Annotated in this window: 57 protein-coding genes and 1 riboswitch (1 of these 58 cut by a window edge); of the genes, 39 read left to right on the plus strand and 18 right to left on the minus strand. The window is 37.9% G+C overall.

Annotation, left to right across the window (positions count from 1 at the left end):
* Positions 1–707: the 3' portion of a nucleotidyltransferase domain-containing protein gene (locus J0N78_RS10100; RefSeq protein ID WP_209122932.1), read on the plus strand. Its footprint begins 481 nt before the window's first position; only the last 707 of its 1,188 coding nucleotides appear in the window; its start codon lies beyond the left edge, outside the window; its stop codon occupies positions 705–707.
* 10 nt (positions 708–717) lie between these two features.
* Positions 718–2,529: an ABC transporter ATP-binding protein gene (locus J0N78_RS10105; RefSeq protein WP_209122933.1), complete on the plus strand. Its 1,812-nt coding sequence runs from the start codon at positions 718–720 to the stop codon at positions 2,527–2,529.
* A 27-nt stretch (positions 2,530–2,556) separates the two neighbouring features.
* Here the strand turns inward: J0N78_RS10105 and J0N78_RS10110 are convergent, their stop codons facing one another.
* Positions 2,557–2,727 (minus strand): hypothetical protein, encoded by a 171-nt coding sequence (locus J0N78_RS10110; RefSeq protein WP_209122934.1) that lies wholly within the window; start codon positions 2,725–2,727, stop codon positions 2,557–2,559.
* Between the two features lie 106 nt (positions 2,728–2,833).
* On the opposite strand from J0N78_RS10110, the gene J0N78_RS10115 reads away from it, so the two are divergent.
* Positions 2,834–3,301, plus strand: a complete 468-nt coding sequence (locus J0N78_RS10115; protein WP_209122935.1) for a VanZ family protein — start codon at positions 2,834–2,836, stop codon at positions 3,299–3,301.
* Positions 3,302–3,479: 178 nt separating this feature from the next.
* On the opposite strand, the gene J0N78_RS10120 is transcribed toward J0N78_RS10115, so the two are convergent.
* On the minus strand, positions 3,480–3,617 hold the full coding sequence (locus J0N78_RS10120; RefSeq protein ID WP_209122936.1) for an anti-repressor SinI family protein: 138 nt from the start codon (positions 3,615–3,617) through the stop codon (positions 3,480–3,482).
* A gap of 33 nt (positions 3,618–3,650) precedes the next feature.
* Positions 3,651–3,747: riboswitch (cyclic di-GMP riboswitch) on the minus strand.
* Between the two features lie 551 nt (positions 3,748–4,298).
* Here J0N78_RS10120 and sigK point away from each other — a divergent pair.
* From sigK to J0N78_RS10155, 7 genes are all read left to right on the plus strand, one after another.
* The gene (sigK, locus tag J0N78_RS10125) at positions 4,299–5,003 is read left to right on the plus strand and encodes an RNA polymerase sporulation sigma factor SigK (RefSeq protein WP_209122937.1); all 705 of its coding nucleotides are present in this window, start codon (positions 4,299–4,301) and stop codon (positions 5,001–5,003) included.
* Positions 5,004–5,261: 258 nt separating this feature from the next.
* The gene (locus J0N78_RS10130) at positions 5,262–5,861 is read left to right on the plus strand and encodes a hypothetical protein (protein ID WP_209122938.1); all 600 of its coding nucleotides are present in this window, start codon (positions 5,262–5,264) and stop codon (positions 5,859–5,861) included.
* A 28-nt stretch (positions 5,862–5,889) separates the two neighbouring features.
* Positions 5,890–7,101, plus strand: a complete 1,212-nt coding sequence (locus tag J0N78_RS10135; RefSeq protein WP_209122939.1) for a S1C family serine protease — start codon at positions 5,890–5,892, stop codon at positions 7,099–7,101.
* A gap of 26 nt (positions 7,102–7,127) precedes the next feature.
* Positions 7,128–7,994 (plus strand): peptidylprolyl isomerase, encoded by an 867-nt coding sequence (locus J0N78_RS10140; protein ID WP_209122940.1) that lies wholly within the window; start codon positions 7,128–7,130, stop codon positions 7,992–7,994.
* Between the two features lie 260 nt (positions 7,995–8,254).
* On the plus strand, positions 8,255–9,409 hold the full coding sequence (locus J0N78_RS10145; RefSeq protein WP_209122941.1) for an iron-containing alcohol dehydrogenase: 1,155 nt from the start codon (positions 8,255–8,257) through the stop codon (positions 9,407–9,409).
* Between the two features lie 13 nt (positions 9,410–9,422).
* On the plus strand, positions 9,423–11,084 hold the full coding sequence (locus tag J0N78_RS10150; protein ID WP_209122942.1) for an ATP-binding protein: 1,662 nt from the start codon (positions 9,423–9,425) through the stop codon (positions 11,082–11,084).
* A gap of 81 nt (positions 11,085–11,165) precedes the next feature.
* On the plus strand, positions 11,166–12,626 hold the full coding sequence (locus tag J0N78_RS10155; RefSeq protein WP_209122943.1) for a sigma-54-dependent transcriptional regulator: 1,461 nt from the start codon (positions 11,166–11,168) through the stop codon (positions 12,624–12,626).
* Between the two features lie 179 nt (positions 12,627–12,805).
* On the opposite strand, the gene adh is transcribed toward J0N78_RS10155, so the two are convergent.
* The 4 genes from adh to pssA all read right to left on the minus strand — a co-directional run bounded on the left by adh (position 12,806) and on the right by pssA (position 16,979).
* Positions 12,806–14,326, minus strand: a complete 1,521-nt coding sequence (adh, locus tag J0N78_RS10160; RefSeq protein WP_209122944.1) for an aldehyde dehydrogenase — start codon at positions 14,324–14,326, stop codon at positions 12,806–12,808.
* Positions 14,327–14,458: 132 nt separating this feature from the next.
* Positions 14,459–15,619: an iron-containing alcohol dehydrogenase gene (locus J0N78_RS10165; protein ID WP_209122945.1), complete on the minus strand. Its 1,161-nt coding sequence runs from the start codon at positions 15,617–15,619 to the stop codon at positions 14,459–14,461.
* A 414-nt stretch (positions 15,620–16,033) separates the two neighbouring features.
* A complete protein-coding gene (locus J0N78_RS10170) occupies positions 16,034–16,306 on the minus strand; it encodes an HU family DNA-binding protein (protein ID WP_209122946.1) in 273 nt (90 codons plus the stop codon).
* A 133-nt stretch (positions 16,307–16,439) separates the two neighbouring features.
* The gene (gene pssA / locus J0N78_RS10175) at positions 16,440–16,979 is read right to left on the minus strand and encodes a CDP-diacylglycerol--serine O-phosphatidyltransferase (RefSeq protein ID WP_209122947.1); all 540 of its coding nucleotides are present in this window, start codon (positions 16,977–16,979) and stop codon (positions 16,440–16,442) included.
* A gap of 123 nt (positions 16,980–17,102) precedes the next feature.
* Here pssA and J0N78_RS10180 point away from each other — a divergent pair, with 123 nt between their 5' ends.
* From J0N78_RS10180 to J0N78_RS10195, 4 genes are all read left to right on the plus strand, one after another.
* Positions 17,103–17,900 (plus strand): phosphatidylserine decarboxylase, encoded by a 798-nt coding sequence (locus J0N78_RS10180; protein ID WP_209122948.1) that lies wholly within the window; start codon positions 17,103–17,105, stop codon positions 17,898–17,900.
* Positions 17,900–19,024, plus strand: coding sequence for a CdaR family transcriptional regulator (locus J0N78_RS25790; RefSeq protein ID WP_209122949.1), 1,125 nt, complete (start codon positions 17,900–17,902; stop codon positions 19,022–19,024). Before J0N78_RS10180 ends, J0N78_RS25790 begins: the two co-directional genes overlap by 1 nt.
* A 192-nt stretch (positions 19,025–19,216) precedes the next feature.
* Positions 19,217–20,629 (plus strand): glycolate oxidase subunit GlcD, encoded by a 1,413-nt coding sequence (glcD, locus tag J0N78_RS10190; protein ID WP_209122950.1) that lies wholly within the window; start codon positions 19,217–19,219, stop codon positions 20,627–20,629.
* Positions 20,626–21,960, plus strand: coding sequence for a (Fe-S)-binding protein (locus J0N78_RS10195; RefSeq protein WP_209122951.1), 1,335 nt, complete (start codon positions 20,626–20,628; stop codon positions 21,958–21,960). The genes glcD and J0N78_RS10195 overlap by 4 nt, the downstream gene beginning before the upstream one ends.
* A gap of 327 nt (positions 21,961–22,287) precedes the next feature.
* On the opposite strand, the gene mnhG is transcribed toward J0N78_RS10195, so the two are convergent.
* From mnhG to J0N78_RS10230, 7 genes are read right to left on the minus strand one after another with little or no spacing between them, the layout of a single operon-like run.
* Positions 22,288–22,650, minus strand: a complete 363-nt coding sequence (gene mnhG, locus J0N78_RS10200; RefSeq protein ID WP_247747233.1) for a monovalent cation/H(+) antiporter subunit G — start codon at positions 22,648–22,650, stop codon at positions 22,288–22,290.
* Positions 22,628–22,912, minus strand: coding sequence for a Na(+)/H(+) antiporter subunit F1 (locus J0N78_RS10205; RefSeq protein WP_209122952.1), 285 nt, complete (start codon positions 22,910–22,912; stop codon positions 22,628–22,630). Before J0N78_RS10205 ends, mnhG begins: the two co-directional genes overlap by 23 nt.
* Before the next feature lies 1 nt (position 22,913).
* Complete coding sequence (locus J0N78_RS10210; protein ID WP_209122953.1) at positions 22,914–23,390, minus strand: Na+/H+ antiporter subunit E; 477 nt, start codon at positions 23,388–23,390, stop codon at positions 22,914–22,916.
* Between the two features lie 5 nt (positions 23,391–23,395).
* Positions 23,396–24,871, minus strand: coding sequence for a Na+/H+ antiporter subunit D (locus J0N78_RS10215; RefSeq protein WP_209122954.1), 1,476 nt, complete (start codon positions 24,869–24,871; stop codon positions 23,396–23,398).
* Positions 24,864–25,205 carry a Na(+)/H(+) antiporter subunit C gene (locus J0N78_RS10220; protein WP_209122955.1) on the minus strand — a complete coding sequence of 114 codons (342 nt, stop codon included), beginning with the start codon at positions 25,203–25,205 and terminating at the stop codon, positions 24,864–24,866. Before J0N78_RS10220 ends, J0N78_RS10215 begins: the two co-directional genes overlap by 8 nt.
* Positions 25,205–25,627 (minus strand): Na(+)/H(+) antiporter subunit B, encoded by a 423-nt coding sequence (locus J0N78_RS10225; RefSeq protein ID WP_209122956.1) that lies wholly within the window; start codon positions 25,625–25,627, stop codon positions 25,205–25,207. Before J0N78_RS10225 ends, J0N78_RS10220 begins: the two co-directional genes overlap by 1 nt.
* The gene (locus tag J0N78_RS10230) at positions 25,617–28,022 is read right to left on the minus strand and encodes a Na+/H+ antiporter subunit A (protein WP_209122957.1); all 2,406 of its coding nucleotides are present in this window, start codon (positions 28,020–28,022) and stop codon (positions 25,617–25,619) included. The genes J0N78_RS10225 and J0N78_RS10230 overlap by 11 nt, the downstream gene beginning before the upstream one ends.
* A 361-nt stretch (positions 28,023–28,383) precedes the next feature.
* Here J0N78_RS10230 and J0N78_RS10235 point away from each other — a divergent pair, with 361 nt between their 5' ends.
* On the plus strand, positions 28,384–28,590 hold the full coding sequence (locus J0N78_RS10235) for a hypothetical protein (protein WP_209122958.1): 207 nt from the start codon (positions 28,384–28,386) through the stop codon (positions 28,588–28,590).
* Positions 28,591–28,640: 50 nt separating this feature from the next.
* Here J0N78_RS10235 and sda read toward each other — a convergent pair whose 3' ends face one another.
* Positions 28,641–28,781, minus strand: coding sequence for a sporulation histidine kinase inhibitor Sda (sda, locus tag J0N78_RS10240; protein WP_209122959.1), 141 nt, complete (start codon positions 28,779–28,781; stop codon positions 28,641–28,643).
* Between the two features lie 672 nt (positions 28,782–29,453).
* On the opposite strand from sda, the gene yqeH reads away from it, so the two are divergent.
* From yqeH to J0N78_RS10275, 7 genes are read left to right on the plus strand one after another with little or no spacing between them, the layout of a single operon-like run.
* Positions 29,454–30,560, plus strand: a complete 1,107-nt coding sequence (gene yqeH, locus J0N78_RS10245) for a ribosome biogenesis GTPase YqeH (protein WP_209122960.1) — start codon at positions 29,454–29,456, stop codon at positions 30,558–30,560.
* Between the two features lie 14 nt (positions 30,561–30,574).
* On the plus strand, positions 30,575–31,414 hold the full coding sequence (gene aroE, locus J0N78_RS10250; RefSeq protein ID WP_209122961.1) for a shikimate dehydrogenase: 840 nt from the start codon (positions 30,575–30,577) through the stop codon (positions 31,412–31,414).
* A 5-nt stretch (positions 31,415–31,419) separates the two neighbouring features.
* Positions 31,420–31,713, plus strand: a complete 294-nt coding sequence (gene yhbY / locus J0N78_RS10255; RefSeq protein WP_209122962.1) for a ribosome assembly RNA-binding protein YhbY — start codon at positions 31,420–31,422, stop codon at positions 31,711–31,713.
* Positions 31,714–31,732: 19 nt separating this feature from the next.
* Entirely contained in the window at positions 31,733–32,335 is a 603-nt protein-coding gene (locus J0N78_RS10260; RefSeq protein WP_247747234.1) for a nicotinate-nucleotide adenylyltransferase, read from the plus strand.
* Positions 32,304–32,879, plus strand: a complete 576-nt coding sequence (yqeK, locus tag J0N78_RS10265; protein ID WP_209122964.1) for a bis(5'-nucleosyl)-tetraphosphatase (symmetrical) YqeK — start codon at positions 32,304–32,306, stop codon at positions 32,877–32,879. Before J0N78_RS10260 ends, yqeK begins: the two co-directional genes overlap by 32 nt.
* A gap of 8 nt (positions 32,880–32,887) precedes the next feature.
* Positions 32,888–33,241 carry a ribosome silencing factor gene (rsfS, locus tag J0N78_RS10270; RefSeq protein ID WP_209122965.1) on the plus strand — a complete coding sequence of 118 codons (354 nt, stop codon included), beginning with the start codon at positions 32,888–32,890 and terminating at the stop codon, positions 33,239–33,241.
* A 22-nt stretch (positions 33,242–33,263) separates the two neighbouring features.
* Positions 33,264–34,031, plus strand: a complete 768-nt coding sequence (locus J0N78_RS10275) for a class I SAM-dependent DNA methyltransferase (protein ID WP_209122966.1) — start codon at positions 33,264–33,266, stop codon at positions 34,029–34,031.
* Positions 34,032–34,059: 28 nt separating this feature from the next.
* Here the strand turns inward: J0N78_RS10275 and comER are convergent, their stop codons facing one another.
* Together comER and J0N78_RS10285 are read right to left on the minus strand one after the other, a co-directional pair.
* Complete coding sequence (gene comER / locus J0N78_RS10280) at positions 34,060–34,896, minus strand: late competence protein ComER (protein WP_209122967.1); 837 nt, start codon at positions 34,894–34,896, stop codon at positions 34,060–34,062.
* A 113-nt stretch (positions 34,897–35,009) separates the two neighbouring features.
* Positions 35,010–35,279, minus strand: coding sequence for a DUF2533 family protein (locus tag J0N78_RS10285; RefSeq protein ID WP_209122968.1), 270 nt, complete (start codon positions 35,277–35,279; stop codon positions 35,010–35,012).
* A 33-nt stretch (positions 35,280–35,312) separates the two neighbouring features.
* On the opposite strand from J0N78_RS10285, the gene J0N78_RS10290 reads away from it, so the two are divergent.
* From J0N78_RS10290 to J0N78_RS10305, 4 genes are all read left to right on the plus strand, one after another.
* The gene (locus tag J0N78_RS10290) at positions 35,313–35,921 is read left to right on the plus strand and encodes a helix-hairpin-helix domain-containing protein (protein ID WP_209122969.1); all 609 of its coding nucleotides are present in this window, start codon (positions 35,313–35,315) and stop codon (positions 35,919–35,921) included.
* Between the two features lie 106 nt (positions 35,922–36,027).
* A complete protein-coding gene (locus tag J0N78_RS10295; RefSeq protein ID WP_209122970.1) occupies positions 36,028–37,314 on the plus strand; it encodes a homocysteine synthase in 1,287 nt (428 codons plus the stop codon).
* Positions 37,315–37,586: 272 nt separating this feature from the next.
* Entirely contained in the window at positions 37,587–38,153 is a 567-nt protein-coding gene (locus tag J0N78_RS10300; RefSeq protein WP_209122971.1) for a ComE operon protein 2, read from the plus strand.
* A gap of 19 nt (positions 38,154–38,172) precedes the next feature.
* The gene (locus tag J0N78_RS10305; protein ID WP_209122972.1) at positions 38,173–40,521 is read left to right on the plus strand and encodes a DNA internalization-related competence protein ComEC/Rec2; all 2,349 of its coding nucleotides are present in this window, start codon (positions 38,173–38,175) and stop codon (positions 40,519–40,521) included.
* Positions 40,522–40,547: 26 nt separating this feature from the next.
* Here J0N78_RS10305 and J0N78_RS10310 read toward each other — a convergent pair whose 3' ends face one another.
* On the minus strand, positions 40,548–40,685 hold the full coding sequence (locus J0N78_RS10310) for a YqzM family protein (protein ID WP_209122973.1): 138 nt from the start codon (positions 40,683–40,685) through the stop codon (positions 40,548–40,550).
* A gap of 476 nt (positions 40,686–41,161) precedes the next feature.
* Here J0N78_RS10310 and holA point away from each other — a divergent pair, with 476 nt between their 5' ends.
* Positions 41,162–42,181, plus strand: a complete 1,020-nt coding sequence (gene holA, locus J0N78_RS10315) for a DNA polymerase III subunit delta (protein ID WP_209122974.1) — start codon at positions 41,162–41,164, stop codon at positions 42,179–42,181.
* A 119-nt stretch (positions 42,182–42,300) separates the two neighbouring features.
* Here the strand turns inward: holA and rpsT are convergent, their stop codons facing one another.
* Positions 42,301–42,567 carry a 30S ribosomal protein S20 gene (rpsT, locus tag J0N78_RS10320; RefSeq protein ID WP_209122975.1) on the minus strand — a complete coding sequence of 89 codons (267 nt, stop codon included), beginning with the start codon at positions 42,565–42,567 and terminating at the stop codon, positions 42,301–42,303.
* Positions 42,568–42,876: 309 nt separating this feature from the next.
* On the opposite strand from rpsT, the gene gpr reads away from it, so the two are divergent.
* The 12 genes from gpr (at position 42,877) to mtaB (ending at position 57,627) form a co-directional block, all read left to right on the plus strand.
* A complete protein-coding gene (gene gpr / locus J0N78_RS10325) occupies positions 42,877–43,974 on the plus strand; it encodes a GPR endopeptidase (protein WP_209123036.1) in 1,098 nt (365 codons plus the stop codon).
* A 180-nt stretch (positions 43,975–44,154) separates the two neighbouring features.
* Positions 44,155–45,330 carry a stage II sporulation protein P gene (gene spoIIP / locus J0N78_RS10330; protein WP_209122976.1) on the plus strand — a complete coding sequence of 392 codons (1,176 nt, stop codon included), beginning with the start codon at positions 44,155–44,157 and terminating at the stop codon, positions 45,328–45,330.
* 52 nt (positions 45,331–45,382) lie between these two features.
* Positions 45,383–45,781, plus strand: a complete 399-nt coding sequence (locus J0N78_RS10335; protein WP_209122977.1) for a DUF3679 domain-containing protein — start codon at positions 45,383–45,385, stop codon at positions 45,779–45,781.
* Positions 45,782–46,171: 390 nt separating this feature from the next.
* Complete coding sequence (gene lepA / locus J0N78_RS10340) at positions 46,172–48,010, plus strand: translation elongation factor 4 (protein WP_209122978.1); 1,839 nt, start codon at positions 46,172–46,174, stop codon at positions 48,008–48,010.
* Positions 48,011–48,146: 136 nt separating this feature from the next.
* Positions 48,147–49,289 carry a radical SAM family heme chaperone HemW gene (hemW, locus tag J0N78_RS10345; protein WP_209122979.1) on the plus strand — a complete coding sequence of 381 codons (1,143 nt, stop codon included), beginning with the start codon at positions 48,147–48,149 and terminating at the stop codon, positions 49,287–49,289.
* An 81-nt stretch (positions 49,290–49,370) separates the two neighbouring features.
* Positions 49,371–50,402 carry a heat-inducible transcriptional repressor HrcA gene (gene hrcA, locus J0N78_RS10350; RefSeq protein WP_209122980.1) on the plus strand — a complete coding sequence of 344 codons (1,032 nt, stop codon included), beginning with the start codon at positions 49,371–49,373 and terminating at the stop codon, positions 50,400–50,402.
* A gap of 98 nt (positions 50,403–50,500) precedes the next feature.
* Positions 50,501–51,070, plus strand: coding sequence for a nucleotide exchange factor GrpE (grpE, locus tag J0N78_RS10355; protein ID WP_280637205.1), 570 nt, complete (start codon positions 50,501–50,503; stop codon positions 51,068–51,070).
* 54 nt (positions 51,071–51,124) lie between these two features.
* Entirely contained in the window at positions 51,125–52,969 is a 1,845-nt protein-coding gene (dnaK, locus tag J0N78_RS10360) for a molecular chaperone DnaK (RefSeq protein WP_209122982.1), read from the plus strand.
* A 265-nt stretch (positions 52,970–53,234) separates the two neighbouring features.
* Positions 53,235–54,350 (plus strand): molecular chaperone DnaJ, encoded by a 1,116-nt coding sequence (dnaJ, locus tag J0N78_RS10365; protein WP_209122983.1) that lies wholly within the window; start codon positions 53,235–53,237, stop codon positions 54,348–54,350.
* Positions 54,351–54,377: 27 nt separating this feature from the next.
* The gene (prmA, locus tag J0N78_RS10370; protein WP_209122984.1) at positions 54,378–55,316 is read left to right on the plus strand and encodes a 50S ribosomal protein L11 methyltransferase; all 939 of its coding nucleotides are present in this window, start codon (positions 54,378–54,380) and stop codon (positions 55,314–55,316) included.
* A 206-nt stretch (positions 55,317–55,522) separates the two neighbouring features.
* Complete coding sequence (locus J0N78_RS10375; RefSeq protein WP_209122985.1) at positions 55,523–56,275, plus strand: 16S rRNA (uracil(1498)-N(3))-methyltransferase; 753 nt, start codon at positions 55,523–55,525, stop codon at positions 56,273–56,275.
* A 5-nt stretch (positions 56,276–56,280) separates the two neighbouring features.
* Positions 56,281–57,627: a tRNA (N(6)-L-threonylcarbamoyladenosine(37)-C(2))-methylthiotransferase MtaB gene (gene mtaB / locus J0N78_RS10380; protein ID WP_209122986.1), complete on the plus strand. Its 1,347-nt coding sequence runs from the start codon at positions 56,281–56,283 to the stop codon at positions 57,625–57,627.
* Positions 57,628–57,671 lie beyond the last annotated feature (44 nt).

Genomic DNA, 57,671 nt, shown 5'->3' on the forward strand with positions numbered 1-57,671 from the left:
ATTACATTGAAACGGTGCTAAGCGACTGGAGGTGGAGACACCATCATGTCACTTACTTCCACCCTCAAAAGGGAATTAAAATGGAAATTCATTGGCGCTTACACCCTGGTCCTAGAAAAGAGCAAAGCTTCAATGAGCTATGGGAACGAAAGCAACTTAGTTCACTTACAAGTACACCAGTTTACATTTTAGGGAATGAAGATCTCTTTTTATTTCTCGTTTCCCATGGTGCTCGTCATGGATGGTCGCGCCTTCGTTGGTTGATGGATATCCATCAACTATTACAGCAAGATTTTAATTGGAAAAAACTTCATAAACTATTAAAAAAATATGATGTAACTCACGTTGGCGGTCAAGCGATCATCTTATCATCACAATTATTTAATACAAAGATTCCAAAGGAGTTTCAGTCTTTACTAGTTGAGAAACGTCCAAGAAAGTTAGCACAGGATGCGATCTTTTATTTAGAGAGAATGGTTAATTTACATACAGACCCTGTCCCTGAAGACGTATCCAACTATCACAAACGCCATTTGTTTTCTTTAATGTCTATTCGGCAAAAAATTCTTTTTATTTTGAGCTTTCTGTATCCGTATCCTGAGGATGCTGAGACGTTACCGTTACCGAAGCCGCTACATTTTTTGTATTTTCCGTTACGTCCGCTTTTATGGGCTTGGAGGAAAACGAGGAAACATGCATTATCTTAGGAGGCTATATATGAAACATATTTTCTACTTTTTAAAACAAATTCATTCCTATGCAGGAAAAATACTTTATATCAATCTCCTAGCGATGCTGTTTATTAGTTTACTCGACGGGGTCGGAGTTTTGTTATTAATTCCACTGATTAGTATGAGTGGGATTGTAGATATCGATGCTTCTGGAACACCTTTGTTAGATGCTTTTGAATTCCTGAGAGATATACCGAGTACGATCGGTTTACCTTTCATTTTAGGGACATTTGTTTTAATAGTCTTCGGTCAAAATTTATTACAACGGCAAATTACGATTAGGAATACGATCATCCAGCATGGTTTTTTCAGGTATCTTCGCGTAAAAACCTATGATTCTATACTTCACGCCAATTGGAACTTTTTTATTAAAAATCGAAAGTCGGATCTTATCAACCTGTTAACAGCTGAAATTGCTCGTGCAAGTGCAGGGACTCATTCTTTTTTACAATTTTTATCATCTCTTATTTTTACTTGTATTCAAATTGGGATTGCCTTTTGGCTTTCAACAACAATTACTACATTCGTATTAGCTTGTGGTTTAGTACTGATCTTTTTTAATCGAAAATTCCTAAAACGATCGATGGCACTTGGCAACCGTAATTATACGTTAGGGAAAACCTACCTCGGCGGAATTACGGATCAAATTAATGGGATTAAAGACATTAAGAGTAATACTTTAGAAGAAACACGGATGAACTGGTACCGAACAGTTACCAAGAGTATGGAACAGGAACAAATTGAGTATACGAGGTTAAAAACGACCTCACAATTATATTATAAAATTGCGTCTGCTGTTTTAATTGCTACCTTTATTTTTTTCGCCGTTAACTTGTTCAATCCTCAAGCAGGTCAATTGATGTTAATTATTATTATCTTTTCTAGGTTATGGCCAAGAGTTGCAGGTATTCAAGCTTCTTTGGAGCAAATTGCAACGACCATTCCAGCATTAAAAGCTGTCATAGCTATGCAAGAAGAATGTAAGAATGCTAGAGAGTTTACGGCTATTGAAAGTCAAAGCATACAACCCCTCCAAATCAATAATGGTATAGAGTGTCGAAATATTGGATTTCGTTATAACCGAAGTGAACCCAAATATGCATTAAAGGGTATAAATGTCTTTATTCCAGCAAATCAAATGACAGCCGTAGTCGGTCCATCTGGTGCAGGGAAAAGCACGTTAATTGATTTATTGATGGGACTTAATCAGCCAGAAGAAGGCGAAATATATTTAGATGGGAGTCCTTTAACAAGTTCAAATTTATTATCCTTGCGTACAGCTATTAGTTATGTGCCACAAGATCCTTTCTTGTTTAATGAAAGTATTCGAGAGAATTTACAACTCGTTGCTCGAGATGCAACGGAAGAGGAAATGTGGGAAGCACTAGAGTTTTCTTCAGCGGCTGATTTTGTGAGCAAGCTTCCACAAGGTTTAGATACTCTTATCGGTGACCGTGGCATTCGACTTTCTGGAGGAGAAAGACAAAGACTCGTCTTAGCACGTGCCATCTTACGGAAACCGTCGATCCTCGTTTTGGATGAAGCGACGAGTGCATTGGATACGGAAAATGAGTCGAAAATTCAGGAAGCGATTGAACGACTAAAAGGAAGAATGACAATTATTGTTATTGCTCATCGTTTATCTACGATACGTCATGCAGACCAGGTGCTTGTATTGGACCAAGGTCATATCATCCAGCAAGGTGGATTTACGCAACTCGCTATGGAAAAACGAAGTATGTTTAGTAAATTGCTTAGAAAGCAAATGGAAGTTGTGCACTCACAGACATCTACCTAATATGTGGGTGTTTTTTTTCAAAAATATTTAGACTAAGTTTTTATTTAGTTGTTTTTCATGGTGAATTACTTTCTTATATAACTTTATTTTCGTCTCATTATCTCGACAATCTTTATAAAGAATTAAATTATAAGCATACAAAGAGCGGTGATAGGCCTCTTTTCCTTTCTTTATAGCATGTTTAAATAATAAGTACATTTGTATAACCTCCTCTGTAAATAGTATTGCTACGTAGAGAGAAGTATTCTATAACCGATATATCATGGCTTATATGGTATGGTTAGGGTGAAAGTAGGTAAATTTTATGCATTTGGTTCTGTTTCGAACAATTATTGTTATCATCCCCGTTTTATATATACTTTTAATCTGGTTCCAATCAAGTCATTTTAACCCTAGTAGATTAGAATTAGTATCTGTTATCCTAAGTCCAAGTGTCATACTCATAATGGGGATATTATTCGAATTAGCTCATCTCATTCAAATTGGGTTGTTATTTCTCTTCTTAATATTTGCATTATTGACATTCGGGGAACTCAGTATTAAAAAGGAGATATTTGCTGCAACAGTTGCTGTTTTATACGGTATAATAGACGAAATTCATCAATTCTATGTTCCATTCAGATCTTTTGCTATGGATGATATTTTGAAAAATACGATAGGGGTCTTCGTTTTGTGGTTTGTCGTACGGAGATGCTATCATAATCGATGTTCGACGTTTGGTTTTACTTTAAGGAAAGTAGCGAGTTTTTCAAGAAATAAAGAAAAAATTTAGGGATGTAACATAAAGAATATACAAAAAAAGTGGTAACTTAGGTTCAGTTCACCATTTACCACTTTTCCTTAGTCTAATGATTATGCTAATTCGATCATTTGAAGTCTTGCAATGTGTTCACATATTTAGGAGTATAACAATATAAAATAAATGCTTGCTTTTTTAGAGAGGATTCTTCTTATAAATCTCCCTGTGCATTTTTTGATTTTTTGAACAAAAATAACCTGATTTCTTCCTGTCTCATCCCCATATCCAACGCTTCTTTAATTAATTCTACCCATTCTTGGTCCAGTTTTTCAGTTGCATTTTTTTCCACTCGCGTTTCCCTCCTAAAATACTTTTTAGCATTTCAGGTAGTCCAGCCATCATCATTGAAATATCTCTATATCAACCTTAGATCTGTGACTTTGCGTCCCTATTTTTCAACAGGTTTGCCCTTTTCTGAATGAATTATAGAAACATACATGATTTTTTATAGTTTTTGAGATTCTCTATGACTTATGTATTACCTAGTTACTAGTATATACGGTGAAAGTATTTTATTGTGTTGAAGCGTGTCGGTTACAGAATATTAATATTTATCAGAACAAAGAGTGATTTTTATGCTATTATAGTAAAAAATACTTATATAAACATGATTATAATAGTAGAAACTATCTAATTGAGGATTAAAGTCCTATAAAATTAATTGTATTATACTTCAATTATTTGGAATTTAATGTTAAAAAATAAAATAATATGTCGGAAATTTCCATATTTATTTCAAAAAAAGTTAAATTTTTTTGAGATTAATAATTTTATTTACAGCTTTCGGAGTTACGAAGTTTTTGCATAAATAATTAATATGAGGTAGAAGTCCTAAAACTTGTAGTACAAAAGCATTTTATCTAGATGAATATGATTCCAAGAATTGCAAAAACTTTATTTAATGTGTACAGACACAACCGAGCCCAAACAGACATAGACATAAGATAACTAACCTTATGGGGGTGAGGAAGTGTCATTAATTGCAGCCATCACCTATTTCATTAAAGAAGTCATTGTTTTTGTATCATACGTAAAAAACAATGCCTTCCCGCAACCGCTTTCGAAAGCAGAGGAGCAAAAATACTTACAGCTCATGGAACAAGGAGACGAAGAAGCTCGTAATCGCCTCATTGAGCATAATTTACGATTAGTCGCACACATCGTGAAAAAATTTGAAAATACACGAGAAGATACAGAAGATCTTATCTCGATTGGTACAATCGGGTTAATAAAAGCGATCGAGAGCTATTCGCAAGGAAAGGGCACAAAACTAGCGACATATGCAGCTCGATGCATAGAAAATGAAATTCTCATGCACTTAAGAGCATTAAAAAAAGTAAAGAAAGACGTTTCTCTTCATGATCCAATCGGAACGGATAAGGAAGGAAATGAAATTACCTTAATTGATGTTCTCCAAGAAGAAACCGATGATATCGTCGATACGATTCAGCTAAAAATGGAAAAGAAACAAATATACGATTACATCCATGTTTTAGATGAACGCGAAAAAGAAGTGATCGTGGGTCGGTTTGGTTTAGATTTAATGAAGGAAAAAACCCAGCGTGAAATTGCGAAAGAATTAGGCATTTCCAGAAGCTATGTATCTCGCATAGAAAAACGAGCATTGATGAAGTTGTTTCATGAATTTTATCGAAGAAATAATGGTTCGATATAAAAGATGGAAAGGCAGTAGGCGAGAAGGAGTCTCTAACTGCCTTTTTTGAATCTGTTTATGATTTAGAAGAAATTCAATATGTCGATTAATATTATCAAAGATGATAAATAAGATGAAGCCTGCTGATTTAGTTCAGTAGGTTTTTTTCTTTGTAAAAATTTAAAATGAATGTTGTTTTGACATTTTCCTGACACATTGCCAGGTTAAAGTACAGATGTAAGGCAAGCTGTACCCAATAAAAAATTGGAGGGATAGACAATGAATAAAAAATTAATAGGATTTATGATGGCAGGAGCTTTAACGATTGGAGCGGGAAATATAGCTATACCTGCCTTTGCATCTGAGACAGATTCTGAAGTGGAAAGTAGTTCAACTCAAGAAGAAAAAACACTATTCTTCGGTCACCTAGATGAAGAAACAATGGAAAAAGTCAAAGAAATCAGAGAGCAAGTAAAAGCCGGAACGCTAACAGAGGAAGAAGCGAAAGCCGAGCTTGAAGAATTGGGGATTACCCACCCTATGAAGGGAATGAGAGGCATGCGCGGCTTCGGTCACCTAGATGAAGAAACAATGGAAAAAGTCAAAGAAATCAGAGAACAAGTAAAAGCCGGAACGCTAACAGAGGAAGAAGCGAAAGCCGAGCTTGAAGAATTGGGGATTACCCTTCCAATGAAGGGAATGAGAGGCATGCGCGGCTTCGGTCATCACCTAGATGAAGAAACAATGGAAAAAGTCAAAGAAATCAGAGAACAAGTAAAAGCCGGAACACTAACAGAAGAAGAAGCCAAAGCGCAGCTTGAGGAGCTAGGAATTTCAAAACCTAAACAAGTGACAACAGAAAATAATAATACCTTGTAATAATCTGACATAGAAAGAGGGACTAACAATGATCGACCCAAATCTAAATGAAGAAAACGGCATTCAACGTCGTTCAAAGCAAGAAAAATCATCCAAAATGAAAGGCTTTCTAATGACCCTATCAGCTGGGGTCATTGGATCTGTTTTAACATTGTCCATTACGCCATATCTTGATTTCTATCAACCTACAAATCCGCCAATGGAAGAAGCGGTATCAGCAAATGTGCAAGGAGCCACAACTACTACATTACCGGTTCAAACGGTATCAACAGCCCCTACCTCAATTGCAGATACGATCGAACAAGCTTCAGAAGCGATCGTTGGTATTGTGAACCTTCAGCAGCAACAAACACGCTATAGAACGTTAAATGAAACGGTTGAAAGTGGCACAGGATCAGGGGTCATATTTAAAAAGACGGATGAAGCTGCTTATATCGTTACCAATAATCACGTCATTGAAGGAGCTAGTGAGCTTGAAGTGTCTCTATATGATGGAGAAAAAGTACCAGCTGAATTGATTGGGACGGATCCACTAACAGACCTCGCTGTTTTGAAAATTGATTCCTCCTATGTCTCAACCGTTTTAGAATTTGGAGATTCTTCTATTCTACGAGCGGGAGATCAAGTGCTAGCGATTGGAAATCCATTAGGAATTGAATTATCTAGAACGGTAACGCAAGGAATTGTAAGTGGAGTGGAAAGAACGATTCCTGTAACAACATCTGCTGGGGAATGGGACATGGATGTGATCCAAACGGATGCGGCGATCAATCCTGGAAATAGTGGAGGAGCTTTAATTAACACCGAGGGACAAGTGATTGGAATAAATAGTTTAAAAATCTCAACAAGTGGAGTTGAGGGATTAGGTTTTGCAATTCCTAGTAATGAAGTCATCCCGATTATCGAGGAGATTATGGAAAGCGGCAAGGTAGTAAGGCCATATGTTGGAGTAGGTTTAGCTAGTCTTGAGGAGGTTCCTCAGCATTATTTACAGCAGCTTCCTACTAACATTAATCAAGGGGCGTTAGTGACAACGATCGATCCAAATTCTGCAGCCGCAACGGCAGGCCTTCAAGTAGAGGATATTCTTGTCGCCGTCGAAGAATATGAAATCACGGATTCTAGTGATCTTAGAAAGTACTTATACACGGAATTTCAGGTTGGCGAAAAAGTTGAAATCAAGTTTTATAGACAAGGCGAACTACAATCGACCGAACTTACATTAGGTAGTAATCCATAAAAAATGATATGTAAAAAGGAGTATGTATGAAGCAGAAAAAAATCTGGATGTATATGTCAATTGGCCTTATTTTAATCATAGCCATTTTTTGTACGTTCTATTTTACAAAAGGGGAGCGTGTAGCATCGGTGAATGGACAACCGATCTATAAGGATCAATTGTATGATATGCTCGTGACCCAGTATGGAGCAGAAGCGATCGATTCATTAATTACAGACATTATTGTAGAAGAAGAGGTTAAAAAGGAGAACATTTCCGTTAGCCAAGAAGACCTTGATGAAGAAATGACTGTTTACACTGAATCCTATGGTGGTGAAGAGTCGTTTAACGAACTCCTTGCATCAAGTGGCATTGAACGAACGACGATCGAACAGGACATTGAAACCTTTTTAGCGATCAAAAAGCTGCTAGAGCCACGAATTTCAATTACAGAAGAGGAATTAACAGCCTACTTTGAAGAGAACAAAGAATTCTATGGTGAAGAAGAGCAAGTTCATGCGAAGCATATTTTAGTGGAGGATGAAGCGACGGCAAAGGAAGTGAAGGACAAGCTCCTTGCTGGTGAGGATTTCAGTGATTTAGCACTCGAGTATTCAACAGATGAAGCGAATCGTGAATCAGGAGGAGATCTTGGCTTTTTCGGACGCGGTCAAATGGTTCAGGAATTTGAAGATGTGGCATTTACTCTTGATATTGGCGTAATCAGTGATCCTGTTTCTACCGAATTCGGCTATCATATTATTACAGTCGAGGAGAAGACAGCAGCAAAAGAAGCAAATTTTCAAGATGTAAAAGAAGAGATTGAAAGTACATTATTCGAACAAAAAGTAGAAACGGAATATATGACATGGTTAAATGAAAAATTTGCAGAGTATGAGATTGAATACTTTTAAGAACACAAAAAAGCAGTTAGAGAGGATGGTGTCTCTAACTGCTTTTTTGTGTTGGTATTTTATTAGTTATCTGTTATATCATGCAAGAAGAGCTTTATGCTATCTTGTAAAAATGATAGAACAACTCTAGGCCACCTTTAACTTACCCTGTAATTAATCGCTCCTCATACAGCCCCTTCCCCAAAAAACCAATATATAGTAAACTAAATGAAAACGATTACAGATATTGTTAGATTAATAGGATAGGTTGTTGATAATCGATGATCAATAAATTTATGTCTCCTGAGATTATTTTTGGTAAGGGTGCGCTGGAGCATGTAGGGGAAAGCTTTTTACGGTTAGGTGCGAAGAAAGTGCTGATTGTCAGTGATACGGGTGTTTGTAATGCCGGCTGGGTGGAACAGGTGATCGATAATTGTTTGAATACTGGATTGGAGTATTCGACTTTTTTTAATTTAACGACCAATCCAAAGGACTATGAAGTGACGTATGGTGCGCAAGTGTTTGAAGAGAATGAATGTGATGCGGTGCTTGGCATTGGGGGTGGAAGTGTTCTAGATGTCGCAAAGGCGATTGCGATTGTTGCAACAAACGGTGGTGAGATTAATGATTACGAAGGGGTAGACAAGCTTATCGCGCCACTTCCGCCGACGATTATGGCGTCGACAACGGCCGGTTCAGGCTCGGAAGTTTCTCAATTTTCTGTTATTGTTGACTCCAAAAAGAAAAAGAAGATGACGATTATTTCGAAATCACTTATTCCTGATATTTCAATTACCGATCCGCTTACATTGTCAACGAAAGATTCGAGCTTAACGGCTGCGACTGGGTTGGACGTTTTAACTCATGCGATTGAAGCGTATGTAAGTATTGCGGCAACGCCTCTTACTGATGTTCAAGCAAAAAATGCGATACAGTTAGTTGGCCAATATTTACGTCCCTCCGTTGCCTCAAGATCGAATGAAGAGGCGAAGCATGAGATGGCGATGGCTAGTCTGCAAGCGGGGTTAGCTTTTTCGAATGCGATATTAGGTGCAGTGCATGCGATTTCTCATGCGGTCGGTGGACGATATGATTTATCGCACGGGGAAGTGAATTCAATTTTGTTACCTTATGTGATGGATTTCAATCTATTAGCAAAACCAGAAAGATATGTTGAAATTGCCCAATTACTTGGTGTCGATACGAGGTCATTGCAGCCAATGGAAGCAGGGCAAAAAGGAATAGAGTTCGTTCGTCAATTAATTAAAGAAGTCGGGGCACCGCAACGTTTTTCTGACCTAGGTTTACAGACGCCTGACGAAGAAAGCATGAGCGAAATGGCAACGATGGCACTAGAAGATGCATGTATGATTACGAACCCTCGTGATATAACGACAAAAGATATAAGAGACATTTTTTCGCGAGCATTGTAGGGGAGAGTTACCAATGAATCAAAAACAAATTATGATTGAACGCTTAACAGGGGTTAAATCGTCTAAGAAAAATTATTATACGGAATTGAAAAAAACCGTTGAACAGCTCGAAAAGAAAAATATGAAACTCGAAATTATTAATGATGTAACCAAAAGCTTTACGATCGATATGTCGATGGATGAAATGCTAAAAAATATTATGGAAAAGCTCGTCAAGCTTTATACGTTTGACCGGATTAGTTTGACCATTTTTGAAAATGAGCAATTGGTCTTGACGAATGTGTACCCGCAAGATTCGTTCTTCTTAAAAGTAGGTGCAGTGCTTCCGAATACAAACTCCCTCTATTACCGGGCTGCTGCCGAGAAAAAAGTACTTATAAATGATCTAAATGAAACTTTTGGTCAATTATCAGCTGTTGAAAAGAATACCATGAAACTATTAGGCATTGAAACGATCCTTTGTCTGCCTTTATATCGAAAAAAACAAGTTATTGGTGTTCTTAGTCTGGGTAGTAAGGCAAAAATTGATTACCCGAATGATGATTTTTCTTTTCTAGAACAACTCGCGGATCAAATGGCAGTTTGTATTGAGAACTCTTCATTATATAATGCGGTTTTAAATGGAAAAAAAGAGTGGGAAGAAACGTTCCGGGCGGTTCAGGATTTACTTATTTTCATAGATTTAGATTATCGAATTATCCGCTTTAATGATCAGGTAAAGGCATTTTTTCAGTTAGAAGATGATCAGTTATATGGAAAAAGGACGGATGAAGTGCTTCAATATCAAGATCCGATTGATTGTCCGGTTACTGAAAGTTATCGAACAAAAAAGACGGCGTTTCGTCAATCGCGACTCGATAATCAAAGAATTTGTGATATTTATACGTATCCCGTATTTAATGAAACGAAAGAAATGTATGGGGTCATTATTTATTTAAAAGATGTAACGAAAAAATTATATACAGAAGCGCAATTAATGCATTCTGGAAAGCTCGCGGCGATTGGGGAGATGGCCGCTGGAGTCGCTCATGAACTGAATAGTCCGTTAACGGCTATTATCGGAAATAGTCAGTTGCTGTTACGGGATTTTGATGATCACGATCCGACTTTCAAACTATTAAATGATATTCACAATTGCGGGATTCGCAGTAAAAATATTATTCGAAATCTATTAACTTTTTCACGGCAAGATGAATATGAATTTGAGCAATGTTCATTAAATAAAGCCGTAGAGCAAGTGTTAAGCTTAATTCGCTATCAAATTGAACGGCAATGCATTTCGTTACGTGTTGACCTTGATCCACAAATTCCTCTGATCGAAGGCAATTTACAACAGCTAGAGCAAATCGTCATTAATTTTTTATTAAATGCGAGGGATGCTCTGGAGGAAAGTGATCAATTTCAAAAAGAGATTATCATTAATACCGGAATGAAACAAATCAAAAATGAGACGTTTGTATATATGTCAGTTGAGGATAATGGGATTGGCATGAATGAGCAAGAAATCACAGAAATTTTCCGACCTTTTTATACAACAAAGGATGCGATGAATGGAACAGGCTTAGGTCTTTCCGTTAGTTTGGGGATTGCGAAAGAACATGGTGGTGGTATTGAAGTGAAGAGTGAAAAAGGAAAAGGAAGTATGTTTATGTTATGCGTACCGATGAAAAAGTAAGAGAAATAATAATTGCACGAACACTATTGAGAGCTCCTTGAAGTAAAACTCTAAAACTCCCGAAAAGAAAGGAGTGGTTATATGACAAGATTACTTGTTGTTGATGACGAATATGAAATTGGTAATTTCTTAAGTTATTTGTTTAAGAAAAAAGGTTATAAAGTAAGTGTAGCGAGAACACACAGGGAAGTTCTCGACCAATTAAACGAAACTGAGTTTCAGTTAGCGATGGTTGATTTAAAAATGCCAGATACAAATGGTTTACAAGTGTTGAAGCTTATAAAAAGTAAAATACCTTCATGTAAAGTGATTATCATGACCGGATATAGTACGGTGAAAACGGCTGTTGATGCGATAAAAAATGGCGCCAATGACTATATCGAAAAACCATTTGAAGATATCAATCAACTAGAAAAGCATATTGATGATCTACTCCACGTTCCTGGTGCTTTTTTAGACGAAGAAATCGATAAAGTCGCCAAGCAAATGGGGATGGTCATAGGAAACACTCCAGCGATGAAAACGATGCTTAAAATGGCTTATAAGTTTGCGAGTAAAAACATTAATATTTTACTAGAAGGAGAGACGGGAACGGGAAAGGAAGTGTTAGCTCGTTTTATTCATGAAGCGAGTCAGCGTGTGAAAAATCCGTTTATCGGCTTGAACTGCGGAGCATTAACGGAAACGTTGTTAGAAAGTGAGTTATTTGGACATGAAAAAGGGGCGTTTACCGGAGCGGGGCAACAGCGTAAAGGCTTATTTGAAATTGCGCATCATGGAACGTTGTTTTTAGATGAAATTGCCGAGGCTTCACCAGCGATCCAAGTCAAGCTGTTACGAGTATTAGAAACGAGAGAGTTTATGAGAGTTGGTAGTGAGCATACATTAAAAACGAATGCTCGAATTATTGCTGCATCTCATGCGAATTTACATGAGGCGGTCCAAAAACGTTTATTTCGTGAAGATTTGTTGTACAGGCTAGACGTTGTGAAGTTACAAATTCCCCCGTTACGAGAACGAAAAGAAGATCTTTCACTTTTCATTCAAAAGCTGCTCGCCAACCATCCAGGTATCGAGTTTTCAAACGAAACGATCGCGATGATGGAAAGCTATGATTGGCCGGGAAATATACGAGAATTATCAAATGTAGTAACAAGGGCGGTAGCGTTAGCAGAAGGAGAAACGACGCTCATTACTCCAGATTATTTGCCTAGAAATATATCTGAACGGAATCAAGTTGTATCATTTCAAACAAAAGAGGTTGAAACCGTTACATCTCCTGCAGTCAAAGACTTTTCAAAATCTGAACTGGAACTGTTTTTAAATCAGTGGAATGACGAAATGCTCGAATTGCTAGAAGAACAAAATGAGTTGAATATGGAAAAGGTAAAAGAAAACTTAAAAAATCTAGAGGCAGTGGTTGAAAAAGCTTTTGTTTATAAAGCCCTTCGAGACACATTAGGTAACCGAAAAGAAGCATCGAAGAAATTAAATATTACGGTGAGAAAATTACGGTACATATTAAATGAAAAAGGCACGTGATAAAGATTAACGGCGTCTAACTTAGTCTAGTTTTGAGTCGAGTAAGCGATCTTGTGGTATGAATGATTTAGAAACCTTTGTTTCTAAAACCATTCATACCGTGTGTAAGGAAGAGCCTACACTGTTTTTCTATTTAATGTATCTTTATACGTTCACTCCCCGAAAAAACTTCTGAGTTCTTAAAAGAAGCCTAGTGCATCTTCACTGTAGCTCACGAGCATATTTTTCGTTTGCTGGTAATGGCTGAGCATCATCTTATGGTTTTCACGTCCGATTCCAGACTTTTTATAACCTCCAAATGCAGCATGAGCTGGGTAAGCATGATAGCAATTCGTCCATACACGGCCCGCTTCAATCTGTCGACCAAACCGGTACGCTGTGTTAATGTTGCGCGACCAGACACCAGCACCTAAGCCATATAATGTGTCGTTAGCGATAGCAAGTGCTTCTTCTGCATCTTTAAACGTAGTCACAGCAACAACTGGGCCGAAAATTTCTTCCTGGAAAATACGCATACTGTTATCGCCTTTAAACACGGTTGGCTTTACATAATATCCATTTTCAAACGTTCCACCGAGTTCATTTCGCTCACCACCGATTAAGCACTCAGCACCTTCTTGCTTCCCAATTTCTAAGTAGGAAAGAATTTTTTCGAGTTGCTCTTGAGAAGCTTGGGCACCCATCATCGTATCTGTATCCAGTGGATTTCCTGTTTTGATGGCCTCTACGCGTTGCAGAACACGCTCCATAAACGGTTCGTAGATGGACTCATGAACGAGGGCGCGAGAAGGACATGTACACACCTCGCCTTGGTTTAATGCAAACATGACGAAGCCTTCAATCGCTTTATTAAAAAACGCATCATCTTTTTCCATAATATCAGGGAAGAAAATGTTCGGTGATTTACCGCCTAATTCAAGCGTAACAGGAATGATGTTTTCAGAAGCGTATTGCATAATTAAGCGACCTGTTGTTGTTTCTCCTGTAAACGCGATTTTGGCAATTCGGTCACTTGAAGCGAGTGGTTTTCCTGCTTCGACACCGAAGCCATTTACAATATTCACCACGCCTTTAGGAAGCAGGTCTGCAATGAGTTCCATGAGTACCATAATAGAAACAGGGGTTTGCTCAGCTGGCTTTAAAACGACGCAATTTCCAGCAGCCAGTGCAGGAGCTAGCTTCCATACCGCCATTAAAAGTGGGAAGTTCCACGGAATAATTTGTCCTACAACGCCTAGTGGCTCATGGAAGTGATACGCGACCGTGTTGTTGTCAATTTGCGAAAGACTTCCTTCCTGGCTGCGAATAATACCTGCAAAGTAACGGAAGTGATCAATGGCAAGCGGCAAGTCCGCATTTAAAGTTTCACGAACCGCTTTACCGTTTTCCCATGTCTCAGCAACGGCAAGCATTTCTAAATTTTCTTCCATACGGTCAGCAATTTTATTTAAAATAATTGCGCGTTCAGCAGGTGACGTCAACCCCCAGCTAGTCTTGGCTACGTGTGCTGCATCAAGAGCAAGCTCAATATCATCAGCCGATGAGCGAGCAACTTCACAAAAGACTTGCCCAGTTACAGGTGTTTTATTTTCAAAATACTCTCCATTCACGGGAGCCGTCCATTCTCCATTAATATAATTGTCATAACGCTTTTTAAATGTCACCTTTGCGTTTACTTCCCCAGGATTTGCGTAAATCATGTAAATTCCCTCCATCATCTATGAAAAGTAAAGGATGGGAAAATCCCATCCCGATTTGTGATTTGTGACCTCATTTACGAATTAACTTTCCTTTTGTATGTGTTCGATGTTCCAATATGTTTAGGATTTCCTCTAATAAGAAGAACGAATGATCTCTTGTACCTCCTCTAACGTCGCTTTTCGAGGGTTTGTCAGTGCGCACGCATCTCTCATTGCATTTTCAGCAAGTAACGGAATATCTTCTTCTTTTGCCCCTAATTGCTTAAAGCCTGTTGGAATACCGACATCTTTCGTCAATGTTTCGATTGCAGTAATCGCTTTTTCAGCAGCTTCTCTCGTCGATAAACCGCTTACATTTTCACCTAGAGCAACAGCGATATCAACAAAGCGTTCTGGCTTAGCTATTAAGTTAAATCGTTCCACATGCGGTAAAAGAATGGCGTTACAAACCCCGTGAGGCAAATTATAAATGCCCCCGAATTGGTGAGCGATCGCATGAACGTAGCCAAGCGAGGCATTGTTAAACGCCATTCCTGCTAAAAACTGTGCATACGACATTTGGTTTCTTGCTTCGATATCTTCGCCATTGGCAACGGCTGCTCGAAGGTTTTTACTAATGATTTTCATTGCTTGTAATGCGCACGCGTCTGTAATTGGCGTTGCATTTGTAGAGACATAAGCTTCAACCGCGTGAGTTAATGCATCCACTCCAGTAGCGGCAGTTAACCCTTTAGGCTTCTTTACTGTTAATATTGGATCATTAATGGAGATCGTTGGTGTTGTATGTTTGTCCACAATCGCCATTTTTACTTTTCTTTCTGTATCTGTAATAATACAAAAGCGTGTCATTTCACTAGCTGTACCTGATGTTGTATTTATGGCAACGAGTGGAGGCATGGGTGAACTTGATTGATCGACTCCTTCATAATCGTGGATGGAACCACCATTAGCTGCAACAAGACCAATACCTTTTGCGCAGTCATGAGAACTGCCGCCGCCAAGTGAGATAATCGCATCGCATCCGTTTTGTTGATAAACCGCTAACCCATCATTAACGTTTATATCTGTCGGGTTTGGCTCTGCTCCAGGAAAAATTTCTACTTCTACTCCAGCTTCACGAATCAGACTAGCAACTTCATCTGCAACTCCCATTTGATGTAAGCCTTCATCAGTTACGATTAACGCTTTTTTGCAGCCTAATGATTTCACACGAGGTCCAGCTTCTTTCACTGCACCTACTCCCATTAAATTGATATTCGGAATAAAAAATCCATAGACTTGTTCGCTTGCCATTCCAATTCCCCCTTTAAAAATAAATACACTTTCCTATTGCAACTGTTGTGCCAAAAGTTAAAAAATCAGAAAAAAGAAAAGTGAGTTAACATAAAATGTGAAAAAATAATTGCTGAACATTGAAATAATCCTTATAAATAAAGGGGATAAGGGGAGAAATGATATTTTCATAAAAAGTTCATCAGGCACTTCGCTCAACCAAATGAAATTAGCGAAAAATGGACAGTTAGGAAAACAAAAAAATGTGTGCCGAAATGTCGGCATAATTGGCCGGCATTTTGTTCTAATTGGCCAACACTGAAAACGTCAGATCTTGTTTAGAGTTTGAGCGATCACTGGGTAGGAACTAACTACAACAAGAATCAAAAAAAGCAATGGAGCTTGTCCATTGCTTTTTTCTTTACAAATATAAGATTAGTTTACTGCGTCTTTTAATTGTTTTCCAGGTTTGAATGCAGGGTTTTTAGTCGCTGGAATTTCGATTTCTTCACCCGTTTGTGGGTTACGTCCCTTACGTGCAGAACGTTCACGTACTTCAAAGCTTCCAAATCCAACTAATTGAACTTTTCCGCCATCTTTTAGAGCGTCAGTAATACTTTCAAATACAGCGTCTACTGCTTTCGCTGCGTCCTTTTTAGATAATTCTGCTTGTTCAGCAACTGAATTAATTAAATCTGTCTTGTTCATGGAAAAACTCCCTTTCATTACTATAAATAATTGCCTGCATATCAAATTTAATCGTGAAACCCCAGTAGTGTCAAGACTTTAGAGAGAATTTCATGAAAAAATGCCATTTTTTTCTCGTTTTTTTGATAAATTTCTAAACTTTTTTCACTTTGAAGGAGCTAATCATTAGAAATGCTAAAATTAAGGTAATGAACATAAAATGATAGGCTGGGATAAAATCAATGAGTAGGAAAGTTAAGGTTAATAAGCAACCTGCTGCGGTAATCGGTAACCCGACAAAAAAACCATTGGATTCCGTGACGTTAAATCGAGCGAGTCGAATGGCGCCGCAAGCAATAAAAATGATGGAGAAAAATGCGCCTGGCATGCCAAATGTAAATAAAATTCCTTGGTATAATAAAAGTGCAGGTGCCACGCCAAATGAAATGATATCACTTAATGAGTCTAATTGTTTTCCGAGTTCAGACGTAATATTCATCTTCCTAGCAACCATCCCGTCGAGACGATCAAACACAGCGGCTATCGTAATAAGTAATAAACTAGTCCGTAATTCATTTTGGAGAACAAATAAAATGGCCATTGCTCCTAAACCTAAATTAACTAACGTAATAAAATTGGCCGCTTGACTTTTTATTTTTTTGATCGTTTGATCTAAATGGTGTAATAAAAACATAGCTTCACTCCTTAAAGAGTATGTAAATAATGGAGTAGATATTGAATCTTCTTAAAATTATATGATATCATAAAGAGCTGTCGCCTACTAGAGAAAAAAGTAACGACTATTCGGAGGTTTTTTGTGAAAAAGCGATTATATCGAGCGTTTGTTGAATTATCAGGGAATCGAATGAATTCTCATTTATTACGTACATTTACGACTTCGCGCCTTAGTAAGGGGATTAATCGTTCCTTTACAAAAATTTATAACTTAAATATTGACGAAATGGAAAAGCCATTATCTGAATATAAAAGCTTACATGAATTATTTACACGACGTTTAAAAGAAGGGACTCGCCTGGTTGATCCCGATGAACAAGCTCTTGTAAGTCCTGTTGATGGTGTGTTGGCACATTATGGGGTATTGAGTGAACAATCCGCATTCCGTGTGAAAGGTCAAGATTACACGCTTCAAGAAATGCTTGGTAGTATAGAAAAAAGTCAACCGTACTGTGGAGGCACCTTTGTTATTCTTTATTTAAGTCCAAGCCATTATCACCGGATCCACAGTCCAATTTCTGGTCGTGTCATAGAACGCTGGCAGTTAGGGAATAAGTCTTATCCCGTAAATCAGCAAGGTTTAGAGTATGGAAAACGACCATTATCTAAAAATTATCGCCTCATTACGGAAGTTGAGGTCCATGATAAACGAGCAGCAATCGTTAAAGTCGGCGCTCTAAATGTAAACAGTATCCATTTGACTAATGAAAATAAAGACGTTGAAAAAGGAAAAGAAATTGGGTACTTTTCTTTTGGCTCAACGGTTATTCTTTTATTTGAACAAGGTTTAGTTGAATTAGACCCTCATTTGCATTGTCCTGAAGAAGTTAAAATGGGAATGCGAATAGGGACAATTATTTCTAAAAAGGATGAGGCTTAGTGAAACTCCTTTCCCTTTTAGCACAACGCATTGTAAATGAAGTGACAAAAGTCATTGATGAGGAAGTCATCGTTGTCAATGCCGATGGAATCATTATTGCCGGTAGTGATTCTAAACGCGTTGGTACGTTTCATGAAGGTGCTTTACGGGTGTTTCGCTCTAAACAAAAAATGCAAATATCAGAAACGGATGTTCATTCCCTAAAAGGGGTTAAAGAAGGCTTAAATTTGCCGCTCTTTTTTCAACAGGACGTCATTGGTGTAATTGGTATTACTGGTGATCCACGTGCTGTTTCCCCTTTTGGTGAGCTTATCCAACGCATGACCGAGCTCATTATTCAAGAAGCACATTCAGCAGAAAAGTTAAACTCTGAAATCCGCGGGATCGAGACGTTTGTCTATGAATGGTTACATGTACGTGAATTGGACGAAGATTTTCACGAGCGGGGAGAGCTGTTAGGACTTGCAATGGATTGTTCAAGAATGTGCGTGATAGTAGAACTTCAAAGTGAAAATGATGCCGATATGAATTTGTTAGAAAAAGAAACATATGAACGATTACGCCTTATGTATCCTGATGGAGCTCGAGATACGATTGTCCGAGTTGGACAAGGGCGTGTGCTTCTTCTAAAAGCTGTTAAGCACCAACAAGATGAAGCGTCGTTCTTACAGCAAGTTCAATCATTACGTCATCGTCTTGAAAGGTTTACACATACCTCCGTTCTTATCGGGATAGGAACAAGACAGTCTGCTGACTTAGTATCAAAATCTTATAGCGAAGCAAAAAGAGCGTTACAGACCGCTTCTATTGCCGCTCCTGTCGTTTATTATGAACAGTTAACATTAGAAGCAGTCCTAGCAGAAATAAGCCTAGAAATGAAGCATGAAGTGATAGAGAAAATTTTTGGTAAAATCGTTGAAGATATCGAATTAATGGAAACGTTAGAAACTTACTTTCAATATCATATGTCATTAAAGGATACGGCAGAACATCTTCATATTCATATCAATACGCTGCATTATCGTTTAAAGCGGATCAATGATCGGATGGGCGGTCATTTAAAAGATCCTAAATTTTTAGCCACTTGTTATATTGCTTATATGTTTTGGAAGGAACTTGGATGATCCTCCAAAAATACAATATAAATCCTCACTCAACTTTGTGTTTTTATACATAGTCGAATGAGGGTTATTTTTTTATACTTAAAATAAATAAAAAATGATCAGATGACCTGATAAAATGCGATATAAGATAAAGGGAACTTTCTTACACGTGTATGCAGTTTTTCTGAAACTTATGTTTATAGGGGGATTTTTATGTTACGAGCTGATGTAAAAGAGAAGCTAGTTCAAATCGTTGGATCGAAAAATCTATTAGACTCACAAGAAAGCTTACTTGTGTACTCATATGATGCAACACCGAATTATCAAGCGCAGCCAGATGCAGTGATTAAACCGAGAAATACGAAGGACGTCCAAGAAATTGTAACGGTTTGCAACGAGTATAAAGTACCGATTGTTCCACGTGGATCTGGAACGAATCTCTGTGCAGGTACTTGCCCGCTTGAAGGCGGGGTTGTTATGTTGTTTACCCATATGAAAGATATTTTAGAAATTGATGAGGAAAACTTAACGGTTACGGTTCAACCAGGGGTAATCACTCTTGATATGATTAATGCAGTCGAGGAAAAAGGTTTATTTTACCCGCCAGATCCTAGTTCGATGAAAATTTCAACAATCGGTGGAAATATTAATGAAAATTCAGGTGGTCTTCGTGGCTTAAAATACGGAGTTACACGAGATTATGTCATTGCATTAGAAGTTGTCCTACCAAATGGAGATGTGATCCGAACGGGAGGAAAACTCGCAAAAGATGTGGCAGGCTATGATTTTACCCGACTAATGGTTGGCGCTGAAGGAACGATTGGAATTGTTACAGAAGCGACATTAAAGCTAATTCCTATACCGGAAGCGAAAAAGACGATGCTCGCCTTATTTGATAGCTTAGAAGAGGCCGGTGCTACTGTTTCATCAATCATCGCAAATAAAATCATTCCAGCGACACTTGAGTTTATGGATCAAAGTACGTTAGAAGTCGTTGAGGACTTTGCAAAAATTGGCTTGCCAACCGATGTTGGTGCGGTGCTTTTAATTGAACAGGATGGACCTAAGGAAGTAGTAGAACGCGATATTGATAAAATCGCAGAAATTTGCCGTGAACAACACGCAAAATCTGTACAAATTGCACAAACCTCAGAAGAAGGTCTTGCACTGGCTACAGCAAGACGGTCTGCTCTTTCAGCATTAGCACGTAAGAAACCGACGACGATTTTAGAAGATGCAACCGTACCTCGCTCAAAAATTGCGGAAATGGTAAAAGCGATTGATGAAATTGCCGAAAAGCATCAAGTCGAAATTTGTACATTCGGCCATGCTGGAGACGGAAACCTACATCCAACATGTATGACCGATGCACGTAATCAAGAAGAGATTGAGCGTGTTGAAGAGGCGTTTGCTGATATTTTTGCAAAAGCAATTGAGCTAGGTGGCACGATTACAGGGGAACACGGAGTCGGAGTTATGAAAGCACCATACCTCGCATGGAAGCTCGGTGAAGAGGGTGTAAATGCCATGAAAACATTGAAGATGGCGTTTGATCCTAATAATATTATGAACCCTGGAAAAGTGTTTGCAAAAGAGACGAAGAAGCGGGTGACTGTACAACGATGAGTAAATTAACGGAACAACAAAAAAACCAAACTGTTATCGAATTCCAAAAACGCATGGACTATGATGAACTTTTAAACTGTATGCGCTGTGGCTTTTGTTTACCTACTTGTCCGACGTACGGTGATGATCAAAATGAGGCTGCTTCGCCGCGTGGGCGAATTGCGTTAATGAAAGCGGTCGTCGATGGAAAACTGGAACCCAATGAAGATTTTGAGAAGCAATTGAACTTATGTCTCGGCTGTCGCGCCTGTGAAACAGCATGTCCGTCTGGCGTTAAGTATGGTCATTTATTAGAAGAAGCGCGTGATATATTAAATACAACGAAAAAGCATAGTTTCCCAGTTCGTGTTCTCCGAAAAACGGTCTTTGAGCAATTGTTCCCGTATCAAAATCGAATGCGTTCATTAAATAGTCTCATTTGGTTTTATCAAAAATCAGGCGTACAAAAAGTGGTGCAAACATCAAACATTTTAAAATTAATGCCTGGTAGCATGGCAACGATGGAAAAAGTATTACCACCAATTCCATCACCAAAAGCGATGAAAAATCGACCAACTCATGTAGAAGCAGAAGGGGTCACGAAAAAGCGGGTCGCCTTTTTCTCAGGCTGCTTAATGGATACGATGTTCATGGAAACCAACAATTCTACATTGTTTTTATTAAAGAAAGCAGGTTGTGAAGTCGTTATCCCGCAAAACCAAGGCTGTTGTGGCGCGCTTCATGCGCATAGTGGTGAAAAAGATCAAGCAAAAGCGATGGCAAAGAAAAATATTATTGCTTTTGAAAATGAGCAAATCGATTACATTATTTCGAATGCAGGTGGATGTGGAGCATTGCTCGTTGAATATGACCATCTTCTAAAAGATGAACCGGAGTGGGTTGAACGAGCTAGAGCCTTTGCGAGAAGCGTGAAAGACATTTCGGAGATTCTAGTAGAAGTCGGAATGCCGACGATGAGGCTCCCTGAACAAGTTGTTACGTATCAAGACTCTTGTCATTTACGTAACGTCATGAAAACCGCATCAGCGCCACGTAAGCTGCTACAATCGATCGAAGGTGTGGAATTTAAGGAAATGAAAGATGCGGACCATTGCTGTGGTTCTGCAGGGATTTACAACATCGTGCAACCACATATGGCGAATGACATCTTAGATTATAAGATGGAACAAGCGAAGTATACGAAAGCCCAAACCATCGTAACCGCCAACCCAGGCTGCTTACTACAAATGAAAGCGGGCGTCGAACGTGAGAATTTAACAAAAGAAGTAAGCGCTGTTCATATCGTTGACTTATTAGCCGATGCAGTGAGATACGCAGAGCAGAATTCATAAGAAACTATTTACTCTGTAGTAGAATAAACGGGTCACCATTTCTCTTGGATGGTGATCCGTTTGTTTCTTATGTAAAAAATGATTATCAAAGATGCTTTGGTATTTGGGGGAGGAAATAAATAGGAGAGTACTTTCACCAAGGAACCGGTTAAGCGCCCGAGAGTGGGGAAAAATAGGAGAACCAGGTAATCAGAGAGCCAGTTAGGTACCTACGAGAGGAGAAAATTAGTTTTTTTTTATTTTTATAAAAACAAAAACAGCTAAAGGACGTCTCCTTTAGCTGTTTGCTTTTCTTATAAAAACTACCATTTTCGAGTTAGCTTATAATTAGCCTTCTACTCGTTGTTTCTGTTTATTTTTTAGGTCATCCTGTACGCTTTTTTCCCAAAGCGGGACCTTTGTGTTATATGCTGCTCGTCCAATCAAATGACCTCCAACTGGAGCTGTCACAAACACAAAGGCTATTCCAAGTAGTAACCTAGCACTAATGTATCCGTCGACGATCCAAAAGAACAAGAAAGCGCCAAGCAATATTGCAAGTATTCCTAGTGTTGCGCTTTTCGTTGCGGCATGTGTTCGGTTATATAGGTCAGGTAAACGAATGAGCCCAATGGAACTAACGACACTGAGGAGAGCGCCGATTAGGATTAATATTCCGATGACGATTTTACTGATCTCGATCGCGCTCAATGACAACACCCTTTTCTAAAAATTTTGAGAAAGCAACGGTTCCAATAAAAGCAAGTATTCCTAAAAGCAAAATGACCTCTAAAAATGCTTGTGTATGAAGGAGCATCGATACGATCGCAACGATACCAATTAAATTAATGCCAATTGTATCTAAGGCAACAATACGGTCAGGCATAGATGGCCCTTTTATGACACGATATAAAGAGACAAGAATAGATAGGGAAAGGATAATCGTTGCACCTATCAAGATATAATCAAACATATTATCGAGTCACCTCCATTATCGCCTTTTCAAACGTATCTTGTATTTGTTTAATCACTTCTTTTGAGTTCTCTAAATCCATAGCGTGAACGTATAAAACTTTATTATCGTCTGAAATATCAACGACTAAAGTACCAGGTGTTAAAGTAATCAGACAAGCTAAAGTTGTTATTTCCCAATCTGATTTCAACTCTGTTGGATAGGCAAAAATACCAGGTTGGATATCTAGTCTAGGGCTAATAATTTGCTTAATGACTTGAACATTGGATAAGACAAGTTCACGCATGAAAATCAGAAAGAGTCTTACGATGGCGAGAATACTCCAAAGATAAAAGCGACCAGGTAAAAATCTCCTTAAAATAAAGAGTAGAACAAGACCTAGTAAATAACCCAAGACAAAGGTAACTGAAGTCCAATCATTTTTTAAAAACATCCAAATAAACGCAATAACTAAGTTAATAATAATTTGAAAAGGCATCTAATCTACTCCTTTAACACTGCATCAATATAGATAGCAGGGTCCATTAATGATTCAGCGGCTTCGAGGACATAAGGATAGACATATTCAGCTCCTAAGCCTAACCCGATAGAAATGGCAAGTAAAAAGGCACAAGGATAAAGTAAGCCAACTGGTGTACGAGTTAATTTAGGTGTCTCAATTTTTCCATAAAATCCATGTAAGAAGATTTTCATTATCGAATATAGAACGAGCAGACTCGTTATTAACATTACCGCAACTACCCAATAATGACCACTTTCAATTCCACCTTTTATAAGGAGAAACTTCCCGATAAATCCACTTAGAGGCGGGACACCGACAAGTGCAAGTGCAGCGGTAAAAAACATCCAACCAAGAACAGGATGGTATTTAATGACCCCGCTCATCTGTTTCAAGTTACTAGTACCTGCAACAGCTATTAATGCCCCAATGAGTAAAAATAAAGCTGCTTTTATCGTCATGTCATGTAATAAGTAATAAATGGCACCAGCATACGAAGTGGTCGACAATGAACCTATCCCGAAGATGATAAAGCCAACAGCCGTTATTACATTATAAACGATGATCTTTTTAACATCCCAGTGAGAAACCGCGCCGATCACACCAAGTAACATCGTAATCGCACCGAGAACGACCATTAGCTGGTGGGTAACCTCTGGATGATGGTAGAAGATCGTAGAAAACGTCCGAAAAACCGAATAGATCCCGACTTTTGTTAAGAGTGCTCCAAAGATTGCCGAAACAACTGCTGGTGGTGCAGCGTAAGATCCAGGTAACCAGAAAAATAATGGAAACAAAGCTCCTTTTAAACCAAAAACAATTAAGAAAAAGATCGCAATTACCGTCAATAGAGGTCCCTGATCAACTTCTGCAATTCGTACAGATAGATCCGCCATATTTAAAGTACCAGTTACAGCATAAAGATAAGCAACAGCTGTAACAAATAAAACGGACGAAACGATATTCACTAAAATATACTTTACTGATTCTCTCAACTGTACTTTCGATCCACCAAGTACAATTAAAATATAAGAAGAAATAAGCATCACTTCAAAAAAGACGAATAAGTTAAAAATATCACCTGTTAAAAAGGCACCACTGACCCCTGTAATTAGAAACTGAAAAAACGGGTAGAAATAAAATTTCTCCCTGTCTTCATCCAGCGAATGAAACGCGAAGAAAAGACAAGCTATACTTACGACAGAGGTAGTAAGTACTAATAGAATTGCAAGCAAATCAGCGACTAATATAATCCCAAACGGTGGCTGCCATCCGCCGAGTTTAAGTGTTTGGATCCCTTGATGGTACACTTGGTTTAGCAAGTAAAAATTGACACTAACGAGGATTACAGCAGAAAATCCACTGATCCATTTTTGAATCGTAACGTTTTTATTAAAAAGTATGAGTATAATCCCTGTAATGAGAGGGATTAGAAGTGGTAATACGACAAGGTTATTCATAATTATCAGATCCCCTCAATTTATCCATATCATCAGTCCCTAATTCTTTGTAAGCGCGATAAGCAAGGACTAAAAAGAATGAAGTTACCCCAAAGCTGATAACAATAGCTGTTAGAATAAGAGCTTGAGGTAATGGATCAGTATAATATTGAGCATTTTGTCCAAGTAAAGGAGCAGCTCCTCGTTTTAACCCCGCCATCGTTAAAAGCAATAAATGGGCACCATGACTTAATAAAGCAGTACCTATAATAATTCGTAGAAAACTTTTAGTTAGAATTAAGTACGTACCGATCGTAAATAAAATCCCTACAACTAAAGACATTAAAACTTCCATTATTCATCCTCCCCTATCGTTTGAATAATGGTTAACGTGACAGCTACAACAACTAAGTAAACTCCGATATCAAATAGAAGAGCTGTTGCAAGGTGTGTTTTTCCTAAGAACCATAAATCAAAATAATCATGAGCATGCGTCAGGAATGGGGCATCAAAGAAAAATGAGCCTACCCCTGTACCAACAGCAAAGATTAATCCGACCGCAATAATTTTCTTATAATCAAACGGAATGATCTTTTTTACCGTTTTCATGTCAAAAGCAAGCATGAGTAAAACAATCGCTGCTGCTGTAATTAATCCCCCGATAAATCCTCCACCAGGATTGTTGTGACCAGCAAAAAAGATAAAAATGGAGAAGGCAAGGATCACGAAAACGAGAACTTTCGTGACCGTTTGTAAAATGGTATCGTTAGTTTTCATGACCTTCCTCCTTTTTCGTTCTTAATTTGATCATTGCAAAAATTCCTAATGCAGCAATACCTAATACAAGAATTTCTAACATAGTGTCAAATCCACGGAAATCGACAAGGATAACGTTAACCATATTTTTACCGCCAGCTTCTTCGTAACTCGCTTCAACGAAGTATTCTGCAATGGATTCAAACAGTCTAGTACTGTTAGCGGATAAGGCAATTAACGTGACAACAATACCAACACCAACAGAAATCACAAGATTGACTGCTCTGAAACGAACTCGGTTTAACTCCTGTTTAAGTTTCGGTAAATGGTAGAAGCATAAAAGGAAAAGAGCTACCGAAACTGTTTCGATGACAAGTTGTGTTAAAGCGAGATCAGGCGCTCTAAAGATGACAAAGAATAGTGCTAGTGTGTAGCCGACAACTCCTAGCGCGATGATAGCGGTTAGCCTTGACTTCGCAAAAAGCACGACGAAAGCCGCGATAACCATAGCTAAAGATAAAATCCCTTCATAAATGCCAATTGGTGCTAGTCCTGAGAAGTCAATAACGAGTGCATCTAACATATACATTGCGCTTAGTAATGCAATTACAAAAAACGCAAATGTGTAAACGAGATAATCACGGATAAATCCAGTCATATAAGAGTGAGTGAACTTATCTGAAGTGTTTTCTAACGTAATTAAACCACCATCATAAAACTTATTTAATGTCAGTTTTTCTGGATGCAGCTTATAGATGCTTTGCCACTTCGTTAAATAATAGTACATCGCTAAACCAATAGCCACAACACCAATCGTCATGTACAATTCAGGTGTAAACCCATGCCAATGGTAGATGTTAACGTAAAACCGTTCATCTAATCCCAGTGGTAAGATTGCTGCCATAGCAGGTTCAATTAAGCTGTACGATAGAATATTAGGGAAAAACCCGATAATGATCACCAGTGAAACTAAAATTATAGGTGAGATAAGCATTCCTATTGGTGCTTCATGTGGCTTTTTATCAAGCTTTTCTGGTTGATATTTCCCAGTGAATGTATGGAACACTAGCTTCAAACTGTAAATAAAAGTAAAAATACTAGCTAGCCATGCGAGAATTGGGAATAAGATCCCCCATGTATCAAAATTAAATAAATCTAATTCAACAGCTCGTAACATCCCTGTAAAGAACATCTCTTTACTTAAAAACCCGTTAAACGGTGGTATTCCTGCCATGGAAAGAGAACCGATTAATGCAATCGTAAATGTAATCGGCATTAGCCCCATGAGTCCACCTAATTTCCGGATATCCCTTGTCCCTGTTTCGTGATCAACAATTCCGACCATCATAAACAGAGCCCCTTTGAAGGTGGCATGGTTAATTAAATGAAAGATCGCAGCTAATGTTGCAACGGTATATATGTTTTCTTCAAGATGTGTGTAGTGAAAAGATACAGCCCCAATTCCTAGTAACGACATAATGAGTCCGAGCTGACTGACCGTTGAAAATGCGAGAATGGATTTCAAGTCCGTTTGTTTGACAGCATTAAACGATCCCCAGAATAAAGTGAATATTCCGAATCCAGCAACAAGCCATATCCATTCAGGTGCAAGGGCAAAAACGGCAGTTAATCGAGCTACAATATATATTCCCGCTTTAACCATTGTTGCTGAGTGAAGGTAAGCACTTACAGGTGTTGGTGCTTCCATTGCATCAGGTAACCAGATGTAAAATGGGAACTGTGCTGATTTTGTAAAAGCACCAAGTAATACAAGCAGCATTGCTGGTAAAAAGAATGGATGATTAATAATCGTTGGTGCAATTTCTACAATTTCACGTACACTAAATGTATTCGTCATAAGGTATAACAAGATAAATCCAGCGAGCATCGCAAATCCGCCCAATACAGTAATGAGCATCGATTTTAGTGCACCGTAGCGAGACTTATCTCTTTCATACCAATAGGCGATTAATAGAAATGAAGATAAACTTGTAAATTCCCAGAATACATAAAGAACCATTAAGTTATCAGAAAGGACAACTCCGAGCATGGCACCCATGAACATGAGAAGATAAACATAAAAGTTTCCTAAAGCTTCTCGTTTTTTTGACAGGTAATATATTGAATAAAGAACGACAAGCGCTCCTATCCCTGTAATGAGTAGTGCAAAAAGTAAACTCAGTCCATCGACATATACCGTGAAATTTATGTCTAAAGAAGGGATCCAGTTTACGGTTTCAATGATTGGATTACCATTGTATGTATTCGGTAAAAATTGAAGGAAGTAAATGAAAAGCGTCACTGGTAATAGGAGTACAAACCATCCAGTATGAATTGCTTTTAAGTACTTATAAAGAAACGGCACGAAAATGGCCAGAAGAAACGGAGCTAATATAGCCCAATGTAACAGTGTCAATGTATTTAACCTCCTTATTCGTTTTCCTAGATACCTATAAACTATTGCAGTTCAAAATTATATACTACTTAGTCTGTTTTTGCATCCACAGACCTATCAGCTTTCTTGCTTTTTTACTAAATATTTTAAATATGTAGAAACCGGTTAATTTACCTTCAAAAATTTTTTTATGTAAATAAAAAAATATTGATTGCTCTTCTCAATATTTTCTATTGTTTCTTAATAAAGGTATTTTTATGAAAGCCGTTTTCTTACTTCTCCTCTCATGGGTATTAAGTTGTATGTATAATTTGAAGTGGAAGTTGCCAAGATAAGTATAACAAAACTTCTAAATTCTGCCTTTGCAGATGAGGTGATAGTTATGCTTAAAAGAAAAGGCGTTATTGCAGTAGGAATATTCTCGGTTTTATTTGGCGCTGCATGGTGGACAAATGGCACGATCGACAGACACCTATATTTACATGAATTACAAGAGGAAGAAGGAATCCAACTCTTACAAACAGATACGACAAAAGTTATTCTTCATGAACCATTTAAACCAAGAGAATATATTCGAATCATTAAATAAGCCAATAAAAGCGCACCCTTGCGTTTTTATTGGCTTATTTAAAAATCGTTTCAAGAAGATAATTTAATTTTGTCTGTTAATGAACGACGATCAATTTCGAGTTTGATGAGATAAATAAAATCCTCGTTAAGCTTTAACTCAATAGCTTTAAAATACGTTTCAATTAAAAGCTCATCCGATAATTTCTTCATTATTAATTAACCTCCTTCAACAGGAAATTTAATGGGACAGACTAAAGTAACGGGAAATGAAAAATGATGTTATATATTATGCATGTTTTAGTAGTTCATTCATATACTAATAAGATTTCCAATTTGTTGTAATCTAATCCTAACATGTTAAAAAAAATAGAACAACCGTTCGATTTATCCACAGTTTACCGTGGATAACTTGTTGATTACTTGTTTATAAATGTAAAAATTCCACAATTTATAAGATGTTAATACGTGAATAAAGTTATCCACAGTGTTGATAATGAACAATTTTTGTCGAAAACTTTTTCAATATTTTTTAATAATAAAGCGAAATTTTCCGAAATCTATTATATTTTATGTAATACTACATCCATAGATATCCTTTTGAGATGGTATAGTTTTTAGAAAAGTACCTCTTTTTTGTACAAAATAATTGAAAATAGCAGAAAAAAATTGTATACTTACCGTTTGATTAAAGGTTTGGTACATTTATCCTTTAACACAGTCAAAACTTGATTTAGCGGTATTCCCTAAAAGAAAACATCTTACACTTTTTCAATAAAATCATAGCACATTAGAGGATAACAACATTTTCATTTCAAATAATAGAAATAAGGAAAAGTGTAAGGATACAAATCACTTAATAGCACGAACATTGGAGGATGAATAGTGGAAGAAAGAGACATTATTTGTGCTGGATGTGGTGTGAAAGTTCAATCGACTTCAAAAAATGAACTTGGTTATGCACCCCCTTCAGCTATAGAACGTGATGTGGTTATCTGTCAACGTTGTTTCAGATTAAAGCATTATAATGAGGTACAAGATGTAGCATTAACGGATGATGATTTCTTGAAAATACTCAATACATTAGGAAAAACCGATTCACTTATCGTAAAAATCGTCGATATTTTCGATTTTAATGGAAGTTGGTTACCAGGTTTACACCGCTTTGTAGGAAAAAATAACGTCCTATTGGTTGGAAATAAAGTGGATTTACTGCCTAAATCACTGAATCATAACAAATTAATCAATTGGATGAAACGGTCGTCAAAAGACTTAGGTTTAAAACCAATCGACGTCATGTTGATTAGTGCGGAAAAAGGCATTGGTGTATTAGAGGTTGCTAATCGAATTGAAGAGTTACGTCGAGGAAAAGATGTTTACGTTGTAGGGTGTACAAATGTTGGGAAGTCAACGTTCATCAATCGATTAATCAAAGAGTTTGGCGGGGATGAAGAACAGTTAATTACAACGTCCCATTTCCCAGGAACAACTCTAGATATGATTGATCTACCACTTGACAACGGATCGGCACTTTTTGATACACCAGGTATTATTAATCATCATCAAATTGCTCACTATATTGATAAACAAGAATTGAAAATCATTACACCGAAAAAAGAAATCAAATCAATGGTCTTTCAATTGAACCCAGAACAGACGTTATATTTTGGTGGCCTAGCCAGATTTGATTTTGTTGAAGGTGAACGAGGTTCGTTTGTTTGTTACTTTTCAAATGAAATTAATATTCATCGAACAAAACTTGATAAGGCAGATGAATTATATAAAAATCACTTAGGTGAATTATTGTCACCTCCAGGACCAAAGACAAAAGAAACATTACCTGAGTTAGTAAAACATGAATTTTATATTAAAGAAAAAAGCGATATCGTTTATTCAGGGTTGGGCTGGGTTGCAGTACACCAAGAAAATGTTCACGTCCAAGCATATGCTCCTAAAGGTGTAGGCGTTACAGTTCGACCATCGCTCATTTAATAGAGGAGGAAATGATGGGGAAATTATTTGGATTAATTGGACATCCAGTTGGTCATTCTATGTCACCTAGTATGCACAATGATGCTTTTCGATTATTAAATCAGGAACATCACTATCATGCATTTGATGTTAGTGAAAAGGATTTAGAAGCAGCGGTTACGGGAATTCGGGCTCTAGAGATTAGTGGATTTAACGTAACAATCCCTCATAAAGTCGAGGTCATAAAATATTTAGACGAGGTTGATGCAGAAGCAAAATTGATTGGTGCTGTCAACACGGTAGTCAACGTGTCAGGTAGATTGATCGGTTATAATACCGATGGAGAAGGTTATTTACAGTCACTATTAAAAACAACGGGTGACCAGCTGCATAATATGAAAGTACTCGTTATTGGTGCAGGAGGAGCAGCTCGAGCAGTATATACCGTTCTCTCACGATATAGTGTATCAGAACTGCATATCGCCAACCGAACGAAAGAGAAAGCTAGGCATCTTGCCACTGAATGTAATCAACGTCGAATTGAAGGTACGGTTTGGTCACTAGAAGAAGCTGAAGAGCAACTTGATCTTTTTGACTTAATCATTAATACGACTTCAGTTGGAATGAGTCCTCGTGTTGCTGAACTTCCAATTCAATTAGATAAGTTAAAAGCAGATGCAGTAGTAAGTGATTTAATCTATAATCCTTTAAAAACAAAACTATTGCAAGAAGCAGAGGCTAAAGGAGCAACAATTATTAATGGTGTCGGGATGTTTGTTGAACAAGGCGCATTAGCCTTTGAAAAGTGGACAGGAACTGCGCCTGATCGAAAACATATGGAAAAAGTTGTACTACAACAATTAGGAGGACTATAAAATACATGTTAACAGGAAAACAAAAACGTTTCTTACGATCAAAAGCACACCATCTTACCCCGATTTTTCAAGTTGGTAAAGGTGGCGTAAATGACAATATGATTAAACAAATTAATGATGCACTAGAAGCAAGAGAATTATTAAAAGTTAGTGTTTTGCAAAACTGTGAAGAGGATAAAGATGAGGTAGCAACAGAATTAAGTAATGGAGCAAAGGCTGAACTCGTTCAAGTGATTGGGAATACCATTGTTTTATATAAAGAATCTAAAGAAAATAAACAACTTGAACTGCCACACTAATCGACAGTAAAGGGGAGTAATGATTGTGCGAAAAATCGGTATTCTAGGAGGTACATTTGACCCTCCGCATATTGGGCACTTACTGATTGCTCAAGAGGTGTTAGAGCAATGTAAGTTAGATGAAATATGGTTTATGCCGGCAAATATTCCTCCCCATAAAAAAACGGACGATGTTTCATCTGTAAATGATCGGATTAAAATGGTGACAAAGGCCATCGAAGGTGCTGAGCGTTTTGTTGTTTCAACGGTTGAGTTAGAGCGCAAGGGACCATCCTATACGGTAGATACGTTGAAAGACTTGAAGATAAAGTTACCAGATGTTGACTTTTATTTTATTATCGGTGCTGATATGATTGAGCAGCTTCATACTTGGGAGCGTATTGATGAGTTGTTTGAGTACGTCACGTTTGTTGGACTGCAGCGTCCAGGCTACTCACAACTATCGAGGTATGAAGGGAAAATGAAATTACTAACGATACCTCAAGTTGATATTTCTTCGTCATGTATTCGTGAGAGGCTTAAAGAGGGCCGGAGTATTCGCTACTTAGTCCCAGAGGCGGTCCGACTTTTTATTGAGGAGAGAGAGTTATATGGAACGAGTGCAAGCGTTAGAAATCGTTAAGCCTCATTTAACCGAACATCGATATACTCATACTATCGGGGTGATGGAAACGGCAATTCACCTAGCGAAAAAAGAGGGGATCGATGAAAGGCAGTCAGAAATAGCTAGCATCTTTCATGACTATGCAAAATTTAGACCGAAAGAGGAAATGCGGCAGCTGATTAAGGAAAAAAAGCTAGGCGATGATTTTCTACACTATGGGGATGAATTATTACATGCGCCATGTGGGGCATATTGGGTTGAGCATGAAGTAGGGATAAAGGATTCTGAAATTTTATCAGCAATCCGCTATCATACGACAGGTAAACCAAATATGAATACTTTAGAGAAGATTGTATTTCTAGCAGATTATATCGAACCAGGAAGGCAATTTCCAGGTGTAGAAGAAGTGAGAGAAGCTGCAACTCAAGATCTGGACTATGCTTGCATTTTGTCGCTTCGTAATACAATGACGTTTTTAATGAAAAAAAATCAATTGATCTATCCTGATTCATTAGCAGCTTATAATCAATTATTATTCGAATGGAAAAGAAAAGGGAGGTAATCATCTTCATGGAAGTGAATGAAGTGTTGAAGCTTGCAGTAAATGCATTAGATGATAAAAAAGCAGAGGATATTGTCGTACTTAATATGAAAGGAGTTTCATTAATTGCTGATTATTTTATCATTTGTCACGGGAATTCGGATAAACAAGTTCAGGCGATTGCACATGAATTGAAAAAAGTCGCTCAAGAGAACGGCATAGATTTAAAACGATTAGAAGGGTTTGACCAAGCTCGTTGGGTACTTGTAGATTTAAATGATATTGTTGTCCATGTATTCCATCGTGATGAACGTTCGTATTACAATTTAGAGAAGCTATGGGGAGATGCACAAGTAATGGAGCTTGAAGGTGAATTACTGTAGCTGGAAATAGAAAGGGAAAAAGATGAACTACGAGCAGTTTGCTTATTTATATGATCAATTAATGAAGGACGCTCCTTATGACGAATGGTTGACCTTTACTGAAAAAATGCTTCAAACGTATTTGCCCGAAGCAAGAGAACTGTTAGATGTTGGTTGTGGAACAGGAGAGCTTATGCTTCGGTTAGCTAAAGCAGGCTATGATGTAACTGGGGTTGATTTATCAAGCGATATGCTAATGGTTGCAAGTGAAAAACTGGAAGCCGCTAAATTAAATGCGTCTTTTTATGAGCAAGATATGAGAAGGTTAGAAGGGCTCGGTCCATTTGATGCCATCCTTACGTATTGTGATAGCTTAAATTATTTAGCGAGCCCAGAAGAGGTTCAAATGGCATTTTCATCCTTTTATCAAGCATTAAAAGGTGAAGGGTTATTACTATTTGATGTTCATTCTTGTTTTAAAATGGATACCGTTTTTGCAGGCCAGGTATTTGCCGATGATGAGGAAAATGTATCGTATATTTGGAAAGCGTTTGAGGGAGAGCGCCCTCATAGTGTTGAGCATGACTTAACATTTTTTGTTCGAAATGAAGATAAGTCTTACTCTCGTTATGAGGAATTTCATCAGCAACGTACGTATCCTATTGAGCAATATAATCAGTGGTTAATTGAGGCTGGGTTTACGATTGTAAATATTAGTGCTGACTTCGGACAAGAGCTATCTGAAGAAAGTGAGCGAATTTTTTTTATTGCAAAAAAAAGTAGCAGGAATTCGAGTGAAAAAAAAGAATAAGACAAGAGGCGGTTGTTAGCCTCTTGTCTTATTCTTTATATGTTTTTGATGAAAACTGTTGTTCAATCAGCTCTTTATCTTCTTTGTACTTGGCATGTGTTTGTTGGAAAAGATGGTCAAACATCTGACCAACTTCCTCTTCTAAAACTTTAATTCCTTCACCAGTTATACCCCCGGGTACACAAACCTTTTGTTGTAACGTAGGTAATGTAAATATCTCTTTTTCTAAAAGCTTTCCCATACCAATAATCATATTTGTCGCTAATGTCGTTGCATCTTCTTCTGAGATGTCTGTCTGTCTGACAGCGGCATCGACAAAACGCTGTAGAAGGTAGCTAAAAAAAGCAGGTCCACAACTTACGATATCCGAAGCCACTCTCGTAATGTTTTCTTCAATGACAAGAGGCGTAGAAATATTTTTTAAAAGGGAGGTGAGTACTTCTTTGTCTTCTTTCGAACAGCGGCTACCAAAGCTCAGTAATGAGGGGCCTGCATGGGCTCGATTTAAGATACTCGGAATGGCTCTTGCAACTTTGCAATTGACCATTTTCTCTAGCTGTTTTACAGAAATTGGGCTTGTGATCGAAACAAGAAGTTGATTTCTGTAACAATCCTGGTGAATATTTTCTAATAGGGCATGAAACTGCAAAGGTTTAACACAAATGAAGATGAGATCTGACTGTCTTACTACTTCATTAGGAGATTCACATATATGAAGTGAACTGTACTTTTTTTCAAGGGCTTTTGCTTTTTCTGATGTACGATTATGAATAAACAGCTGGGATGGAGTGACAGCCTTTGCTTCAACTAAGGAATCAATTAAAATGGTCCCCATACTTCCTGTACCAATTATCCCAATATTCATGTTGCATCCCTCCTTTTCCTCACGCTGTGCTCACATAGGGGCCACAGAATGTCCTCTAGACAGTCTTTAACGTAAATATATGAGGGATGCTATCGTATTATGTTTATTTTTAATTAATCGTTGTTTTTTAAAGCTCTCTCTGCGTATTCAGCTACCATTTCTTTTGTCACCGTTTTCCTTGTAGGGAAGCCAAATTTCTTCGCTAACCCGTTCATTTCATTTGTAATGCTATTAATTTCACTAATTGAAAAATCTTTTCCTTTATTTAGGTCTGCTAGAGCTCGATCGATACTTGCTTCGCGTAAAATCTCTAGTCTCTTGTATTCCCCTTGTCCATTTATATGGTTTTGAACTTGTTTTGAAATTGCTAAATGTACACTCATTTGTAACATCCTTTCTATAATCGAGGTGTAAGTATGAAATTCTCCAAACGTGAGTTATCGCTTATTAGTTTGATTGGAGTATTACTTCTAGTAGTTAGTGTAAGCTTTATTGTTCACTTTGACAACAACGAGGAAGAAGAGATGGATTGGTATTTTGAAGAAGAAGTAGTGGAGCAAGTCACGAATGAACAGACTGAAAATATTATCATTGTTGATATAAAGGGACAAGTTCAATCTCCAGGTGTATATGAGCTTGTGGCAGGTCAAAGGTTGTTTGATTTAATTGAATTGGCAGGTGGACTTACACCTGATGCAGATGAACTAAAAATTAATTTAGCAGCGATACTTGACGATGCTATGGTGATATACATTCCTAAAATAGGGGAAGAGGACATTCCAACAATTCAGTCTGCGGCTTTGAGTGGAAACTCATCAGCTAGTAATGACGGTAAAATAAAAATTAACAAAGCTACTGTGCAAGAATTGCAACAGCTTCCAGGTATAGGTCCAGCTAAAGCTGAAGCGATCATTTCCTATCGGGAAGATAACGGTCCTTTCCAAACGGTTGAGGATTTACAAAAAGTATCAGGGATCGGTTCAAAGTCGATTGAAAAGTTAAAAGAACATATCGAAATAAAATGACGGAAAAATCAAAATTGATTGACAATGTTTAGGAGAAAGGATATAATTTGCGCGAAATTCAATATATTTCCTGTCTGGGTTTCTAGGTGGGAGTAGGAGGAAAAACATGAGTGAGAACAAATGGTCAATAGAAACAATTGCTGTTCACGGTGGACAAGAAGTAGATCCTGCTACACAATCAAGAGCTGTGCCAATTTATCAAACAACATCATACGGATTTAAGGATACGGATCATGCAGCTAATCTTTTTTCATTATCAGAATTTGGAAATATTTATACGAGGATTATGAACCCAACACAGGATGTTTTTGAAAAGCGGGTAGCTGAACTAGAAGGCGGAGTAGCAGCACTAGCAACAGCAAGTGGAAGTTCTGCAATACATTTAGCTATATTAAATATTTGTGAAAACGGTGATGAAATCGTCGCTTCAAGTGCATTATATGGTGGCACGTACAATCTATTTGTACATACGTTAAAAAAGATGGGAATTACGGTGCATTTAGTCGATGGGACAGATCCTCAAGCGTTTGAGCGTGCAATTACTCCTAAAACGAAATTAGTATTCGGTGAAATGATCGGAAATCCACAAGGGGATATCCTTGATGTAGAAGCAATAGCAGCTGTGGCTCATCAAAATGGAATTCCTTTAATGGTTGACGCTACACTAGTTACTCCAGCATTATGTCGACCAATTGAGCACGGTGCTGACATTGTTGTACATTCTGCAACAAAATTCATCGGAGGGCATGGAACGACAATCGGGGGAGTCATCGTTGACGGTGGAAAATTTGACTGGAAAAACGGAAAGTTTCCTGGTCTAACAGAACCAGATCCGAGCTACCATGGATTAATATATACAGAGGCATTAGGTAATTTAGCCTACATTATTAAAGCGCGTGTTCAATTATTACGTGACTTAGGTCCAGCTATCGCTCCTCTCAATTCCTTTTTATTATTACAAGGCTTAGAAACACTTCACTTACGCATGGAGCGGCATTGTGAGAATGCATTAAAGGTTGCTCAATTTTTAGAAAGTCATGAACTGGTCGAGTGGGTGAGTTATGCAGGGCTTCCTTCACATCGTTCACATGAATTAGCAAATAAATATTTGCCAAATGGTAAAGGAGCTATTCTTACATTTGGAATTAAAGGTGGTGTTGAAGAAGGGAAGAATTTCATTAATGCACTCGAGCTCTTCTCTCACGTTGCCAATGTGGGGGATGCGAAATCATTAGTTATTCACCCAGCAAGTACAACTCACCAACAATTGTCAGAAGAAGATCAACGAGCAGCAGGGGTAACGCCAGAGCTAGTGAGACTTTCAATTGGTATTGAAAATGTGAATGATATTATTCGTGATTTAGAGCAAGCGCTTGTAAAAAGCCAAGGCTAAATAAACAAACAATTATATTAACAACTAAAACGAAAACCGCATTGGATTTCAACTTCGAATGCGGTTTTAATGATTTATAATGGAACGTGTGTCCTCTCATTAATTAGCATTCGTTTTGGGCATGTGCACAAAAATTTATGCGGTCTTGCAAAACAGACCTTAATTTAACTTCATTGATTCGTCTCTTTTCTTTTATTTTGATGAATGATTGACGCCTCTTTCCATTGTTCGATAAACTATAAAAAAAGATAAGCTACCAGGAGTTGAAAAAGTTGAATCGAATTTCATGGGATCAATATTTTATGGCGCAAAGTCATCTTCTTGCGATGCGAAGTACATGTACTAGGTTAATGGTAGGAGCTACAATAGTAAGAGATAAGCGAATTATTGCGGGGGGCTATAATGGATCGATCTCAGGAGGGGATCATTGCATAGACAAAGGGTGTTATGTCGTTGAAAATCATTGTATTCGAACGATACATGCTGAGATCAATGCACTATTGCAATGTGCAAAATTTGGGGTTCCTACCCAAGGTGCAGAAATTTATGTTACCCATTTTCCGTGCCTAAATTGTACAAAATCGATTATTCAAAGTGGCATTTCAGCTGTCTATTATTCAGCCGATTATAAAAATCATCCATATGCTCTAGAATTATTTGAACAGGCAGGAGTTAAAGTGAAGCAGGTTGAATTAGAAGCATTAATTCTAGATAAAAATTCAAATGAAAAGCTTCAATTTACAGCTGGATTGATAGATAAATTAGCAGCTAGTGGAGTATCGGAAGAAGAATTAAAAAAGCTTCGTGATGAGGCGAGTAAATTATTTACTCCACTTTAATATAAAGGAGTAATTAGTCTTGACTGGACGTTGGTATATCATTGTGTTGGCAGCAATTATCAGTATTGTATTGGCTACAAAAGGATTTCAACTATGGCTGCTATTTCTAATCGCTTATTTCATTTATTTTCTATTAAAGAATAGGAACAGGATAAGGATGTATAGTCTTTTTCTTGTCCTTTCCTTATTGCTTTATTTCATAAGTAGTTCAGTGATTGACCAAAATAACGAAACAAAGCTTTCCTCTAAGCAAACCTCATTTTTTGGAACAATTAGTTCAATCCCGCATGTGAATGGTGATCGCCTCAGCTTTCAATATAAAACAGCTAACGGTGAGAAACTGCTAACAAACTACTATATAAAGTCAGAAAAGGAACAACAGCAACTAAAAAATCTTTCGGTGGGTATGCAATGTGTGCTGAAAGGGAGCTTACATACACCGTCTCCTCCGACAAACTATTTTGCCTTTGACTATAAACAGTATCTTTATTACCAAAAGATCCATTGGAACTTTAGCCCTGAGTCCATTCGGTTAGATCGATGTCGACCTTCTAGCTTTTCACTGCATTATATGCTTCAAAAAAGTCGTCAACAAGGTATTCAATCCGTTATTGATGATTATCCTGATGAGGCAAAGGGAATCGTAGCCGCTTTAATTTTTGGAGATCGAGGATATATAGATGAAGGGGTGTTAGAAGCGTACGAACAGTTAGGTGTTATTCATCTTTTAGCCGTATCAGGTCTTCATGTCGGTCTCATCTTTTCTGCGCTATTCTTCATCTTCATTCGACTAGGTATTACGCGTGAGCGAACGATATCCATACTTTTACTTCTATTACCAGTGTACAGCGTCATTGCTGGTGGTGCACCGTCTGTTCTTCGGGCGACATGGATGACTGTCGTTGTTCTCCTCTCTCTACGTTTAAAGAAAAGGGTACATTCTCTTGATGGAATTAGTTTCGTTTGTCTTCTGTACTTGTTTATATCCCCATACTCATTATTTCAATTAGGCTTTCAATTATCATTCTTAATCAGTTTTACTTTAATTATTTCTACGGAAATCGTTCGTAAGCAAAGTCACAATTTTTTTCAACTGTTGACGGTCACCTTCATTTCACAATGTGTCTCGCTACCAATCATTGTTTTTCACTTTTATGAAATCTCGTGGCTTAGCCTCCCTCTTAATTTAATCTACATCCCGTTTATTTCACTCGTTATTTTACCAGCTGTATTCTTTACCTATGTTATTCATATTTTAGTTCCATTTATTGGTCATTACTTATTGAACGTTCTCGGTGATATTATTTTTTACTCTCATGAAGCCCTTAAATGGATAAATGGTTTTTCATTTAGTTCCATTTTAGTTGGTAAATTTGACGTTTGGCTTGCGTTTTCTCTGTTTATGATTATTTTGATTGGGCTTTATTTTTTAGAAAAAAAAGCGCCGTTGAAGTACTGGATGGTTCTTATCGGAGGAGTATCAAGCTTACTTTTTATTCACTATATCAATCCATACCTTAATGCTGAAGGAGAAGTAACGGTATTAGATGTCGGACAAGGTGACAGTATTTTCATCGAGCTTCCATACCGAAAAGCTGTTTATTTAATTGATAGTGGAGGCTTAGTCAGCTTTGGTAGGGATGAAGCATGGAGAAGACGTTCTAGCAAGTTTGAGGTTGGAAAAGACATTGTCGTTCCTTTTTTAAAAGCGAAAGGAATAAGGACGATTGACAAGCTTATTTTAACGCATGGCCATTTTGATCATATCGGAGGAGCTGAAGCCTTGCTTGATCAAGTAAATGTGAAAGAACTTCTCTATGCTAAAGGTCCTGTAGAGGATGAATTTGAGCGGCGTTTACTAAGTGAATTTCACCTACGAGGTACGACTATTCAATTTGTTAAAAAAGGAATGGCTTGGTCAAAAGCTGGCAGTAAATTTTATGTTTTGTCTCCACAAGGGAATGAAGAAAGTCTAAATAATCGTTCTGTTGTATTATTATCTAAATTGGGTGGGATAAACTGGCTGTTTACTGGCGATTTAGAAGAAAGTGGAGAGGAACGGCTGATCGAGGATTTTCCGCATCTCGATGTAGATGTTTTAAAAGCTGGCCATCATGGGAGTCGTACGTCATCTAGCCCTCGATTTATCGATCATATTCAACCGAAGGCAGTATTGATCTCTGTAGGGAGGAATAACCGCTTTCAGCATCCACATCAAGAGGTGATTACTGCTTTTGAGGAGCGTGATATCCCTATTTTCCGGACCGATACGAATGGAGCTATTCGGATCAAATTTACGAATGAAAGGGTGAGTAATATTGAAACAATGCTTGAGGTAAAGGATAAGAAAGGGTTACCGACGAGGTAACCCTTTCTCTCATAAGTATAGGTGTCTTACATGTTGCCGAAAACGTCAACTAGTGAAGCGATAATAAATAAAGTGGCAAAGAAGCCGAAAGAAACGATAAACCCAACGCCTGAATCAATCGCATCGTTGCGTTTACATTGTACTCTTTTTTCGAACTCACTCATTAGTAACCCCTCCTATTTCAATCTTTAGTATAAGGGAAGACAAGAAAAAAATCCATACAATCCATAGGTCTTCTCTCGATTGTCTATGCATTGTCAAATTTTAAATTTAGGTCTTCCACTGCTGTAAAGAGTTGTCACCTATACTTTTTAATTGCATAGGATATCATAACTAGTGTAGAGGTCGTCGTTCATGATTATCGTCATTCGAAGGTTTTCCTAGGGCCCTTTTGATGACGTTTATCATAAATGGAGGTTGAACTCATGTGTAAATTTGTTTCTCATCTTTTAAATTAATGTGACACCTGCTGTTTCATTAATTTTTTTTAAAGCGATGAGATGCCAAATGACCGTTGAGTTCGCCTCTTTTTCATTGGTTTAACTTCCTTTATAGGTATGGACATTACTTTATATATTACCCATAATAATATTACCAATCTCTTTTAGGAATATCCAACCAATGAGGAAGGGACAAAGAAATGTCATACATAGAAACAAAACGAAACATTTTAAAAGGAAAGGTCGCCCAACTTTATCTGTTTATCGGTGAGGAGCGATTTTTGGTCGAAGATTTAATTCAGTCGATTATGGCACAAACATTAACAGATGAAGAGCTTGATTTTAATTTATCGACGTATGAACTAAGAGAGACCCCGATTGATGTAGCCATAGAAGATGCTGATACACTACCCTTTTTAGGATCGAAACGTGTAGTAATTGCTAAGGATGCTTATTTTTTAACTGCACAAAAAGATGAAAATAAAATAGACCATAATTTGAAGTTACTGGAAACCTATATTCAAAACCCCGTTCAAGCAACCGTGTTTATTGTAACGGCGCCATTTGAAAAGTTAGATGAACGCAAAAAAATAGTAAAATCATTGCGGAAACAAGCTGAAGTCGTTGATACGAAAGATTTTGATGAAAAGATGCAGAACGAATGGTTAAAGGAACAAGCGGAGAGTCATTCGATTGAGTTAACGAAAGCTGCCAAAGAAAAGCTCGTGCAATTATTAGGTGGAAATTTATTAATGCTCGTCAATGAAATCGAGAAGCTTTCTTTATATGTGGGTGAGCATGGTACGGTTGATGAAACGATCGTTGATCAACTTGTCGCTAAAACAGTCGAACAAGACGTGTTTATGCTAATTGATCATATTATCCATAAGCGAATTGAAAAAGCGTTAGAAATTTATTTTGATTTGATGCGGCAAAAAGAAGATCCGATTAAGCTTGTAGCTTTATTGGCTCGTCAAGTGCGAATCATTTATCAAGTCAAAGAGCTAATGAAAAGAGGTTATTCGCAGCAACAAATTGCAGGACAAATTAAAATTCATCCGTACGTTGCAAAATTGGCCGGACAACAAGGAAAGGCGTTTCAAGAGGCAACGTTATTCCGTTTATTAGAGAGACTCGCGGAGACGGATTTCAAAATTAAGAGTGGACAAGTCGATAAACATTTAGCAATTGAACTTTTATTAATGGAATTTCACCGCTAATAAATAAATTTACGACATCAAAGATAAATAAAAATAAAAAACGGAGAAACTACGTAGAGTTCCTCCGTTTTTTACCTTAAAAAAGTTAACTTTTTTAAATCTTTTAGCCGATCATTCGATTATGCAGAAACTTCGTTTAATTGCTTTTGTAAACGAGACTTTTGACGAGATGCTGCATTTTTATGAATAAGACCTTTGCTTGCTGCTTTGTCAAGCTTTTTAGCAGCTGTAACAAACGCTTCTTTCGCTGCTTCTGCTTCGTTAGCTGCAACTTTAGCTTCAAAGTTCTTGATAGCTGTACGAAGAGCAGACTTTTGAGAAGCGTTTTGCACACGGCGCTTGTCGTTAGTTTTTACACGTTTAATCGCAGATTTAATGTTAGGCATTCCTTTCACCTCCCTGATGCAACCTTCACAACAGTGAATAAGTACAACAAACAGCATTCTATCAAAAACCATGAATAATTGCAATAGAAGAATGAAAAGCTTCTTGTCGGGTAACCTATTTTAAAAAGGTTCACTAAAAAATGTGAGTTCAAAAAGGAGGCAAAAAGAGCCGAGAAGATCGAGGCGGCGAAGCTTCGAGCAGCACAGAAGTGAGCCAACGAAGAGATTCGACAGCTATTTTTCCCGGACTTTTTGAACAACCTCTAAAAGGAGGTCCTCTCTGTGACGGACAAAAACTTAGACCTAAGCATGTATAATGTACGAACAGATTTAGCAGTAGAAGCCCATGAAATTTTACAAGAAGAAGAACAAAAAAAAGCACCGACTAAAGAAAGAAGAACGATTGAAGGTGTTATAGTTAAAGAACGTGAGGAAGATGGTATCAAAATAACTAGAGTTGAAATCACTGATCAAGGAGCTGAGCGGATAGGTAAAAAAGCAGGTCGTTATTTGACGTTTGAAACGCATGGCATTCGACAAAAAGATACGGCCCTTCAAGAAAAAGTAGAATCTGTTTTTGCTCGGGAGTTTAATCTATTTTTGAAAGAACTCAATATTACAAATGAAGCGAGCTGCCTCGTTGTTGGTTTAGGGAACTGGAATGTTACACCAGATGCCTTAGGTCCAATTGCAGTCGAAAACCTTCTCATTACTAAGCATTTATTTGCCTTAGCACCTGAACAAGTAGATGATGGCTTTCGTCCAGTCAGTGCAATAGCACCAGGGGTAATGGGACTTACAGGAATCGAAACGAGTGATATTATCCACGGGGTGATAGAAAAAACAAAGCCTGATTTTGTCATTGCTATTGATGCACTGGCTTCTCGGTCGATCGAACGGGTTAATACGACGATCCAAGTATCGGATACGGGAATTCATCCTGGGAGTGGTGTCGGCAATAAACGGAAAGAATTAAGTCAGGAAACGTTAGGCATTCCTGTTATTGCAGTAGGTATTCCGACGGTAGTTGACGCGGTATCAATTACAAGTGACACTATCGATTTTGTATTGAAACACTTTGGCAGAGAAATGAAGGAAGGCGGGAAGCCGGCGAGAGCTCTAACACCAGCTGGGATGACGTTTGGTGAGCAACGGAAGCTTACGGATGATGACTTACCAGGCGAATCTAAACGCCAAACCATCTTAGGGATGATCGGAAACCTAGAAGAAGAGGAGAAGCGACAATTAATACGTGAAGTATTAGCTCCACTCGGACATAATTTAATGGTCACACCCAAGGAGATTGATGTATTTATCGATGATATGGCAAATGTTATTGCAATGGGGTTAAATGCAGCGCTCCACGGTGAAGTTGATCAGGAAAATGTAGGTGGATATACACATTAGATGATAAACAATTTTACACAACATAATAATTTCAATTTGCAGTTGCTATTTACTAAGTAGCAACTGTTTTTTTGTACAGATGAGGAGTGCTGATAAAGATGAGCGCTCTTTGTTTTTTTGGTTCTATTCAAGAAGGCTTGTACATAGTTTGTGTTAAGAGCAACTTGAAAGGGTGGGATTATGAGGAGAAACCGATTCCATGGTTTAACCATCTCAATAAATCGGACAAGTCTAAGGAAGATCGCGGTTTCTATTATCGTTGGAATGATGGCAGTGTTTATTTTTACTGGAATGCTTACATCTATGGATCCAGGTTATGGGATGGCCTCTTCGACGGTTCACAGTTGGACAACGCAAATGAAAGGTGAAAACCTCGTTTATTTAATGGGGATGGAAAATAAATACTTTCAACAAGCATTACCAGAGAACAGTAAACCACCGAATATATCGAGCATCGCATTTGAGCTTACAACGAGCATAAATCCAGATGATCCTAGAAGTTTACTTGGACGAGAGTTACCTGGATTTGCTTTGTTTGATGGGAATATCGTCGTTGCCGGTGAAGGATCGGACTACACCAATATGCCAATTGAATCGGCACCACCAATGGAAGTACTGATGGCAGAACGCGAGGCAGCAACAACCTCGTTTGAGAAGTTGGACAAGCCAAAAGATCAACAAACACAGCCAAAAATGACTACAGGAGATAAAAAAGTAGTTCATATTATTCATACCCATACACGTGAAGCGTTTTTACCTGAATTAAAAGGAGTTAAGAGTATAGATGACGCATGGCATTCAGAAGTGAATATTTCACTTGTAGGAGAACGGTTAGGGCAGTCACTTCAAAGTCAAGGAATTGGTACAGATGTTGATAAAACGGATATCCAAAGCGTACTAAATGAACGTGAATGGAAATATCACCAATCCTATGATGCTTCTCGTGAAATTGTTAAGGAAGCGATGGCTGGAAACGACCAACTTGAATTTTTCTTTGACCTTCATCGCGATTCCCTTCTAAAGGATAAGACGACAGTAACGATCAACGGTGAGCATTATGCACGGATCTACTTTGTGATCGGAAGAGATAATCGCAATAAAGATCATAATTTAAAATTAGCCAAAGATTTACACCATCGGTTAGAGAAAAAATACCCTGGTTTAAGTCGAGGGGTTGTTGAAATGGGAGGAATTGGAAGGGATGGAGTTTACAATCAAGATTTATCAAATAACTCAATTTTAATCGAGTTTGGTGGAGTCGAAAATTCTGTGGAAGAAGCGTTCCGCTCTGCCGATGCGTTTGCTGAAGTATTTGGCGAATTTTACTGGGAACAAGCTAAAGTTTCTACAGACTAACTACTACAGCAGATACCTGACCCAAGAACGATTATACTGAGGAGGATGAAGGATGACCAAATTTTTACTGAGAACATTCTTTATTTTATCTGTTTTACTATTTGGCGTTCTCTTTGGAATTCATCAAGCAAATGAAGGAACATTAAGTCTATTTGGTAAAAATGAAGGAGCACATCCGATAACAGTACCATCCTCCTCCCCTGATCAAGGAGAGCAGAAACAAGAAGTGACGTTCAAACAAGCCGTCCCTGCTCCAGAAAAGGATCAACTGGTTGAAAAACCAGAAAATTCAACAAAGGATTTAGAGGATAAACAGCAATTAGCAGCAGATGTTGGTGCGTTTAACTTTTATTCCGAGCTCGGTTCAAATATAGGAGAACTATTAGAAATTGTCGTATATCATACAGTATCAGCAATTACTAGTATGATAGATGGGTGGTTAAATAATTAGTTGAAGATTTAAAATCATTAATATTGTCACAAATCAGGGAACGACTGTCACTAGCAATTGTAAGTATTTTTTCTATGTTGATTTTTGCAAAGCTAGTGACCAAGTGTTCTGTGCATTACCATTCAATAAAAATTAGGGGCATAAATCAGACTGTGGTTTATGCTCCTAATTAGTGTGTTATTTATCCCGTTAAACTAGCGCTAAGAAATTTCACATTATTTTTTTCTCACCGACACCTAAACCTAAACTCCTTTATATTTCGATAGAGTATATTTTTCGCTATTTTAACGATAAATCTTTTTTTTCTACGATGACAGTTCACTACGTTATTGAAGGAAGGGCAACACATTGGTATAATCAAACTTAGTGCATATAGGAGTGATAATAACTATGAATAATGAACAACGTTTAGCGCGCAGATCGAAAATAAGAAACTTTTCGATTATTGCTCATATTGATCATGGAAAATCAACGCTAGCTGACCGCATTTTAGAGAAAACGAGTGCGTTAACACAACGAGAAATGAAAGAACAAATTCTCGATTCAATGGACCTAGAGCGAGAACGTGGTATAACGATAAAATTAAACGCAGTACAGCTTACTTATAAAGCAAGTGACGGTGAAGAATATATTTTTCATCTTATTGACACACCAGGTCACGTCGATTTTACGTATGAAGTTTCACGAAGTCTTGCGGCTTGTGAAGGTGCTCTATTAATTGTTGATGCAGCACAAGGAATTGAAGCGCAGACACTTGCAAACGTTTATTTAGCTTTAGATAATGACTTAGAAATTTTACCTGTCATTAATAAGATCGACTTACCCAGTGCTGAACCTGAACGGGTAAAAAAAGAAGTTGAAGATGTTATCGGACTAGATGCATCTGATGCTGTGCTTGCGTCTGCAAAAAATGGTATTGGGATCGAAGAAATTTTGGAGCAAGTTGTTGAAAAAGTCCCAGCTCCATCAGGTGATCCTGATGCGCCGTTAAAAGCATTAATCTTTGATTCCTTATACGATTCGTATCGTGGTGTCATTGCTTATATTCGAATTATTGAAGGAACGGTAAAACCTGGCCAGAAGATTAAGATGATGGCAACAGGAAAAGAGTTTGAAGTAAATGAGGTTGGGGTGTACACACCGAAACCAACTCGTCGCGATGAATTAACAGTTGGTGATGTAGGGTTTTTAACAGCATCTATTAAAAATGTAAGTGATTGTCGCGTAGGGGATACAGTGACACTTGCAGATAACCCTGCAGATGCCCCACTTCCTGGTTACCGTAAAATGAATCCGATGGTATTCTGTGGTATTTATCCAATTGATACGGCCGACTATAATGATCTACGTGAAGCGTTAGAACGTCTACAATTAAATGATGCTTCATTACAATTTGAGCCCGAAACCTCACAAGCGTTAGGCTTTGGTTTCCGTTGTGGTTTCTTAGGTCTGTTACACATGGAAATTATTCAAGAGCGTATTGAAAGAGAGTTTAATATTACGATCATTACAACTGCGCCGAGTGTAGTTTACCACGTGTTCAAAACAGATGGAGAAATGATTGATATTGACAATCCATCTAAAATGCCAGATCCGCAAAAAATTGAACGAATTGAAGAACCATACGTAAAAGCCAAAGTAATGGTTCCAAATGATTATGTTGGAGCGGTCATGGAACTGTGCCAAGGTAAACGTGGTATTTTTATCGACATGCAATATTTAGATGAAAATCGTGTCTCGATCGTTTATGAAATTCCGCTATCTGAAATTGTTTATGATTTCTTTGATCAGTTAAAATCAAATACAAAAGGGTATGCTTCGTTTGATTATGAGTTAATTGGTTACAAGGAATCAAAGCTTGTGAAAATGGACATTTTATTAAACGCTGAAAAGGTAGATGCGTTATCTGTCATTGTTCACCGCGACTCAGCTTATGAACGTGGAAAGATTATCGTTGAAAAGCTGAAAGAACTTATTCCTCGTCAACAATTTGAAGTCCCTGTTCAAGCGAGTTTAGGACAAAAGATTATTGCTCGTTCAACGATTAAAGCGATGCGTAAAAACGTTTTAGCGAAGTGTTACGGGGGAGACATTTCTCGTAAGCGTAAGCTTCTTGAAAAACAAAAAGAAGGTAAAAAGCGGATGAAGAGTGTCGGAAGTGTCGAAGTTCCGCAAGAGGCATTTATGGCTGTTTTACGTATGGATGACTCAAATTCTTCGAAATCGTAACTACTTTTTTGTATAATCATCAGTAGATTAGACCGCAGGCTAAATCCTGCGGTTTTTTACCAATTTTAAGGAATAGTCCCCCTTCTTAGATCGGATAAAAAGCTAAAAATTTTTTGTAATAGAAAGTAGGAAGACGATGCCAACTGCAATTTATGTTCATATTCCATTTTGTGAACACATCTGCCACTATTGTGACTTTAATAAAGTGTTCTTACATGGACAGCCTGTCGATGAATATGTATCTGCACTTGATATTGAAATGAAGGAAGCGGCCAAGCGATTAAAAGCGCCAATTGAAACGATTTACATCGGAGGAGGAACACCGACGGCTTTATCTGTCCAGCAATTAGACAAGGTGTTAACAAGTTTACATCAACATTTTTCATTATCAGGGCAATTAAAGGAATGGACGGTTGAAGTGAATCCGGGTGGCATAACAGACGAGCAACTTAACGTTTTAAAAGAGTATGGTGTAAATCGGTTAAGTATCGGTTTGCAGACGTTTGATCCCATTTTATTAAATAAAATTGGGCGTACGCATAAGCCTGAAGATATATATAAGACCATCGAACGAGCGAGGCGAAAAGGGTTTAGTAATCTGACTGTTGATCTAATGTTTGGGCTTCCGACACAAACGATGCACTCGTTTGAAGATACATTAATTAAAGCTTTTACATTAGAAATAGAACATTTTTCTGCTTATTCTTTAAAAGTCGAAGAAAAAACAGTTTTCTATAACCTCCTTCGTAAAGGAAACCTACCACTTCCGTCAGAAGATGAGGAAGCTACGATGTATGAGCTATTAATCGATCAAATGGACGAGCATGGCTATCGTCAATATGAAATTAGTAATTTTGCAAAGCAAGGTTATGAAAGTAAACATAACCTCATCTATTGGAATAATGAAGAGTATTTTGGATTGGGTGCCGGTGCTCACGGTTATATCGATGGTGTTCGGTATGCAAACATTGGGCCTGTACAAAGGTATATTCAATCAATAAATGAAACGAAACAAGCTAGGATAGAAAGTCACCAGTTAAGTAAAAGTGAACAGATGGAAGAAGAGATGTTCATGGGATTACGAAAGCTTGATGGTGTAAGCCTTGAAAAATTTAAAAAGCGTTATGGAATAGACGTACTGGAAGTTTATTCTAAACAAATTGCAACATTGCTAGAAAGACAGTTAGTTTCAATTGATCACAACAGAATAAAGCTAACAAAAAAAGGGGTTTTTTTAGCAAATGAAGTGTTTGAACAATTTTTAGCAGTGGGTAACTAGTTGACAAAAAAACTCCTTTTTGTTAATTTTATTTTAGATTTAGCACTCGAACCTATAGAGTGCTAACAGAGGTGATTTGGGATGTTGACAGAACGGCAACTTTTAATTTTGCAGGCAATCGTTGATGATTATATTCGTTCTGCAGAGCCGGTCGGTTCGCGCAGCATTTCAAAACGTGAGGACGTTGAGTATAGCGCAGCGACCATTCGTAACGAAATGGCTGATTTAGAGGAACAAGGCTATATCGAGAAACCGCATAGTTCTGCTGGACGAATTCCGTCGCATAAGGGGTATCGCTATTATGTTGATCACTTGTTAATGCCTCATCGTTTGACTGGTGCTGAAATTGAAAAGGTGGAAACTTTATTCTCGAATAAGAAAGAAGAAGCCGAGCAAGTTATTCAACAGTCAGCGAAAATTTTGTCACAAGTTACGAGCTATATTTCAATCGTTTTAGGTCCTGAAATGTTTGAGGCTTGTTTAAAGCATGTTCAAATTATTCCGCTTTCAGACCGTAAAGCCGTGTTTATTCTCGTGACAGATACGGGACATGTTGAGAATTTTTCGATTACAATTCCAGAAGGGATGAATCCTTCAGAGATGGAAAAAGTCGTCAATATCTTAAATGACCGTTTAAAAGGAGTACCACTATATCAATTACGGGAAAAATTAAACAGTGAAGTTGCAAGTATTTTTAAAGAGCACCTTAACAATTACAAAGAAATTTTAAAAATGTTTCAACTAACGTTTGAAACAGACCGAAATGATAAGGTATTTTATGGTGGCAAAACCAATTTATTAACACAACCAGAATTCCGAGATGTAGAGAAAGTTAGACACCTTTTGAACATATTGGAAGAAGATACGCTTGTACAGCAAATCTTTCGTTCTGAGTCATCAGGAATCCAAGTGAAAATTGGTCACGAAACAAATATTGATGCTCTTGAAAATTGCAGTATTATTACAGCCTCTTACTCAATTGGTGGAAAACATATGGGTACTGTAGGGATCCTCGGTCCTACAAGAATGGAATATCGTCGGGTCATTGGACTCGTTGATTATATTTCTAAAGATTTAACGAAATTATTAACTCACTTGTATCAAAGAGGGTAGGAATGGTAATATTGACAATTAGTTGTGGGGATGTTTTCCCACAGCTAAAAGTCATGTCATTCTAAATTATGACTTTATAATTACGGGAGGTGAACAGGTTGGAACAGGAAAAAAACCAAACGGAAACAATCATTGAAGATGAAACTATGGAAGAAGTAAATGAACAACCTGAAAGTGATGTTGAACAAACGGAAGTCACAGAAGAACTTTCGGAAGAACAACAAAAAATAAATGAGCTTGAACAACAAGCAGCAGATTTAAATAGCCGTTTGTTACGTGTTCATGCTGACTACGATAACTTCCGCCGCCGCACGAAAGAGGAGAAAGAAGCGGCTTCTAAATATAGAGCACAAAGCTTAGTGGAAGAACTGCTACCAGTGTTAGATAATTTTGAGCGTGCTTTAGCGATTGATCCGACAAATGAAGAGACGAAGACACTACTTCAGGGAATGGAAATGGTTCATCGCCAACTTCAAGATGCACTGAAAAAAGAAGGTGTAGAAGTGATTGAGGCAGTAGGGCAAACATTCGATCCGCACTTACACCAAGCGGTTATGCAAGTTGAAACGGATGAACATGAACCGAATACCGTCGTTGAAGAATTCCAAAAAGGGTATAAATTAAAAGATAGAATTATCAGACCATCAATGGTTAAAGTAAATGGTTAAAGCACTACATATATGAAATAAAATTTGAATTGATTTGAATGGAGGAGTTACAAAATGAGCAAGGTTATTGGTATTGACTTAGGGACAACAAACTCTTGTGTTGCTGTAATGGAAGGTGGAGAAGCGGTAGTTATTCCAAACGCTGAAGGAAATCGTACAACACCTTCAGTAGTGGCATTTAAAGATGGTGAGCGTTTAGTTGGGGAAGTAGCAAAACGTCAAGCAATCACAAACCCTAACACTGTTATTTCCATCAAACGTTATATGGGTACAGATCACAAAGAAGAAATTGAAGGTAAACAATATAGTCCACAAGAAATTTCAGCAATCATTTTACAAAAATTGAAAGCAGATGCTGAAAGCTACTTAGGTGAGCCTGTAACAAAAGCCGTTATTACGGTTCCAGCTTACTTTAACGATGCCCAACGCCAAGCGACAAAAGATGCAGGTAAAATTGCAGGCTTAGAAGTTGATCGTATTGTCAATGAGCCAACGGCAGCTGCGCTTGCTTATGGATTAGAAAAAGAAGAAGACCAAACGATTCTTGTATATGACCTTGGTGGTGGAACGTTTGATGTTTCCATTCTTGAGCTTGGAGATGGATTCTTCGAAGTTAAAGCGACATCTGGTGATAATAAACTAGGTGGAGACGACTTTGACCAAGTGATTATTGATTATTTAGTAGAGCAATTCAAGAAAGATAATGGTATTGATCTTTCTCAAGATAAAATGGCAATGCAACGTTTAAAAGACGCTGCTGAAAAAGCGAAAAAAGACCTATCTGGTGTAACACAAACACAAATTTCATTACCGTTCATTACGGCTGATGCTACAGGTCCTAAGCACTTAGAAGTAAGCTTAAGCCGCGCTAAATTTGAGGAGCTTTCAGCTGATTTAGTTGAACGTACATTAGGGCCAACTCGCCGTGCGCTACAAGATGCAGGAATGTCAGCAAATGATATCGATCGTGTTGTCTTAGTTGGAGGATCTACACGTATTCCGGCAGTTCAAGATGCAATTAAAAAGTTGACAGGTAAGGAGCCTCATAAAGGTGTAAACCCTGATGAAGTTGTTGCCCTTGGTGCAGCCGTTCAAGCAGGTGTACTAACAGGAGACGTGAAAGACGTTGTTTTACTAGATGTAACACCTTTATCATTAGGAATTGAAACAATGGGTGGCGTATTCACTAAGTTAATTGAACGTAACACGACGATTCCAACAAGTAAGTCTCAAACGTTCTCAACAGCAGCTGACAATCAAACTGCCGTTGATATTCACGTCCTTCAAGGTGAGCGTGAAATGGCAGCTTACAATAAAACACTAGGTCGATTCCAATTAACGGATATTCCTCCAGCTCCACGTGGCGTTCCACAAATCGAAGTATCATTTGATATTGATGCAAATGGAATTGTTAATGTTAGAGCGAAGGATTTAGGAACAAATAAAGAGCAATCCATTACAATTACATCTTCATCTGGTTTATCAGACGAGGAAATTGAAAAAATGGTGAAAGAAGCAGAAGCGAACGCTGAAGAAGATAAAAAGCGTCGTGAAGAAGCTGAACTTCGTAACGAAGCAGATCACTTAGTATTTACGACTGAAAAAACATTAAAAGAACTTGGTGATAAAGTAGAACAAGCTGAAATCGACAAAGCGAATGAAGCAAAAGATAAGGTAAAAACAGCATTAGAGGGTACAGATCTTGATGCAATTCGTACAGCAAAAGATGAGCTTCAAGAAGTGGTTCAACAGCTGTCTACAAAACTTTATGAGCAAGCAGCTCAAGCAGCACAGCAAGCTCAAGGGGAAGCCGGCGCTGAAGGTGCAGGTCAGCAACAAGGTGATGAAAATGTTTTTGATGCCGAGTATGAAGAAGTTAACGACAACGACAAGAAATAATTTTACTTTTGTAGGTATGTTCAAAATACAGAGTGAATAGAGTATGACCAGCTATTTGATTTTGGACCTTTTGAATAACCTCTTCTAATACTTCTTTTGAAAAAGTCAAAGTCAGGCTTTCTTGGCTTTGGCTTTTTCATCTAATAAAGATAGGTGCTCCAAAAGCAAGGTAAAAATACTTTCGACTGGAATTTTTATCAGCCTTTTTGAACGACATCTATTATGGTATGATTACTGTTATGTAAAAAAATCGGGAGTGGATAGGATGAGCAAGCGAGATTTTTATGAAGTGCTTGGAGTAGACAAGAACGCTTCAGAAGATGAAATTAAGAAAGCTTACCGAAAACTAGCGCGTAAATATCATCCAGATGTAAATAAAGCTGCAGATGCAGAAGAAAAATTTAAAGAGGTAAAGTCTGCTTATGATACATTAAGTGATTCGCAAAAGAGAGCGCACTATGATCAATTTGGGCATACTGATCCGAACCAAGGCTTTGGTGGCGGCGGAGCTGGTGATTTTGGCGGTTTTGGGGATATTTTCGACATGTTCTTTGGAGGTGGCGGTGGACGTAGAAATCCAAATGCTCCTCGGCAAGGTGCAGATTTACAATATACGATGACAATTGATTTTAAAGAAGCCGTCTTCGGAAAGGAAACAGAAATTGAAATTCCGCGTGAAGAAACGTGTTCAACATGTACAGGAACAGGTGCTAAGCCAGGAACGAAACCAGAAACATGTTCTCATTGTGGAGGTAGTGGTCAGTTAAACGTTGAACAAAACACACCATTTGGCCGAATCGTTAACCGCAGGATTTGTCAACATTGTAGTGGAACTGGAAAATTCATCAAAGAAAAATGTACAACATGTGGTGGCGATGGAACGATAAGAAAGCGTAAGAAACTTAAAGTTCGTATCCCTGCAGGAATTGATCATGGGCAGCAAATTCGCCACACGGGTCAAGGTGAAGCTGGTGTAAACGGCGGCCCTCCTGGTGATTTATATATTGTATTTAATGTAAAGCCGCATGAGTTCTTTACTCGTTCTGGTGATGATATATACTGTGATATGCCAATCACGTTTGTGCAAGCAGCACTAGGTGATGAAATTGAAGTACCGACCTTACAAGGAAAAGTGAAGTTGAAAATTCCAGCTGGTACACAAACCGGTTCAAGTTTCCGATTGAGAGGAAAGGGTGTACCAAACATTCATGGTCACGGTCAAGGAGATCAACACGTGAAAGTTAAGGTAATTACACCGAAAAATTTATCAGATAAACAAAAAGATTTATTACGTGAGTTTGGGAAATTAAGTGGTAGTGAAGTCGACGAGCAGCATGATAATTTTTTTGCTAAGGTAAAACGCGCTTTTAAAGGTGATTAATTAAGAAATTGGATGGAGTTGGTAGATTTGAAATGGACAGAATTTAGTATTCATACAACACAAGAAGCAGTTGAACCAGTTAGTAATATTTTACATGAAGCTGGAGCAAGTGGAGTAGTAATTGAAGATCCTCATGATTTAATTAAAGACTGGGGCGTCCATCTCGGTGAAATCTACCAACTCTCTCCTGATGATTATCCAGAGGAAGGCGTTATCGTCAAAGCTTATTTCCCGGTCAATAGCTTTTTAGCAGAGACAGTTGATGAAGTAAAAGAAGCGATCAACGGATTACTTTTGTATGATATCGATTTAGGTTATAACAAAGTGACGTTACATGAAGTAAAAGAAGAAGATTGGGCAACAGCTTGGAAAAAATACTATAAACCAGTTAAAATTTCAAACTCAATTACTATTAGTCCTACTTGGGAAGAATATAAACCAGTACGTGAAGATGAATGTGTTATTGAATTAGATCCAGGAATGGCATTTGGTACGGGCACTCATCCAACAACAGTTCTATGCGTTCAAGCACTAGAGAAAAATATTCAAAAAGGTGACGAAGTGATTGATGTTGGAACAGGTACTGGGGTATTAAGTATCGCTGCCGCAAAGCTTGGGGCAGGAAGAGTCATTGCTTTAGACTTAGATGAAGTTGCCGTTGAAAGCGCCAAGTTAAATACACAAATTAATAAGGTAGATGACGTCGTTACGGTTAGCCAAAATAACCTTATTGAAGGTATTGATGGTCAATATAACGTAATTGTTGCTAATATTTTAGCGGAAATCATCGTACGTTTCGTCCAAGATGCGGCAAGGGTACTTAAGCCAGGTGGTAAATTTATAACATCAGGTATTATTCAACGAAAGAAAGTAGAAGTGAAAGAAGCACTGATTTCCCATGGGTTTGAAATTGAGGAAATATTAGAGATGGAAGATTGGGTAGCTATTGTAGCGAAAAGAGTGTAAAATAAACACTATTGAAGATAGGTAATTCAAAAAGTCCGGGTAAAATCTCTGGCGAATTTCTTCGTTGGCTTGCTTCTACGTCGCTCATGTATTAAAAACATACACTGCGCTACTCGAAGCTACGCCGCCTCGAACTTCTTGGATCTTTTTGTCCTCCTTTTTGAACTTATATTATTACTAATAGTTATAATTAGGTGAAAATAGATATGCAAAGATATTTTGTGGCTAAAGAACAAATGAATGATCATATGGTTCTCATTTACGGTGAGGATGTCAAACATATTACCCGTGTCATGCGTATGACCGAAGGAGACCACATTATTTGTAGTAATAATTATGATCGTGTTTGCCTTTGTGAAATTGATCATTTTGAAGATGATCAAGTCGTAGCGCTTATTATTGAAGATCTTCCGAGTGATAGTGAACTACCGGTCAATGTTACAATTGCTCAAGCTCTTCCAAAAGGTGATAAGCTTGATTTGGTCATACAAAAAGGAACTGAGCTCGGAGCAGCTCAGTTTATTCCTGTTCAAGGTGAGCGTTCCATTGTGAAATGGGATGGAAAAAAAGAAGATAAACGACTTGATCGTTTAAATAAAATCGCAAAAGAAGCAGCCGAGCAGTCTCATAGAAGTCGGATTCCTGTGATTAAAAGTCTCCATAGCATGGGTCAATTAATTGAGCGAAAAAGTGAGTTTGATCATGTGTTATTTGCTTACGAAGAAAAAGGAAAGTCCGGTGAGCATAAACAACTAGCAAACATCTTAGCGGAAGCCAAGATAGGTGAGTCCCTCCTATTTGTCGTCGGACCTGAAGGTGGTTTTTCTGAAGGTGAAGCTAATAAGCTGTCTGATGCAGGGTTTATTCCTTGTAGTCTTGGGCCAAGAATTTTACGAGCTGAAACAGCACCGTTGTATATACTTTCTACTATATCCTATTATTTTGAGTTAGAGAGGTGAGATAAATGCCAACAGTTGCATTTCAAACATTAGGCTGTAAAGTAAACCACTATGAAACGGAAGCGATCTGGCAACTATTTAAAGCGGATGGCTATGAAAAGGTTGACTTTGAGAAAACAGCCGATGTTTATGTTATTAATACATGTACAGTAACAAATACAGGTGATAAAAAAAGTCGTCAAGTGATTAGGCGTGCGATTCGAAAAAATCCAGATGCTGTAATTTGTGTAACTGGATGTTACGCACAAACGTCTCCTGCAGAAATCATGGCTATTCCGGGTGTAGATATTGTTGTTGGAACACAAGACCGTACAAAGATGCTTACGTACATTGAGCAGTATAAGACGGAACGTGAACCGATCAATGGCGTAAGTAACATAATGAAAACCCGAGTATACGAGGAGCTAGATGTTCCTGCATTTACCGATCGTACGCGTGCATCATTAAAAATTCAAGAAGGCTGTAATAATTTCTGTACGTTTTGCATCATTCCATGGGCTCGTGGTTTAATGCGCTCACGTAACCCGAAGGAAGTCATTAAACAAGCGACACAGCTAGTAAACGCAGGTTATAAAGAAATTGTCTTAACCGGTATTCATACAGGCGGGTATGGTGAAGATTTAAAAGATTATAGTCTTGCTCGGTTACTAGAGGATTTAGAAAAAGTTGAAGGACTTAAACGAATTCGTATTTCATCAATTGAAGCGAGTCAAATTACAAATGAAGTAATTGAAGTGATAAATCGATCTACAAAAGTCGTTCGTCATCTTCACATTCCGCTTCAATCGGGGTCAAATACAGTTTTAAAGAGAATGCGACGCAAATATACAATGGAATTCTTTGGTGAACGCTTAGATCGTCTAAAAGAAGTATTACCAGGGTTGGCTGTTACTTCTGATGTTATTGTTGGGTTCCCAGGTGAAACGGAAGAAGAGTTCCAAGAAACGTATGATTTTATTGCTAAGCATAAGTTTTCAGAGTTGCATGTCTTCCCTTATTCGAAGCGAACGGGGACACCAGCTGCGCGAATGGATGATCAAGTTGATGAAGACGTAAAAAATGACCGTGTACATCGTCTGATTGAGCTATCAAATCAATTAGCGAAGGAATATGCTTCTCAATTTGAAGGGGAAGTACTCGAAGTCATACCAGAGGAAATGGATAAAGAAGACCCTAATAGTGGCTTATATATTGGTTACTCTGATAATTACTTAAAAGTTAAATTCCCAGCAACAGAAAGTTTGATCGGAGAAATTGTAAAAGTAAAAATTATAAAAGCAGGTTATCCATACAACGAAGGTGAATTTGTTCGTGTTTTAGAAGCTGAGCGTAAAATCGTTGTAAATGGATAATTGAGTAAGAGGCTAACTTATATTAAAGTGGAAAGCACCTAAGT

It is taken from the genome of Alkalihalobacillus sp. BA299 (assembly GCF_017745675.1).
Classification (GTDB): domain Bacteria; phylum Bacillota; class Bacilli; order Bacillales; family Bacillaceae_F; genus Alkalihalobacterium.

Bases quoted from the DNA above. Each gene is read 5' to 3' on its own strand.
- J0N78_RS10275 (WP_209122966.1), top strand. From the start codon at position 33,264: ATGAACTACGAGCAGTTTGCTTATTTATATGATCAATTAATGAAGGAC.
- J0N78_RS10215 (WP_209122954.1), bottom strand. From the start codon at position 24,871: ATGAATAACCTTGTCGTATTACCACTTCTAATCCCTCTCATTACAGGG.
- J0N78_RS10195 (WP_209122951.1), top strand. From the start codon at position 20,626: ATGAGTAAATTAACGGAACAACAAAAAAACCAAACTGTTATCGAATTC.
- glcD (WP_209122950.1), top strand. From the start codon at position 19,217: ATGTTACGAGCTGATGTAAAAGAGAAGCTAGTTCAAATCGTTGGATCG.
- rsfS (WP_209122965.1), top strand. From the start codon at position 32,888: ATGGAAGTGAATGAAGTGTTGAAGCTTGCAGTAAATGCATTAGATGAT.
- J0N78_RS10220 (WP_209122955.1), bottom strand. From the start codon at position 25,205: ATGGAAGTTTTAATGTCTTTAGTTGTAGGGATTTTATTTACGATCGGT.
- J0N78_RS10105 (WP_209122933.1), top strand. From the start codon at position 718: ATGAAACATATTTTCTACTTTTTAAAACAAATTCATTCCTATGCAGGA.
- J0N78_RS10170 (WP_209122946.1), bottom strand. From the start codon at position 16,306: ATGAACAAGACAGATTTAATTAATTCAGTTGCTGAACAAGCAGAATTA.
- spoIIP (WP_209122976.1), top strand. From the start codon at position 44,155: ATGAGGAGAAACCGATTCCATGGTTTAACCATCTCAATAAATCGGACA.
- pssA (WP_209122947.1), bottom strand. From the start codon at position 16,979: ATGTTTTTATTACACCATTTAGATCAAACGATCAAAAAAATAAAAAGT.
- adh (WP_209122944.1), bottom strand. From the start codon at position 14,326: ATGATTTACGCAAATCCTGGGGAAGTAAACGCAAAGGTGACATTTAAA.
- J0N78_RS10335 (WP_209122977.1), top strand. From the start codon at position 45,383: ATGACCAAATTTTTACTGAGAACATTCTTTATTTTATCTGTTTTACTA.
- rpsT (WP_209122975.1), bottom strand. From the start codon at position 42,567: ATGCCTAACATTAAATCTGCGATTAAACGTGTAAAAACTAACGACAAG.
- mtaB (WP_209122986.1), top strand. From the start codon at position 56,281: ATGCCAACAGTTGCATTTCAAACATTAGGCTGTAAAGTAAACCACTAT.
- J0N78_RS10290 (WP_209122969.1), top strand. From the start codon at position 35,313: ATGAAATTCTCCAAACGTGAGTTATCGCTTATTAGTTTGATTGGAGTA.
- yhbY (WP_209122962.1), top strand. From the start codon at position 31,420: ATGTTAACAGGAAAACAAAAACGTTTCTTACGATCAAAAGCACACCAT.
- dnaK (WP_209122982.1), top strand. From the start codon at position 51,125: ATGAGCAAGGTTATTGGTATTGACTTAGGGACAACAAACTCTTGTGTT.
- J0N78_RS10375 (WP_209122985.1), top strand. From the start codon at position 55,523: ATGCAAAGATATTTTGTGGCTAAAGAACAAATGAATGATCATATGGTT.
- J0N78_RS10210 (WP_209122953.1), bottom strand. From the start codon at position 23,390: ATGCCTTTTCAAATTATTATTAACTTAGTTATTGCGTTTATTTGGATG.
- lepA (WP_209122978.1), top strand. From the start codon at position 46,172: ATGAATAATGAACAACGTTTAGCGCGCAGATCGAAAATAAGAAACTTT.
- J0N78_RS10140 (WP_209122940.1), top strand. From the start codon at position 7,128: ATGAAGCAGAAAAAAATCTGGATGTATATGTCAATTGGCCTTATTTTA.
- J0N78_RS10260 (WP_247747234.1), top strand. From the start codon at position 31,733: ATGATTGTGCGAAAAATCGGTATTCTAGGAGGTACATTTGACCCTCCG.
- J0N78_RS10310 (WP_209122973.1), bottom strand. From the start codon at position 40,685: ATGAGTGAGTTCGAAAAAAGAGTACAATGTAAACGCAACGATGCGATT.
- J0N78_RS10155 (WP_209122943.1), top strand. From the start codon at position 11,166: ATGACAAGATTACTTGTTGTTGATGACGAATATGAAATTGGTAATTTC.
- J0N78_RS10285 (WP_209122968.1), bottom strand. From the start codon at position 35,279: ATGAGTGTACATTTAGCAATTTCAAAACAAGTTCAAAACCATATAAAT.
- comER (WP_209122967.1), bottom strand. From the start codon at position 34,896: ATGAATATTGGGATAATTGGTACAGGAAGTATGGGGACCATTTTAATT.
- J0N78_RS10225 (WP_209122956.1), bottom strand. From the start codon at position 25,627: ATGAAAACTAACGATACCATTTTACAAACGGTCACGAAAGTTCTCGTT.
- J0N78_RS10115 (WP_209122935.1), top strand. From the start codon at position 2,834: ATGCATTTGGTTCTGTTTCGAACAATTATTGTTATCATCCCCGTTTTA.
- holA (WP_209122974.1), top strand. From the start codon at position 41,162: ATGTCATACATAGAAACAAAACGAAACATTTTAAAAGGAAAGGTCGCC.
- yqeK (WP_209122964.1), top strand. From the start codon at position 32,304: ATGGAACGAGTGCAAGCGTTAGAAATCGTTAAGCCTCATTTAACCGAA.
- J0N78_RS10165 (WP_209122945.1), bottom strand. From the start codon at position 15,619: ATGGCAAGCGAACAAGTCTATGGATTTTTTATTCCGAATATCAATTTA.
- J0N78_RS10205 (WP_209122952.1), bottom strand. From the start codon at position 22,912: ATGTTTGATTATATCTTGATAGGTGCAACGATTATCCTTTCCCTATCT.
- hrcA (WP_209122980.1), top strand. From the start codon at position 49,371: ATGTTGACAGAACGGCAACTTTTAATTTTGCAGGCAATCGTTGATGAT.
- J0N78_RS10130 (WP_209122938.1), top strand. From the start codon at position 5,262: ATGAATAAAAAATTAATAGGATTTATGATGGCAGGAGCTTTAACGATT.
- sda (WP_209122959.1), bottom strand. From the start codon at position 28,781: ATGAAGAAATTATCGGATGAGCTTTTAATTGAAACGTATTTTAAAGCT.
- J0N78_RS10295 (WP_209122970.1), top strand. From the start codon at position 36,028: ATGAGTGAGAACAAATGGTCAATAGAAACAATTGCTGTTCACGGTGGA.
- gpr (WP_209123036.1), top strand. From the start codon at position 42,877: ATGTATAATGTACGAACAGATTTAGCAGTAGAAGCCCATGAAATTTTA.
- J0N78_RS10145 (WP_209122941.1), top strand. From the start codon at position 8,255: ATGATCAATAAATTTATGTCTCCTGAGATTATTTTTGGTAAGGGTGCG.
- J0N78_RS10235 (WP_209122958.1), top strand. From the start codon at position 28,384: ATGCTTAAAAGAAAAGGCGTTATTGCAGTAGGAATATTCTCGGTTTTA.
- J0N78_RS10135 (WP_209122939.1), top strand. From the start codon at position 5,890: ATGATCGACCCAAATCTAAATGAAGAAAACGGCATTCAACGTCGTTCA.
- hemW (WP_209122979.1), top strand. From the start codon at position 48,147: ATGCCAACTGCAATTTATGTTCATATTCCATTTTGTGAACACATCTGC.
- J0N78_RS10110 (WP_209122934.1), bottom strand. From the start codon at position 2,727: ATGTACTTATTATTTAAACATGCTATAAAGAAAGGAAAAGAGGCCTAT.
- J0N78_RS10150 (WP_209122942.1), top strand. From the start codon at position 9,423: ATGAATCAAAAACAAATTATGATTGAACGCTTAACAGGGGTTAAATCG.
- dnaJ (WP_209122983.1), top strand. From the start codon at position 53,235: ATGAGCAAGCGAGATTTTTATGAAGTGCTTGGAGTAGACAAGAACGCT.
- aroE (WP_209122961.1), top strand. From the start codon at position 30,575: ATGGGGAAATTATTTGGATTAATTGGACATCCAGTTGGTCATTCTATG.